The following is a 56,266-nucleotide window of genomic DNA, read 5'->3' as shown; positions in this document are numbered from 1 at the left end:
CCCGTGCCGGTGGGATCCTCGATCACGTCGGCGAGGAGCGCCGGCAGGATCAGGCACGTGGGCATGGCGGAGACGAGCTCGATCGTGAGACGGACGGCGGTGCGCAGGTCGGCTTCGAGGTCGCCGGTCTCGGTGATGGGAGGGAGGGGGACCTTGCCGCTGAGGGCCTCGATCACGAGTGCGGCCTTGTTCGGCCACCACCGGTAGATGGTGGCCTTGCTGACTCCGGCCCGCCGGGCGACGCCCTCGAAGGCCAGACGTTGGTATCCGACCTCGCCGAGGAGGTCTTTCGTGGCTCGGAGCACGGCCTCGTGAGACTCGCGGCGGCGCCGCCGCGAGTCAGGCGTGATGCGGTCGGACTGGGCGCGCTCAGGAGCCGATGCGCCCTGACGGCCGTCCTGGGGCCTGAGGGTGTCCACCGCGTGCCTCCCTTGTAAGCCCACTGGCACCCCGTTGACTTGGCCCGAAAAGCAGTCCTATCCTGACCGAAACGGGGCGTTTCGTACCGTATACCCCGTTTGGTAATTTAATAGTAAGATTCGGAAGCCCGTCTGGGAACGGCTGCACGGTGTTCAGCACGTCGGGCGGGCAGATCACTCCGCGTCAGACCCGCGCGCAGGATCTGGCGCACGTGGGCATTCCCCGAGTGCCCGAAATCCTTGTTTCGACCCCCCGGAAGGGGGACATCACCATGCGCGCAACCAAGAGCAGGATCCGGAGGATAGCCGCTGCGGTCTGCACGGCGCCCCTCGTTGCCATCGCGGCGGGAGCCGGCGCTGCCAGCGCGGCCGCCTTCCCCTCCTCGTCCCATGTCGCTTCCGCTCCCGCTTACGACAGCAAGGCCCACTCGGACTTCTGCTTCTTCCGCGGCGGCTGGGGCTGGGACTGCTGCGACGGCTGGGGCTGGGGCTGGGGCTGGGGAGACCGGTGCTACTTCGGCGACGGCTGGGGCTGGGGCTGGGGCTTCGGCCACGACTTCGACCACGGCTTCGACCACGGCTTCGACCACGGCTTCGGTGGTGACCACGGTGGCGGTGACCACGGCGGTGGCGGTGGCTACGGCGGTGGCGGTGACCACGGCGGCGGCGGTGGCGGCGGCTACGGCGGCGGCGGTGGCGGCGGCTACGGCGGCGGCGGCGGTGGCGGCGGCGGTGGCGGTGGCGGGCACTGACGCTCCGGCGCAGTGAGCTCGCGATCAACCTGCGGCAGTCCTATGATCGCTACATCCGGATGCCCGGACATTTCGGGCATCCGGATCTTTCTGGAGCGGCAGACCTCCCATCCGACCGATATCCGGGGTGGTGCGTAGCGGTGAGGATCGTGTGCGTCGGTGCGGGGCCCGCGGGGCTGTACTTCGCGATCTCGGCCAAGTTGCGCAATGCCGGGCACGAGATCACCGTGTATGACCGTGACCCGCCCGCGGCCACCTACGGCTGGGGCGTCGTGTACTGGGACGACCTGTTGGACGTCCTCTACCGCAACGATCCGGAAAGCGCCCGGGAGATCGACGCCAAGTCCGTGCTGTGGCAGGACCAGGAGGTGCGCGTGCACGGCCCGGACGGCGAGCAGACGGCCTACTTCGGGGGTTACGGATACAGCATGAGCCGAGCCGACCTGCTGGACATCCTGGCCCGGCGTGCCGTGGAGCTCGGTGTCGACGTCCAGTACGGCCACCGCGTCGCAGATCCCTCGACGCTTCCCGAAGCGGACCTTCTCGTCGCTGCCGACGGCGCGAACAGCGGGATCCGGAGCCAGAGCGCGGCTTTCGGAACCCGCATCGAGGTCGGTCTCAACCCCTACATCTGGCTCGGCACGGACCAGGCGTTCCGCAGCTTCGTGTTCAGCTTCGAGCGGACGTCCGCGGGATGGATCTGGTTTCACGCCTACCCCTCGATCGCCGGAATCAGCACCTGCATCGTCGAATGCTCACCGCAGACCTGGCACGGTCTGGGGCTCGACGTGCTGGACCGCGACCAGGGAGTGCGACTCCTGGAGGACATCTTCAAGCGCCCGCTCGACGGCCATCGCCTGATCAGCCGGTCACGGGGTGCACCGGCGCACTGGCAGCGCTTCGCGCACGTGACCAACGAGACCTGGTACCACGACACGACGGTGCTCGTCGGCGACGCTGCCCACACCACCCACTTCACACTGGGCTCGGGCACCAGACTGGCAATGATCGATGCGATCGTCCTCGCCCACAGCCTGCAGAAATACGTGGACGTGGAGGAGGCGCTGCGGGAGTACGACCGCCATCGCCGCGCGGAACTCCATCCGGTGCAGGCGGCCTCGCGTACGAGCATGGCGTGGTTCGAGCACGTGGACCAGTACGTTGACCGCGGCGCTGTGGCGTTCGCGCATGCCATGTCGGTGCGCCACGGCGGGCAGAGCCCCTGGCACCTTCGACTCCACCTCGCCACCCAGATCGCTGCGGTACGCACGGCACGGCGTGCCTTCGCCTCTGGCCGACGCTGGTACCTCGGCCGCCGGCGGGGCGGCTGAACAGACGACCGATCACGTGGAGCCGGTCGACCACCGTGCCCGTCCGGACTCGATCAGGAGGGAAGCCGTCACGGCCGGCTTGACTTCATGAGCTGTCCGCCGTGCCGCTTCCTCCTCGTCGACGGCCCGGCCGAACGCTCCCTGATACGTCGTCATGGCGAAGCGCCTGGGCCGCGGCGCCGCCGAGCTGCTGACCACCGCCGAGGACCTGCGGCACCACGACATCGAACTCGACCTCCTCACCGGCCCCCTCCCCGGCGCGCCTCCCGGGATCGGCCATCATGGCGCACAGGGTGCACGCGGGTGCCGAGGCGGTCGCGGGTGCGGGGCGCACGCCGATGCGCACGGGGTGCCGAGGCGGTCGCGGCGGGTCGCGGCGGGAAGGGTGCGGTTGTGAGGCTGACGATTCTGGGCGGGGGCGGATTCCGGGTGCCGCTCGTGTACGGGGCGCTCCTCGGTGACCGCGCCGAGGGGCGGGTCACCCGGGTCGTCCTCCACGACCTCGACGCGGGGCGGCTGAACGCGGTGGTCCGGGTCCTCGCCGAGCAGGCGGCGGGCGTGCCGGACGCGCCCGAGGTGACCGCCACGACCGACCTGGACGAGGCCCTGCGCGGCGCCGACTTCGTCTTCTCCGCGATCCGCGTCGGCGGCCTGGAGGGGAGGGCGGAGGACGAGCGGGTGGCGCTGGCCGAGGGCGTCCTCGGCCAGGAGACGGTCGGCGCGGGCGGCATCGCCTACGGACTGCGGACCGTGCCCGTCGCCGACGGCATCGCCCGGCGCGTGGCCCGGCTCGCCCCCGACGCCTGGGTCATCAACTTCACCAACCCCGCGGGTCTGGTCACCGAGGCCATGTCCCGCCACCTCGGCGACCGCGTCATCGGCATCTGCGACTCCCCGGTCGGCCTCGGCCGGCGGATCGCGCGCGTGCTCGGCGTGCGGCCCGAGGAGGCGTGGGTCGACTACGCCGGTCTCAACCACCTCGGCTGGGTGCGCGGCCTGCGCGTCGCCGGCCGCGACGAACTCCCGCGTCTGCTGGCCGACCCCGGCCTGCTCGGCTCCTTCGAGGAGGGCAAGCTCTTCGGCGCCGAATGGCTGCGATCGCTGGGCGCGATCCCCAACGAGTACCTGCACTACTACTACTTCAACCGCGAGACCGTACGCGCCTACCAGGAGGCCGGGCAGACCCGCGGCGCCTTCCTGCGCGACCAGCAGGCCCGTTTCTACGCTGAGGCAGGCGACCCGGACGTGTCGGCGCTGGCCGCCTGGGACCGTACCCGCGCCGAGCGCGAGGCCACCTACATGGCGGAGAACCGGGAGACGGCCGGTGCGGGCGAGCGTGAGGCCGACGACCTGTCCGGCGGGTACGAGAAGGTGGCCCTGGCCCTGATGCGGGCCATCGCCCGGGACGAACGCGCGACGCTGATCCTCAACGTCCGCAACCGCGGCACCTTGTCGGTGCTGGACTCCGAGGCGGTCGTCGAGGTCCCGTGCCTGGTCGACGCGAACGGTGCGCACCCGATCGCGGCCGATCCGCTCCCCGGTCACGCGGCGGGCCTGGTCTGCGCGGTCAAGGCGGTCGAGCGCGAGGTGCTCTCGGCCGCCGCGTCGGGCTCGCACGCGACGGCGGTGAAGGCCTTCGCGCTGCACCCGCTCGTCGACTCGGTGAGCGTGGCCCGCAGACTGGTCGACGGCTATCGCGCCGTCCACCCCGGCCTGGCGTACCTCGGGGACCGGTCGTAGGCGCCGCCGCGTAGACGTCGGTGGGGCACAGCCGGGAAGTGGACCCGCGCCGGCGGGGTTGCGCCGGGCGGTCGGTCGCTCCCCCGTAACAGCGACCGACCGCCCAGGCCCCCCGTGATCCCCCGTGATCCCCGCTTCCCCCGTGCCTTTCATTCCTTTAGAGCGGGCGGTCGGCTCCCTGATACACCCCCGCCGAGGAAAAGTCCCCCGGACCGGGATCCGGGGGGCTCTCCCTCAAGACGCGGTGTGCGGTGTGCGGTTGGCTCAGCCGGTGAAGCCGGCGGTGATGGACGTGAACTGCCAGGTGCTCTGGCCGATGCCGGAGCAGTTGCTCACCACGCCGCCGCCGGGGCAGGGCCGGTCACGATTGACCGCCCAGTAGGCGAGCCGGGCGATGTGGTGGGCGTTGGCCCAGTCGCGGATCTGGGTCCAGATCGCCGGGGTGGTGTTCTCCTGCTGGTCGGACAGGCCGTTCATGCCGGAGATGCCGATGTGCGCGTAGGCCGCGGCGTCGTCCCAGCCGAAGGTCGACTTGAGCTTGGCCTTGAGGCCCTCGGCGGCGTTGACCGTGTTGCCGTACATGTCGGAGCCGCCGCCGAAGTCGAACGGCATGATCGTGAAGACGTCGATGTTCGCGCCCAGTGACTGCGCCTGCTCGATGAGCCGGTTGCCGTAGTACGTCGGCCCGGTCGTCGAGGTGCCGAAGGTGACGATCGTGCGCAGGCCGGGGTTGTTGGCCTTGACGGTCTTCAGCGCGGTGAGGATCTTCGCCTGGACGGCCTCGTTCTCGAACTCGTCCGTGTTCTCGATGTCCATGTCGATCGCCTTGAGGCCGTAGGCGTCGATCACCTTCTGCAGCGCCCCGGCCAGCGCGCTCGCCGAGGAGCAGTTGGCGCCGAGCTTGCTGCCCTGCCAGCCGCCGAACGACGGGACGATGTCACCGCCCGCGGAGCGGATCTGGTTGATGACGGTCTGGTCGGTGCCGCCGGTGAGTGGCCGGCTGCCGTCCCAGGCGGGGTTGCAGCCGCCGGAGTCCAGCATGAACGCCATCGTGTACCACTTGATCCCGGTCGCGCTCATCACCGAGGTCGCGCTCGGCGGGTCGCCCCAGCCGAGGTAGAGGTAGGGCGCGGCCTGTTTGAAGCCGGTGCCGCCGCCGGTGCCCGCGTCCGTCGTGACGCTCACCGAGTTCGAGGCCGCCGACGTGTTTCCGGCCGCGTCCCGCGCCTTCACGGTGAAGGTGTAGGAGGTGCTCGGCGACAGCCCGCTGACCGTGGCGCTCGTGCCGGAGACGCTGAGCACGTTGTTCGAGCCGCTGTAGACGTCGTACGCCGTCACGCCCACGTCGTCCGTCGCGGCGTTCCACTTCAGCGACACGCTCGACGACGTCCGGCCCGTGGAGGTCAGGCCGGTGGGCGTGGTCGGCGCCTGGGTGTCCGAGCCGCCACCGCCGCCGCCCGGGCCGTCCAGGCTGATGTCGTCGGCGTAGTAGGTCCCCTGCGCGTACCAGCCGTGGACGTAGATCGTGGCGCTGGTCTGGGCCGCGCCGGTGGTGAACGACACCGACAGCCGGCTGTACGCCGACGGGGACGTCGTCCAGGTCGAGGCGCCGCCGTTCACGCCGAGGTAGACGTAGGAGCCGCGCACCCAGCCCTGCAGCGTGTACGTCGTGTTCGGCTGGACCGAGACGGTCTGGCTGCACTGGGCGTTGTCGCTCGACGACACCGCGCCGGAGAGCGCCTTGGTACCGCCGTGCACGGGGGTGGAGACGACCGAACCGAGGTTCCCGGTGCAGGACCAGGGGGACAGTCCGCCCGACTCGAAGCCGGGGTTGGAGAGGATGTTGGCCGCATGGGCCGTGCCGGGGAGGGCGATGGCCCCGGCCAGGGCGAGGGCCGCGGAGCCCAGCAGGGCGAGAAGCCGACGTCTGTGACGTCCGGGTGTGTTGCGCACGCGATCTCCCTGATGAAAGTGGGGTGTTCGGGAGGCACAGCTGAAGTGCGGTGGTGCGCAACCAAGTTGGTATGGACCAATCCCGGTGTCAAGGCGCGGCGCCGAGATTGGTCCAGACCGGTATCGAGTTGTGGCCGACGGGGCACCCGCCGGGGCCCGCCGTGGTGGGCCGGGTCTCCGGTGAGCGCGTCCGGGAGTGTCCGGGCGGGGGAGCTAGGCGGATGCCGTGGCCCGCGGGGTGGTCTGTGCCGGGGCGGCGCCGGCCGGTTCCGGGGCCGGTGCGGGCACGGCCGGCAGCAGCGGCTCCCGCGCGCGCTGCGCCGGAAGGGACACCGGCCGCAGCGGACGTGGGCCCGACACCACCGTGTAGTCCTGTCCCAGGAACGGGGGCTCGATCTCCCCGGGGTCCTCGCCCAGCGCCAACTGCACGGCGGCCCAGGGGGCGTTGATCCCGCACAGGGACAGCTGGTGCAGCCCGCCCGCCGGCCGGGTGTTGACGTCCAGCAGGACCGGCTGGTCGCCGTACATCCGGAACTGGATGTTGGACAGGTAGTGCAGCCCGAAGCCCTCCGCGATCCGTTGGGCCGGCTCCAGCCACCGCTCGTGCACGGTGAAGCCGCGGCGACGGCCGTTCTTGGTGCGGCCCACGGCCATGCGGACACGGTTGTCCGGCCCGGTCAGGCAGTCGACCGACACCTCCGGCTGCTCCAGCCGCGGCATCACCAGCCAGTCGACCTGCCCGGCCGCCTCCTCGTCCGCCTCCTCCAGTGCCCGCAGCACCAGGTCGAGCGGGACGGAGGGGCTCGGGAAGCCACTCAGCTGCGTGAGCGAGAAGGGGGCACGGGTGATCACCCGGAAGCCCACGCCGCCCGCGCCGGACGCCGGCTTGAAGCACGCCCGGTGCCCCGCCGATTCCAACTCCTCAACAGCGGAAAGGAGTTCGTCAGCGGTACGCACCCGCCACCACGGCGGCACCGGCACGCCGATCGAGCGGACCGCCTCGTACGCGGTCGCCTTGTCCTCGAAAACGGCGACCGCCTCGGGCGTAGGCGCGAGCAGCGCGGTGCCCGCCGCCGCGAAGTCGGCGCGGTGCGCCACGATCGCCGTCTGGTGCAACCGCGGCACGAACACGTCGATGCCGCGCCGCCGGCACTGGGCCAGCGCGTACTCCACGTACCCGGCCGGGGACAGGCCCTCGGGCTCCGGTTCGGCGGTGTCGGCGGCGGCCAGCACGGGGGAGTCGGCGTCGCCGTGCGTCGCGTGGATCTCCACCGCCCGGTCGCTGGGATTTCTCCGCAGCTGATCCATGAAGAACACGTTCTCCGCGTACGTGCGGTTGAGCCAGACGCGTACGCGAGAGACCATGCAGGCCGCCTTTCGGGGTGCGCGGGCAGGGCGAAGCGGGCCGTGCCCGGCCAGGGGGGATGGAGGGACACCAAACCGCCCTGCGTGAGGGAGAGTTACGGCGGTGGTGTTGGGGCGATCATACGGCTTCCGAGGGCCGCCGCGTGCAACGCGCGTGTTACGGATTCGCCGCTTCCGTGGACCCCGGCGACCGGGACGTCCGGCACCCGGCCCCGGGGCGCCCGGCAGCCGCAAGTCCGGCCGTGACGGAACGCCGCACGACCTCCCCGTGAGCAGTGGTTTTCGGCCGTCGCGCCCCGCCGTCGGCGCGGAGTTCCCTTGTCCGGGCGGCGCCGGGTGTGTTCTTGTGGTCACGTCGTGCGCGCGGAGGGGGCGACAGGTGACGAGGAAGGCCGGCGGTGCCGGAGAGCTGCTGGCCGTCAGCGACCTGCACATCGGCTACGCCGAGAACCGCGCCCTGGTGGAGGCGATGGTGCCCGGCTCCGACGACGACTGGCTGCTGGTGGCCGGGGACGTCGCCGAGACCGTGGCCGACATCCGCTGGGCCCTGCAGACGCTGGCGGACCGCTTCCGCACAGTGGTGTGGGCCCCCGGCAACCACGAGCTGTGGACCCATCCGAGGGACACCGTCACGCTGCGCGGCGTCGCGCGCTACGAGCACCTCGTCGAGGTCTGCCGCGACCTGGGCGTCCTCACGCCCGAGGACCCCTACCCGGTCTGGGACGGTCCCGGCGGCCCGGTGGCCGTGGCGCCGCTGTTCCTGCTGTACGACTACTCCTTCCTGCCTGCCGGCTGCGCCACCAAGGACGAGGGGCTGGCGTACGCGCACGGCACCCGCGTCGTGTGCACCGACGAGTACCTGCTGCACCCCGACCCCTACCCGAGCCGCGAGGCCTGGTGCCGGGCCCGCGTCGCGGAGACCGGGCGCAGGCTCGCCGAACTGCCCGACGACCTGCCCACGGTGCTGGTCAACCACTATCCGCTGGACCGGCACCCCATGGACGTCCTGTGGCACCCCGAGTTCGCCATGTGGTGCGGCACCCGGCTGACCGCCGACTGGCACCGCAGGTTCCGCGTGGCCACCATGGTCTACGGCCACCTCCACATCCCCCGGACCACCTGGCACGAGGGCGTCCGCTTCGAGGAGGTGTCGGTGGGTTACCCCCGTGAGTGGCGCAAGCGCCCGGAACCGCCGGGACGGCTGCGCCGTGTGCTGCCGATGGAGGTCGGATCCCGTTGATCGAGGAGCTGCTCCCGGACTCGGTGGTGGCCGTGGAGGCGTACGGCGACGACGAGACCGACCGCGCCCCGTTGCACCCCGAGGAGCTGGCGGTGGTGGCGCAGGCCGTGGACAAGCGCCGCCGCGAGTTCGCCGCCGTGCGCGCCTGCGCCCGCCGGGCCATGGAGAAGCTCGGCGTGCCGCCGCAGCCCGTACTGCCCGGTGACCGCGGTGCCCCGCGCTGGCCGCAGGGACTGACCGGCAGCATGACCCACTGCGACGGCTACCGGGCCGCCGCCCTGGTCCGCGCCGCCGACCTGGCCTCCCTCGGTATCGACGCCGAGCCCCACGCCCCGCTGCCCGAGGGCGTCCTGGCCGCCGTCGCTCTGCCCGCCGAGCGGGAGCGGCTGAGCCTGCTGGCCGCCCGGGAGCCAGCCGTGCACTGGGACCGGCTGCTGTTCAGCGCCAAGGAGTCCGTCTACAAGGCGTGGTTCCCCCTCACCGGGAAGTGGCTGGACTTCACCGAGGCGGACATCGAGGTCCGCGTCGACCCGGGGACGCCGCGGCTCGGCCGCTTCCGTGCCGAACTGCTGGTCCCCGGGCCCCTGGTGGGCGGCCGCCCGCTCACGTACTTCGAGGGCCGCTGGGCCGCCCGGCGGGGCCTGGTGGCCACCGCCGTGACGGTCCCTCACGTCTGACATCCCTCATGCGGGGGCGGACGGCCCGCCCCCGCATGAGGGCCACTGGCCCGAAGAGGTCCAGCGGCGCGGCTCACGACCCCGGGCACCAGGTCCGCAGCAGACGGAAGAACGCCTCCTCGTTCCCGGTGAGACCCGCGCGGGCCAAGGCGCGCTCCGCCTCGGCGAGCACGGCGGGCGGCACGAGCGGTGGCCGGCCGTCCGGTGGCCCGTCGAAGGCCGCGCGTACCGTGTGCAGTAACCGCAGATAGGCCTGGACGGCGGTGCGCTCGCGGTCGGTCAGTACGGCGGTCGGCATGGTTCGCTCTCCCCGGTCGGCGTCACACGGTCACGCGCCCGGCCCCTCGAAGGGCGCGTACGCCTCCGCACGGCGGCTGCGCACTCCCAGCTTGCCGCCCGCCACTGACAATGCCCTTGGCGATCCGTGCCGGTTCGCCCGCTCAGCGGAGGCGAAACCAGCCGGAATTCCTGGGCTGACGGCCGGCGCGCCGACCGAGCCGTACCTGTACTGCCCCGCCCCGCGTTGCCCCGCCGCCTCAGGCTGTCCCCGCCCTGCCGCCGGTCCGCCGCCTCAGGCCGTCTCGCCCTGCCGCCGCTCGGGCGTCACGGGCGCCCGGAGCCGCGCACGTGTTCCGGGCCTCGTGTGCGTTTCGGGCCTCGGGTCCGTCCTGGGCCTCGCGTCCGTCCTGGGTCTCGCCCGTGTCCCGGGCGGCTTCCGGGGCGTCCCCGGCGCCGGGGACGCCCCCGGCCCCGAATTCGTCCCCGGCCGCGGGGGCGTCGTGCGCCTCGCCCTCCCCGCGGCGGCCCAGGTACCCCAGGGACGCCTCGATCCGCCCGGCGAGATGATTGCGCCGTACCGGCCCCCGCAGCGACGAACCGGCCAGCCAGGTACGGCACTTGCTGGCGAGGAGCAGCCCGAAGGCCTCGGCCTGCTCCTCCTCGGTGACGTCGAACCGGGTGCGCGCCGCGGCCCGGTGCACGGTCGCCCGCAGGTCGGCGAGGTCGGTCCGGTCGCCGATCAGGCGCGCGGCGACCGAGACGCCGTCGACGTGATGGCCGCAGTGCCCGGCCTGCATGTGCCACAGCTCGTGACCGAGGATGACCAACTGGTGGTCGGGAGCCGTGCGTTCCTCCACCAGGACCAGGTCCTGGTCGGCCATGTCGAGCCACAGCCCGCTGGCGGTGCCGGGCGGGAAGGCGGCCGTACGGTAGCGGACGGGGCGGCCGCGGCGCCTGCTCATGGCGTCGCACAGCGCGGCGTACAGCTCGGCCGGCCGGGCCGGTGCCGGCAACGTCAGCTCCGCGACCAGCTCGCCGCACAGGCGGCGCATGTCCCTGCCGATGCCCACGTTCCTCCCCAGCATCACGACTCGGGCCGCTTGACGCTCTCCAGAAGCATGTCCAGCCACTCCGCGACCTTGTCCCGGTGCTGGTCGGTGGGCAGTTGCGCGGCCCGCCAGGCGATCCCGCGCACGCCGTGGTCCTGCAACAGCCGTTCGAGCGGGTCGTCGGCGGCCTCGGCGGCCTGCCGCTCGCGGTCGGCGAGCCGCTGGAGGAGTTCCTGCTCACTCCGCTGGAGCGCGCCCGCCAGGGCCTCGGGGTCCTCCGCCGTGAGGAAGCCGGCGTGCACCCGGAAGAAGCGCTGGATGGCGTCGCAGTGCTCCATGGTGGGGCGCCGGTCGCCGTTGATGAGGGCGCCCGCCTGCTGCCGCGACATGCCCGCGCCGTCGGCGATCTCCTGCTGCGTGTAGCGGCGCCCGTTGGGCTTCAGCCGGGTGCGGCGCAGCAGGTCCAGCCGTTGCAGGAACCGGGCCTGCACGTCCGGCTCGCCCGCGGGCCGTCCGCTGAGCAGGGCCCTGACCACGGGTTCCGGCACGCCGCAGGCCACGGACAGGCGGCTGACGTCGAAGACCTCCGCGTGCGGGACGTCGAGCCGGTCGGCGAGTGCGGTGACGCGTGCGACGACGGCCGGCAGGACAGCCGACGCCGTGGTGCCCGGATCCTCGAAGCCATCCGTCACCGACAGATCTCCTACGTCTCTCACAGGCTTCTCACAAGCGGTTGCCGTGAACTTCCCGGAGAGTAGCGGGTCGTTCGAACTCACATCCAGGTCTCGCCACAACTGTGGCCAATTTCAGCCGTCAACGGGCATGAAATGCCACGATAGTTGACACGACTCGCGTCGGAGCAGCAGGATCAAGGCGCCGCGTGAAGGCCGCAGAGGCAAGAGGGGTGACACCTCCCGATGGCATTTCAGGCAGGAGGGCAGCGGCCGGAACCGCGGCCCGGCCCCGAGAGTCCCGAGGCGCGGGCCTATCTTCAGGACTACGCCACGCTTCTGGAGGCCGTCTCCTTTCCCTCGTTCGTCGTCGACCACCGCTGGGACGTGGTCCTCACCAACAGTGCCTTCACGTCGCTCTTCGGCGGGGTCGGACCGCACCCCACGGCCATGCCGCACGACAACTTCCTGCGTTTCGTGCTGTTCCACCCGGACGCGGGCAGCGTCCTCGGCGAGCACGAGTCACGGTGGTGTCTGCCGATGCTGGCGCACTTCGAGGCCGCCATGGAGCGCCGCGGTCACGACCCCGGGCTCCAGGCCATCCGCCGCGACATCGCGCAGGACCCCATCATGGAGGCCGCCTACCGGCACGGCCTGCCGCACTGGCTCCGCGCGGTCGGGGACGCGGCCGTCGTGTCCGACGGCGCGGTCCGCCCGCTGCTGCACCCGGACCCGCGCTGGGGCGCCACCGACTGCCGCATCATCGAGGAGACCCCGGCCACCCTGCGCGACCTCGGCTGCACACGGCTCACCCTGGTCCTGCGCGAGACGCGCCGTCCCGCGTCGGTCCCGCGCGGACGACAGCGCCCGCGGCGTGCGGCCGGCCACCTCAGCGTGGTGACCGTCCCGGAGGCCTGACCCGGCACCGTCGGCGTTCAGGTCGCCGACGGCGCCGGGTTCACCCGCGTCGCCGAACTCGCCCCGGACGCCGGGCTCACATGTCCCGACCGTCTCTCGCGCCTCGCCCCGGAGGCGGGGCTCAGGCACGCCACGGCTCTCTCGCGCCTCGCCCCGGAGGCGGGGCTCAGGCACGCCACGGCTCTCTCGCGCCTCGCCCCGGAGGCCGGGCTCACGCACGCCGCCCGCCTCGCCCGCGGCGCGCCCCCGTCGTACCGCCCGCGCCCTCACCTCTCGCCGATGACGAGCACGAGCGGAACCGACCGGCACGGCACCAGCCGCAGCCCGCCGTGGGCGACGGCCCGCGCCCGTTCCAGTACCGCCCCGAAGTCCGGCCCCCGGGTGAGCGATCCGGCCAGATGCGCCGGATCGGCGGAGGCCGCCACCCGCCCACGGGTGTTCACCAGGCGGGCGGGGCCGGGCAGTTCCAGCAGCAGCGGCAGCACCGCCGCCTCGAAGTGCCGCAGATACACGTCGGCCGCGGCCACCCCCGCGAACCGGCCCGCCACGGTCACCGGCGCGGACAGCGTCAGGCTGTACTCGTCGGAGCAGAGGTAGTCGACGTAGGGCCCGGCCACCGCCCGCAACCCGGTGTCGCGGGGCAGCGCGAACCAGTCCCAGTGCGTGTAGTCCGCGTACGCCGACCGCCCCGGATCGAGGTCGGGCAGCAGCGGCCGTACGTCCCCCTGCGCCGTGCTCTGCCACCACTCCAGCCAGGCCGGCACATCGGCCAGCAGCCCCGGCGCGGCGATGAAGCCGACCCCGGAGACCAGTTCCTCGCGGGCCAGGCGCAGATGCAGCCCCGGCCGCAGGGCGGCGAGGTCGGCGGTGGCCGGTCGGCGTCCCAGCCCGTCCGCCCGCGCCAGCAGCGCGGCCGTGTCCGCGGCGGTGTCGGCGACCACGTCGAACACCGCCTCCAGGGCGCGGCCCACCCGCGTGGTCACCCGCGCCTCCATCCGGTGCGCCACGGACGCGTCCCGCGCGGCGACGGCCGCCTCGGTGAGCGCGGGGCTGTGGCTCATGGCGCCCTCCTGCGGACGGGAGCGTAGGCGGTGCGGCTACAGGGTCAGGCGTACGGCGACGAGCCGCGCCACCGACTCCCGCACGCACCGCTCGGCCGACGCGCGGGCCGCATCACGGTCCCCATCCTGCACGGCACAGATCACGGCACGATGGCGTTCTGCGACTTCTTCACGATATTCGTCGTCGCCGAACACCAGGCACAGCAGCGCCCCGACCTCCGTCTGCAGGGCGACCTGCTCCCGGGTGAGCCGCGCGGACTGCGCGGCCGCCGCCAGCTCCACATGGAACCGGCCGTACAGACGGCTGCGCGCCGCCGCGTCCGCGGCGCGCGCCAGCTCCTCGGCCGTACGGCGCAGGTGGTTCAGGTCGTGCGGCTCCGTGCGCTCCGCCGCGAGCCGGGCCGCGGTGCCCGACAGGGCGGCCCAGTGGTCGCCGAGGTCGCGCAGCTCCTCGGTGCTCCAGCCGCGCAGCCGGGACTTCAGCCGCTCCTCGCCCGGTACTTCGGGCAACGAGACGAAGCTGCCGCCGCCGCGTCCGCGCCGGGTGGTCACCAGGCCCTGCTGCCGCAGCGCCATCAGCGCCTCCCGCAGGGTCACCGTGGACACACCGAGCAGGCCCGCCAGTTCGCTCTCGCCGGGCAGCTGTTCCCCGTCCGCGAGCAGCCCGAGTTCGATGGCGTCGCCGATCCGGCGCACCACGGTGTCCACCCGCGCCCGGCTGTCCACCGGCGCGAAGACGGCCCTGCGGGCGTCGGCCGCTCCGAGGGCGCCGGCCGTCGCGCCGATCCCGCCTGTCCCGCCGGCCCCGCCCGTCGTGCCCGTCGCCCCGCCGGTGGTGCCGGCCTCGCCGGTCGGGCCGGGCCCGCGCCCGAGTTCTTCTTGCTTCACGGCCACCACCTTGCCAGTTGACCCAAGTTTTGCCTTGAGGCGGCCTTGAGATTTGAAGTATGACTTCATATGTTTCCGCTCAACGTTCGAGAGCGCCAGAAAGGTTCCCCGCATGGAGGGAATGGCCGTCCGGCTGCAGGGCCTGCGGAAGACGTTCGGGGAGACGGCCGCGGTGGCCGGGGTCGACCTGGACATCCGGGACGGGGAGTTCTTCTCGATGCTCGGCCCCTCCGGCTCGGGGAAGACGACGGTCCTGCGCCTGATCGCCGGGTTCGAGACGCCGACCGAGGGCCGTATCCACCTCGCCGGGCGGGAGGTCACCGGCCTCGCGCCCTTCGAGCGGGACGTCCACACCGTGTTCCAGGACTACGCGCTGTTCCCGCACATGACCGTCGAGCAGAACGTCGCCTACGGCCTCAAGATCCGCAAGGTGCCCAAGGCAGAGCGGCTGGTGCGGGCCCGCCAGGCCCTCGCCGAGGTGCGGCTCGGCGGCCTGGGCGAGCGCCGCCCCGCGCAGCTCTCCGGCGGTCAGCGCCAGCGCGTCGCACTGGCCCGCGCCCTCGTCGGCCGCCCCCGGGTGCTGCTCCTCGACGAGCCGCTCGGCGCCCTCGACCTGAAGCTGCGCGAGCAGATGCAGGTCGAACTGAAGGCGCTGCAACGCGAGGTCGGCATCACGTTCGTCTTCGTCACCCACGACCAGGAGGAGGCGCTGACGATGAGCGACCGCATCGCGGTCTTCCACCAGGGCCGCATCGAACAGGTCGGCGCCCCCGCCGAGATCTACGAGCGCCCGGCGACCTCGTTCGTGGCGTCCTTCGTCGGCACCTCGAACATGCTGCACGGCGAGTCCGCCCGGCGGATCCTCGGAGCGTCCGGCACCCACAGCATCCGCCCGGAGAAGATCCGGGTCCTCAAGGAGTCCGCCACCGCCGACGAGCCGGGGCTCGCCACCGCAACGGGCACCGTCGCCGAGGTCGTCTACCTGGGCGACAGCACCCGCTTCCTGGTCGACCTCGACGCCGGCGGCCGGCTCACCGCTCTCCAGCAGAACCTGGAGACCTCCGCCGAGGACGTCGCCGCCTACCGCGGCACCCGGGTCCGCCTGGCGTGGCAGCGCCGCCACGCGGTCCAGGTCCCCGACGCCCGCTGATCCACCCCACCCTCCAGGGAGAACCTCGTGCGCCTCACCCGAACCCTTCAGGCCGCGGCCGCCGCCGCGCTGCTGCTGACGGCCACCGCCTGCGGATCCTCCGGTTCCGCGGGCCCCTCCTCGGTCACCGGACTCAACCCGCCCGACCTCAAGGCGCCGTCGAAGCTGGGCGCGCCGGAGGGCCAGGTCAACCTGATCGCGTGGGCCGGCTACGTCGAGGACGGCTCCAACGACCCCAAGGCCGACTGGGTCGGCGACTTCGAGAAGAACACAGGCTGTCAGGTCCACTCCAAAGTGGCGGCCAGCTCGGACGAGATGGTCAAGCTGATGAAGACCGGCCAGTACGACGCCGTGTCGGCCTCCGGCGACGCCTCGCTGCGCCTGATCGCCTCCGGCGACGCCGCCCCCGTCAACACCGCCCTCGTCCCGAACTACAAGGACATCTTCGGCGACCTGAAGATGCAGCCCTGGAACTCCGTCAAGGGCGAGGCGTACGGCATCCCGCACGGCCGCGGCGCCAACCTGCTGATGTACAACACCGAGAAGGTCAGCCCCGCGCCCACCTCCTGGTCCGCCGTCTTCGACGACGCGGCGGCGCACAAGGGCCACGTCACCGCGTACGACTCGCCCATCTACATCGCCGACGCGGCCCTGTATCTCAAGGCCACCCGGCCCGAGTTGAAGATCAAGGACCCCTACGCGCTCGATCAGAAGCAGTTCGACGCCGCCGTCGCCCTGCTGAAGAAGCAGAACACGAACATCGGCGAGTACTGGAGCGACTACCTCAAGGAGGTCTCCGCCTTCAAGAGCGGTGACTCCGTGGTCGGCACCACCTGGCAGGTCATCGCCAACCTCGCCGCCTCCGAGGGCGCCAAGGTCAAGGCCGTGCTGCCGAAGGAGGGTTCGACCGGCTGGTCCGACACCTGGATGGTCGCCGCGAAGGCCAAGCACCCCACCTGCGCCTACAAGTGGCTGGACTGGATCGTCTCCCCGAAGGCCAACGCCCAGGTGGCCGAGTACTTCGGCGAGGCCCCCGCCAACGCCAAGGCCTGCGCGCGGACCGCCGACAAGAACTTCTGCGCCACCTACCACGCCGGTGACACCGCCTACTGGAAGCGGATCGCCTTCTGGAAGACCCCCATCCAGCAGTGCCTGGACGGCCGCACCGACGTCAAGTGCGTCCCGTACGCGCGGTGGGTGCAGGCCTGGACCGAGATCAAGGGCTGATCCATGACCGTCACCGCGCCCAGCGCCGGGCGGGGCTCGCGGGCCACCGTCCGGCGGTTGGCCGGAGTGCTGCACCGCCACCCCGGGCTCCGGCTCTCCGCGCTGCTCACGGCCCCGCTGCTGTGGCTGACCGTGCTGTACCTCGGCTCGCTGACCGCGCTGTTCGTGTCCGCCTTCTGGACCACGGACGCCTTCACCTCCGAAGTGGTGCGGGTCTGGACGGCCGACAACTTCCGCGCGCTGCTGACCACGCCCGTCTACCGCCAGGTGGTGCTGCGCAGCATCGGCGTCGCACTCGCGGTCACGGCGCTCTGCGTGGTGATCGCCTTCCCGCTCGCCTTCTACACCGCCCGTGTGGCCCGGCCGCGCCGCCGCCCGCTGCTGGTGGTCGCCATCCTCACCCCGCTGTGGGCGAGTTACCTGGTCAAGGTGTACGCCTGGCGGCTGATCCTCTCCGAGGGCGGCCTCGCCGACTGGATGCTGAGGCCGTTCGGGCTCGCCGGTCCGGGCTTCGGCCTGCCGGCCACCGTGCTGACCCTGACGTACCTGTGGCTGCCGTACATGATCCTGCCGATCCACACCGCCCTGGAGCAGCTGCCCGCCAACCTGCTCGACGCCTCCGCCGACCTGGGCGCCGGGGCCTGGCGCACCTTCCGCTCGGTCGTGCTGCCCATGGTGCTGCCGTCCGTGGCCGCCGGCTCGGTCTTCACCTTCTCGCTCAGCCTCGGCGACTACATCACCGTGCAGATCGTCGGCGGCAAGACCCAGCTGATCGGCAACCTCGTCTACTCCAACATCGAACTCAACCTGCCCATGGCCGCCGCGCTCGGCACGGTCCCCGTCGTCGTCATCGTGCTGTACCTGCTGGCCGTTCGCCGCACGGGCGCCCTCAGCAGCCTGTAAGAGGGGTGTTCCTCGTCATGCAGCTCTCCCGTCCGGCCCGCGTCGCGCTGCGCGTCGCCGCCGGCCTCGGCTTCGCGGTGATCTACGTGCCGCTGCTGCTGGTCCTCGTCAACTCCCTGAACCCGGACCGCAGCGCGAGCTGGCCGCCGCCCGGCCTGACCGCGCACTGGTGGTCGGTGGCCTGGGACAACTCCGGTGCCCGCGCCGCCCTGTGGGTGTCGGTGAAGGCGGGCCTCGGCGCCACCGCCGTCGCCCTGGTCCTCGGCACGCTCATCGCCTTCGCGGTGGCCCGGCACCGCTTCTTCGGCCGCGACACCCTCTCCTTCGTGGTCGTCCTGCCGATCGCGCTGCCCGGCATCGTCACGGGCATCGCGCTCAACTCCGCGTTCGGCGCGGTCCTGGAGCCGCTCGGCGTCGGCCTCGGCCTGTTCACGGTGGTCGTCGGGCACGCCACCTTCTGCATCGTCGTCGTCTTCAACAACGTCGTCGCCCGACTGCGGCGCACCTCCGGCTCCTACGAGGACGCGGCGGCCGACCTCGGCGCGCACACCTTCCGCGCCTTCGCCGACGTCACCTTCCCGCTGGTGCGCTCGGCGCTGTTCGCGGGCGGTCTGCTCGCCTTCGCGCTCTCCTTCGACGAGATCGTGGTGACCACCTTCACCGCCGGGCCGGGCGTCGAGACCCTGCCCGTCTGGATCTTCGGCAACATGACCCGCCCGCAGCAGGCGCCGGTGGTGAATGTCGTGGCGGCCCTCCTCGTGCTGCTGTCCGTCGTGCCCATCTACGTCGCCCAGCGGCTGTCGGCGGACACGGCGACCACGAGCCGGGTGTAGCCCGGGGCCGACGGGGCCGGGTCCCGCCCGGGTCCGGCTGGGGCTGTCGGGGGTCGGCCCGGGGCTGTCCCGGGGCCGTCGGCGGGTGCCGGCCCGCCGCCCGCCCGCGCGGGTGCGCGCGGGGCCCCGCCACCCGGCCGGGCCTGTTCCCTCCGCATGTGGTGTGTGACATAGTACTGGCGTGGGCGAGTCGCTGACCTGCGATGTCGTGATCGTCGGCGCCGGGATGGTGGGCGCCGCGTGTGCTCTGTACGCCGCTCGGGCGGGCCTGGACGTGACCGTGGTGGACCGCGGGCCGGTGGCCTCCGGCACGACGGGCGCGGGGGAGGGCGATCTCCTCGTCTCCGACAAGGAGCCCGGCCCCGAACTCGTCCTGGCCCTGCACTCCCTGCGCCTGTGGCGCGAACTCGCCGAGGAGCTGGGCGACCTCGTCGAGTACGAGCCCAAGGGCGGGGTCGTCGTCGCCTCCACCCCCGAGTCGCTGACCGCGCTGGAGGCCCTGGCGTCGGCCCAACGAGCCCGTGGGGTGCGCGCCGTGGGCGTGTCCTCCGGGCAATTGCGCGAGCTGGAGCCGTACCTGGCGCCCGGCCTGGCCGGCGCCGTGCACTACCCGCAGGACGCCCAGGTCATGCCCGCCCTGGCCGCCGCGCACGTGCTGCGGGCCTCGGGCGCGCGGCTGCTGACCGGCCGGACGGTGGGCGAGGTGCTGCGCGGCCCGGCGGGCGCGGTGCGCGGGGTGCGCACCGACCGCGGCACCGTCCACGCCCCGGCCGTCGTCAACGCGGCCGGGGTGTGGGGCGGCGAACTCGCCGCGCACGCAGGGGTGTTCCTGCCCGTGCTGCCCCGGCGCGGCTTCGTCCTCGTCACCGAACCGCTGCCGCCCCGCGTCCGGCACAAGGTCTACGCGGCCGGCTACGTCGCCGATGTATCCGGCGACTCGGCCGCCCTGCGGACCTCCCCGGTGGTCGAGGGTACGGCGGCAGGACCGCTCCTGATCGGCGCCGGCCGTGAACGGGTCGGCTTCGACCGGTCGTTGTCCCTGCCCGCGCTGCGGGCGCTGGCGGCGGGCGCGATCGGGCTGTTCCCGTTCCTGACCGGCGTACGGGTGCTGCGGACGTACGCCGGTTTCCGCCCGTACCTGCCCGACCACCTGCCCGCGATCGGCCCGGACCCCCGCGTGCCCGGGCTGTACCACGCGTGCGGGCACGAGGGCGCGGGCATCGGGCTGGCCACCGGGACCGGGCATCTGATCGCGCGGGCGCTGACCGGGGCGGAGCCCGCCCTGGATCCGGCGCCGTTCCGGCCCGACCGCTTCCCGCCGTCCGGCGCCGGACCGGCCCGCTCCGCGCGGGTCCGGGGGGAGGCCCGGTGAACCCGCTCGAACGGGCGGGGGCCCGGCCCGGCCCCGCCTTCACCGTCACCTTCGACGGCCGGGAGATCGAGGCGCTGCCCGGCCGGACGGTCGCCGCCGTGCTCTGGGCCGCGGGCGTCACCTCCTGGCGCACCACTCGGGGCGCGGGCCGCCCGCGCGGGGTGTTCTGCGGGATCGGCGTCTGCTTCGACTGCCTGGTGACCGTCAACGGCCGCCCCAACCAGCGGGCCTGCCTGGTGCCGGTGCGCCCCGGTGACGTGATCCGCACGCAGGAGGGGACGGGCCATGAGGACTGACCTCGCGGTGATCGGCGCGGGACCGGCGGGACTCGCCGCGGCACTGGCGGCGGCCGCGCGCGGGACACGGGTCACCCTGCTCGACGCGGCCCCGGCGCCCGGCGGCCAGTTCCACCGGCAGCCCGCCCCCGGCCTCCGCGCCCGGCGCCCCCGGACGCTCCACCCCCACCGGCGGACCTGGCAACGGCTGCGGGACGCCCTCACGGCCAGTGACGTGCGCGTACTGACGGGCCATCATGTGTGGGCCGTGGAGCGCGGTTTCACCGTGCACGCCCTGCGCGGCCCGGACCAGCGGGTGCCCGTCGTGGTACGCGCCCGCGCCGTGCTGCTCGCCACCGGCGGCTACGAGAAGGTGCTGCCCTTCCCCGGCTGGACCCTGCCCGGAGTCGTCACCGCGGGCGGAGCGCAGGCCCTGCTGAAGGGGGCGCTGGTGGTGCCGGGGCGCAGGGCCGTCGTGGCGGGCGCCGGACCGCTGCTGCTGCCCGTGGCGACCGGGCTGGCGGCGGCCGGGGTCGAGGTCGCCGCGCTGGTGGAGTCCACCGGGCCCGGAGCCCTCGTACGGCACGGGCGGGCCCTGGCCGCCAAGGTGCCCGAGGGCGCCGGGCACGCGGTCCGGCTGCTGCGCCACCGCATCCGCCTCCTGACCCGCCACACCGTCGTCCGCGCGCACGGCGACACCACGCTGACCGGCGTCACGGTCGCCGCACTGGACGCCGCGGGCCGCGTCCGGCCCGGCACCGCGCGGCACCTCGACTGCGACACCCTGGCCGTCGGGCACGGGATGCTCCCGCACACCGACCTCGCCCAGGCCCTCGGCTGCGGACTCGACGGGCCGGCCGTACGGGTGGACGACGAGCAGCGCACGGACGTGCCGGGCGTGTGGGCGGCGGGGGAGGCCACCGGCATCGGCGGCGCCGGCCTGGCGCTCGCGGAGGGCCACATCGCCGGCCGGTCGGCCGCGGCCCGGCTGAGGGGCACCGCACCCGACCCGCGCGGGTGGTCCGCCGCCGCCCGGGCCCGCAGCCGGCTGCGCGCCTGCGCGACGGCACTCGACGCCGCGTACGCCCCGCCCGCGCACTGGGCCGACCAGGTCACCGACGACACCGTGGTCTGCCGCTGCGAGGAGGTCACCGCGGGCGCCGTCCGCGCGGCCGTGACCGGGCTCGGCGCGGGAGACCTGCGCACCGTGAAGCTGCTCACCCGGGCCGGCATGGGCTGGTGCCAGGGCCGGATGTGCGCACCGGCGGTCGCAGGGACCGCCGGCTGCGAACTCGTCCCGGGCCGGATGCTGTTGGCCCGGCCCGTGCCGCTCGGCGTGCTCGCCCGCCACCCCGACGACGTCACCGAGGAGGGAACCCCATGACCATGACCGGCCACCGCCCCTGGCACGGTGTCCTCGTCGCCACCGCGCTGCCGCTGCGCGAGGACCTGTCCGTGGACTACGACCGCTACGCCGAGCAGTGCGCCTGGCTCGTCGACAACGGCTGCGACGGCGTCGTGCCCAACGGCTCGCTCGGTGAGTACCAGGTACTCACCCCCGAGGAGCGCTCCCGGGTCGTCGACACCGCCGTCGCCGCGATCGGCGGGCAGCGCGTGGTGCCGGGCGTGGCCGCCTACGGGTCCGCGGAGGCACGCCGCTGGGCCGAGCAGGCGGGCGGCGCCGGCTGCCGGGCGGTGATGCTGCTGCCGCCCAACGGCTACCGCGCCGACGAGCGTTCGGTCCTTGCCCACTACGCCGAGGTCGCCGAGACGGGCCTGCCCGTCGTCGCCTACAACAATCCCGTCGACACCAAGGTCGACCTCGTGCCCGAGCTGCTGGCGAGGCTGCACGGCGAGGGACACATCCGAGCCGTCAAGGAGTTCTCCGGCGACGTCCGCCGCGCCTGGCGGATCGCCGAACTCGCCCCGGACCTCGACCTGCTGGCCGGTGCCGACGACGTCCTGCTGGAGTTCGCCCTCGCGGGCGCCAAGGGCTGGGTGGCCGGCTTCCCGAACGTCCTGCCCGCCGCGACCGTCGAGCTGTTCCACGCCGCCGTCGACGGCGACCTGGCCACTGCCCGGCACCTGTACCGGCAGCTGCACCCGCTGCTGCGCTGGGACTCGCGCCCCGAGTTCGTGCAGGCCGTCAAGCTGTCCATGGACGTGACCGGACGGTACGGCGGGCCGGTGCGGCCGCCCCGTATGCCCCTGCTGCCGGGGCAGGAGGCCGCCGTCCGCGCCGCCACCGAGAAGGCCCTCGCGGCCGGACTCGCCTAGGGGCCGGGAAGGGCGGACGCTCATGCGCAGCAGACTCGTCCTGCACGCCGTCGACTCGCACACCGAGGGCATGCCCACCCGCGTCGTCACCGGCGGGATCGGCACCGTGCCCGGAGCGACCATGAACGAGCGGCGGCTGTGGTTCCGCGCACACCGGGACGACGTGAGGCGGTTGCTGATGGACGAACCGCGGGGCCACTCCGCCATGAGCGGGGCGATCCTCCAGCCGCCGACCCGCCCCGACTGCGACTGGGGCGTCCTCTACATCGAGGTCTCCGGCTTTCTGCCGATGTGCGGGCACGGCACGATCGGCGTGGCGACCGTGCTGGTCGAGACGGGGATGGTCGAGGTGGCCGAACCGGTCACCACCATCCGGCTGGACACCCCGGCGGGCCCGGTGACCGCCGAGGTCGACGTACGCGACGGCGCCGCCAGGGCCGTGACGCTGCGCAACGTTGCGTCCTTCGCCGCCGGCCTCGGCCGCGAGGCCACCCTGCCGGACGGGCGGACGGTGACGTACGACCTCGCGTACGGCGGGAACTTCTACGCCATCGCCCCGCTGTCGGAGTTCGGCCTGCCCTTCGACCGCGCCCGCAAGGACGACATCCTCGCCGCCGGACTGGCGCTGATGGAGGCGGTCGACGCCGACGGGGAGCCGGTGCACCCGGGGGACCCGTCCATCCGCGGCTGCCACCACGTCCACCTGTACGCCCCCGGCGCCACCGCACGCCACTCGCGGCACGCGATGGTGATCCACCCCGGCTGGTTCGACCGCTCGCCCTGCGGCACCGGAACCAGCGCGCGGATGGCGCAGCTGCACGCGCGGGGCGAACTGCCCCTGCACACCGAGTTCGTGAACGAGTCCTTCATCGGCACCCGGTTCACCGGCCGGCTGCTCGGCACCACGGAGGTGGGCGGACGCCCCGCGGTGCTGCCCAGCTTCACCGGACGCGCCTGGATCACCGGCACCGCCCAGTACCTCCTCGACCCCGAGGACCCCTTCCCGGCCGGGTTCGTCCTGTAGGCCGCACCGATAATGTGCCGGTGATCCAGGAGGAGGACGACCGCATGGCACCGCAGCACGGCCCCGCACTGCCCGCCCTGGGCGGCAGGAGGCCCAGCTACCGGGAGCGGGTGGCGGACGCGCTGCGGGCCGCGCTGATCACCGGCGAACTGCGTCCGGGCGAGGTGTACTCCGCGCCCGGCCTCGCCGCCCGCTTCGGGGTCTCCGCGACACCGGTGCGCGAGGCGATGCTCGACCTGGCGAAGGAGGGGGTGGTCGACACCGTCCCCAACAAGGGCTTCCGGGTCACCGCCGTCTCCGGGCGGCAGCTCGACGAGTACACCCACGTCCGTGCCCTGATAGAGATCCCGACCACGGCCTCGCTGGCGACCACCGCCGACCCCGGCGACCTGGCGGCGCTGCGGCCCGTCGCGCAGGAGATCGTGACCTCGGCCGTGGCCGGTGACCTCATCGCGTACGTCGAGGCGGACCTGCGCTTCCACCTCGGTCTGCTGGCCCTCGCGGGCAACGGTCACCTGGTGGAGGTGGTCGGCGACCTGCGGCGGCGCTCCCGGCTGTACGGGCTGACCTCCCTGGCCGAACAGGGGCGGCTCCGGGCGTCGGCCGAGGAGCACCTTGACCTGCTGGACGCGCTGCTCGCCCGGGACGAGGAGGCCACGCGGGAGGTGCTGACCCGGCACCTGGGGCATGTGCGGGGACTCTGGGCCGCTCCCTGACCGTTCAGGGGCCGAGCACAGCACCAGCCGCCCTCCCCGGCACCGGGACACGCAGATCATCGTGGTCTCCCCGGACGCCCGCTCCTCCTCGGTGAGCACCGCGTCGCGGTGGTCCGGGGGGCCGGCGAATCGGGGTGCTCATCCCTCCGGGCGTGCTGCGCACGACAGGGGCGGCGACCTCCTGCCAGGATGTGAGGGGGCCGGACCTGCCGCACCGGCGAGTCGTTGATGCCCGGGCTGACGCGCGACCGTCCAAGCCGGTGTTCCCTCGGCAAGGGAGAGGCATGACCGACACAGACTCCGACGGGGCCACGAGCGGCCGGCGTCCCGGGCGCCGCGATCCCGGCTCCGGCATCGTCGACCTGAGGCGTGTCGGGGTGAACCCCGACTACTGGTATCCGGTCGCGCGGTCCGGGAAGGTGCGCAGCGGCCGGGTGATCGCAACGGCCTGGGCCGGCGAGCGGATCGCGCTCTACCGCGGGCGGAGCGGTGCCGTCCACGCGCTGGAGGACCGGTGCGCCCACCGGCAGGTGCCGTTGAGCATGGGAGTCGTGGAGGGCGAGACCCTCCGCTGCTGCTATCACGCCTGGGCCTATCGCGGCGACGGCCGCATCTCACAGATCCCCTACCTCTCCAAGGGCGACGGCCGGCCGCCGCGCGGCGTGCGCGGCTACCCCGTCCACGAGGCGTACGGCCTGGTGTTCGTCTTCCCCGGCGATCCGGAGAAGGCGGCGGACACACCGCTGCCCGAGCTGCCGGCGTTCGGCTCGCCGAAGTACAGGACCATGACCTTCTCCCGGACGGTGCGCTGCCACTACTCGTTCATGCACGAGAACCTGCTCGACATGAACCACCAGTTCCTCCATCGCGGTGTCGTCGGCAGGCTCCACCCCGAGCTGCTGGAGTACCGCACCGGCGAGCGATCGGTGGAGGCGAAGTACCTGTTCACCCACGCCGGAGGGAAGCGGAACCGCGGCGCCGGCCTGCTGGCCGGGGAGGGCCTCGGGGGCAGCGACTCCGCCGACGTGATGACCATCCGTACGGAATACCCGTACCAGACACTCGACCTGGTCCCGGAGAACGCCGAACGCCCGGCCTTCCGCCTCTGGGTCGCGTACGTGCCCGAGGACGCCGAGCAGCGCCGGTGCCGCGCCTACGGCCTCCTCATGATCGAGAAGCCCGGGATTCCGGGCGCGCTGCACCTGGCGTGGCCGCTCATCAGGCGCTTCACCGAGCGCGTGTTCGCCGAGGACCGCATGGCCGTCGAAGCCGAGCAACGGGCGTGGGACGAACAGGGCGAGGACCGCAACCACGAGGTCTTCCCCCTGATCCTGGACGTGCGCGAGGTGCTGCGGGCCAACGGTGTGCCGCTGCGCCCCCGGGGCGCCGTCTGCGGCCCGGCCTCGGGCGACGGTCGGACGGCGGTGCCCGGCGCCCATCCGGCAGGACCGGGCACGCCTGCCGGTGCGGAGCCCTCCGCGGACCAGCCGGGCGTGTGAGCGCGGGCGAGAGCCGTTCGGCGGACTTCGCGCCGCAACCGACCCCGGCAGGGCAACCGCCTCGGTGAAGTACGGGGTCCCCGTTTTTTCTCTGCCGTGACAGGCTGGTCAGCGGACTTCAGTCCCTGGCGTTCTGACGCCGGGTGGACAGCCGTTCGCGCGTTCGCGCGGAGCCAGGTGTCGACGGCCGGCGCGACGATGTCGCCGTGCGGGATGCCGGTGTCGGCGGGCGACCGCCGCACCTCACGTACCGCCGAGCTTCACATGGGCGCAATCCGACCCTTCCCTCCCGTTCGATGCCCTTGGAACACTCGCTGCGCGCATCCCCCCTGTACCGGCCGTCCGTACGTCAGGATGAGAGGTCCCTCATGCCCGAAGTCAACCGGCGCCGCTTTCTCCAGCTCGCGGGCGCCACGACGGCGCTCACGGCGCTGTCCGGCAGTATCGAACGTGCCGCCGCGCTGCCCGCGAACCACCGCACCGGGTCGATCGAGGACGTCGAGCACATCGTCGTCCTCATGCAGGAGAACCGTTCCTTCGACCACTACTTCGGCACGCTCGGCGGTGTCCGCGGCTTCGGTGACCCGCGCCCGGTGACCCTGCCGAACGGCAAGCCCGTCTGGCACCAGTCGGACGGCACGAAGGACGTGCTGCCCTTCCACCCCGACGCCGACGACCTTGGCCTGGCCTTCATCCAGGATCTCCCGCACGGCTGGAACGACGGGCACCAAGCCTTCAACCAGGGCAAGTACGACCAGTGGGTGCCCGCCAAGTCGTCCACCACGATGGCGTACCTGACCCGGGACGACATCCCGTTCCACTACGCCCTCGCCGACGCCTTCACCGTCTGCGACGCCTACCACTGCTCGTTCATCGGCTCCACCGACCCCAACCGCTACTACCTCTGGACCGGCTGCACCGGCAACGACGGCCGGGGCGGCGGCCCGGTCCTCGGCAACGACGAGGCGGGCTACAGCTGGACGACGTACCCGGAGCGGCTGGAGAAGGCGGGCGTCTCCTGGAAGATCTACCAGGACGTCGGCGACGGCCTCGACGCCGCCGGCGGCTGGGGCTGGATCCAGGACGCCTACCGCGGGAACTACGGCGACAACTCCCTGCTGTACTTCGAGCAGTACCAGAACGCCCAGCCCGGCGACCCCCTCCACGACAAGGCCCGCACCGGCACCGACGCCCGCAAGGGCGAGGGATTCTTCGACCGGCTCAGGGCCGACGTCAAGAACGGCGAACTGCCCGAGATCTCCTGGGTCGTCGCCCCCGAGGCGTTCACCGAGCACCCCAACTGGCCCGCCAACTACGGCGCCTGGTACATATCCCAGGTCCTGGACGCGCTCACGTCCAACCCCGAGGTGTGGGCGAAGACGGCCCTGTTCGTCACCTACGACGAGAACGACGGCTTCTTCGACCACGTGCTGCCGCCGTTCCCGCCCGCCTCCGCCGCGCAGGGCAAGTCGACGGTCGACGTCGGCCCGGACGTCTTCCAGGGCGACGGCTCGCACGTCCCCGGCCCGTACGGACTCGGCCAGCGGGTGCCGATGCTCGTCGTCTCGCCGTGGAGCAAGGGCGGGTTCGTCTGCTCCGAGACGCTGGACCACACCTCCGTCATCCGGTTCATGGAGCGCCGCTTCGGCGTGCACGAGCCGAACATCTCGCCCTGGCGGCGGGCCGTCTGCGGCGACCTGACCTCGGCGTTCGACTTCTCCCGCAAGGACACCCGGCCGGTCTCGCTGCCGGACACCTCCGGCTACCGGCCGCCGGACCACGACCGCCACCCCGACTACGTGCCGAACCCGCCCACCCGCCCGGTGCTGCCCCGCCAGGAGAACGGCCACCGGCCCACCCGACCCCTCAAGTACGCGCCCACCGTGGACGGTTCGGCGGACACCACGGCCGGGAAGTTCGCGCTGACCTTCGCCTCCGGCGCGCACGCCGGCGCCGTCTTCCTGGTCACTTCCGGCAACCGCGCCGACGGCCCGTGGACGTACACGACCGAGGCCGGCAAGACGGTCTCCGACACCTGGAACACCGCGTACTCCGGCGGCTCCTACGACCTGAGCGTGCACGGCCCCGGCGGCTTCCTGCGCGTCTTCGAGGGCCCCGGCACGGCGGCCGGCCCCGAGGTCACCGCCCGGCACACCGGCGACGACGTCGAGCTCACCTTCACCAACAAGGGCGCGGTCACGGTGCGGCTGAAGGTGACCAGCGGCTACGGCGGCGCGTCGCGGACGGTGGCGGTGCGCCCCGGCGCCACGGTGAAGCAGCTCTTCGACCTGACGGCGAGCAGCCGTTGGTACGACCTGGAGGTCACCTCCGACGCGGACGCGACGTATCTGCGGCGGTTCGCCGGACATGTCGAGAACGGGCGTCCGGGGGTGAGCGACCCGGCGATCGCGACCGGCTGACGGGCCCCTCTGGCCCGGTGTCTTTCCGGCCAACTCACGGTAGTGTGCCCCGGTGACCACGCATTCGAACACACCTGCAGGTTGGTACCCGGATCCGCACGGGGCGTCCCAGACTCTGCGTTACTGGGACGGCTCCCAGTGGACCGAGCACACCCACGCCGGCCAGCCGGGCCAGGGCACGCCCCAGATGCCGCAGCAGCCGGCCGGTCCCGACGCGCGCGTGCAGCGCCAGGTGCAGCAGCAGGCCGGTGTCGCCCCGAGCGGCGCCGGGGGCGGCTCCCTCTTCAGCGAGCCCGTGCTGGTGGTGAACCAGAAGGCCAAGCTGATCGAGCTGACCAACGAGTACAAGGTCTTCGACCAGAACGGCAACCAGATCGGCGCGGTCACCGAGGTCGGTCAGAGCGCGCTGAAGAAGATCCTCCGGTTCGTCTCCAGCCTCGACCAGTTCATGACGCACAAGCTGGAGATCCGCGACTCCCACGGTCGGCCGCAGCTGCTCCTGACCCGGCCCGCGAAGATATTCAAGTCCCGGGTGATCGTGTCGCGTCCGGACGGCTCCGTCGTCGGCGAGATCGTCCAGCAGAACGTCTTCGGCAAGATCAACTTCGCGATGAACGCGAACGGCCAGCAGGTCGGCGCGATCAAGGCGGAGAACTGGCGCGCCTGGAACTTCGCGATCGTCGACCACGCCCAGAACGAGGTCGCCCGGATCACCAAGACCTGGGAGGGCCTGGCCAAGACGATGTTCACCACGGCCGACAACTACGTCCTGCAGATCCACTTCCAGCTGCCCGAGCCGCTGCTGAGCCTGGTGGTGGCGACGGCGCTGACCGTCGACACCGCGCTCAAGCAGGACTCGCGCGGACTGGGCTGACGGACGGTCACAGCGGTGTGAGAGGCCCCGGTCCGGCGGGCCGGGGCACCACCGCCTTCTCCTGCGACACCGGTTGCGGCTCCAGCGTCAGGACGGCGGCCACGGGGTGCGCCCCGGGGCCGCTGCCGCGTTCCCTCGCCGAGTACGGTGCCGACGCGTCCCGTCCGGCTGTCCCGGCCCGCGCGGGCCGGGGCGCCGTTTCGGGTCGCTCGTGCCGGGGCGCCGTCTCGTTCCGCGCGGGCCGGGGCGCCGCCCGCGACAGCAGCACCACACCCGCGGCGGCGAGTGCCGCTCCCGCCAGGGCGAGGAGGACGCCCGCCGTGCCGCCGGACAGGCCCTGGCCCAGCAGGGTCAGGCCGATCAGCGCCGCCGCCACCGGGTTCGCCAGCGTCACCACCGCGAGCGGAGCGCCGAGGCCGGCCCGGTAGGCGGTCTGCGACAGCAGCAGTCCGCTCGTCGCGAACGCCGCCACCAGCAGCGCCACCAGGACCACCCGCACGCTCAGCAGCGGCCCCGAGTGGTCGGTGGCGGCCACCGTGACCGTCTGGGTCAGGGCCGAGGCCACCCCCGAGGCGACGCCGGACGCGGCCGCGTGCCGCAGGCCCGGCCGCGCTCCCGGCCGGGACAGCGCGCCGATGAGAGCGGCCGTGGCGCCGGCTACGGCCACCGCCCCGACCGGGCTCAGCACCTGCTCGGGCGCGGGCCCGGAGGCCGCGAGGAGCAGCGCGCCGAGTCCGAGGAGGGTGCAGGCCGTGCCCCGCCACTCGGTCCCGCTCACCCGCCGCCCGGCCGCCCGGGCCCCCATGGGCACGGCGGCCACCAGCGTCAGCGCGCCGAGCGGCTGCACCACGGTCAGCGGGCCGTACCGGAGCGCCACCACGTGCAGCAGGGCCGCCGACCCGTTCAGCGCGACGGCCGACCACCAGCCGCCGGAGCGCAGCAGCCGCCCGGCGTCCGCCCCGGCGCCACGGCGGGCCAGCCGCTCCTGGGCGACGGCGGCCGCCGCGTAGGCGACGGCCGAGAACAGCGACAGGACCACGGCGAGCAGCGTGGCGCTCATCGGCCCGCCCCCGCCAGGGCGTTGGCCTGGTCCGGCCCGAACTGCGCGGGGCCGCGCGCCGCCGGGGTCGCCGCGACCGACGGGGCTGCCGGGACCGCCGCCCGGTGCGGTGGGCGCACCGCCGTCAGGGCCACGGCGAGCAGGGCCGCCGCCACGAGCGCGTCGAGCCAGTAGTGGTTCGCCGTGCCCACGATCACCAGCAGCGTCACCAGCGGGTGCAGCAGCCACAGCGCGCGCCACCGGGACCGGGTGGCCGCGATCAGCCCGACCGCCACCATCAGCGCCCAGCCGAAGTGCAGCGACGGCATCGCCGCGAACTGGTTCGACAGATGGTCGCCGCGCGGCGATCCGTACACCGACGGCCCGTACGCGCGCGCGGTGTCCACCAGGTGCGCCGCGCCGAGCATCCGCGGCGGGGCGAGCGGGAACGCCAGATGCAGCGCCAGGGCCGCCGCCGTCACCATGGCGAGGACCCGGCGGGCCCAGACGTAGTGGGCGGGGCGCCGCAGGTAGAGCCAGACCAGGAAGGCCGCGGTGGCCGGGAAGTGGACGGCCGCGTAGTAGGTGTTGGCGAGATGTGCCGGGAGGCCGCCGGGCAGCAGCGGGGACTGCACCGCCCCCTCCCAGGGCAGGTGGAGCGTCCGCTCCAGGTCCCAGACCCGGTGGGCGTTGCGGAACGCCTCGGCGGTGTGCCCCGCCGCCAGTTGCCGGCCGAGCTTGTAGACGAGGAAGAGCCCCGCCACGAGCAGGAACTCCCGGACGAGCGGAGGGCGCGCGGGCGCGCCGGACTCCGCCACGGCGGTCTCGGTGCGGGGGCTCGTGCCCCGGGCCGGCTCGGCCGTCGTGGCCCGGGGCGGCTCGGCGGCGGCCGCGGCCCGGGCGTCCGTGTCCCCGACCGCCTCGGCGGCCTCGGTACGCGGAGCCGACCCCGGTGTCCCGGCGGCCTCGGTACGGGCGGTCATCCCCGGCCCCCTCGTTGACGGTGGTGCGTGTGGTGGTGCGTGCCCTGGCCCGGAGTACCGGAGCGGGCGGACATCGATACGGTAGCGTACCGATACGCGAGTGTACCGATACGGTTCGGTACCGGTACGCTGACGTATCGATGGATGTGCGCCACACTGGGAGCGGGCCGGCCGGCCCGCCGGACGCCGACCGAGGGGAAGAGCGATGACGCCGCAGGCCGCGGACCGACCCGAACCGGTCGTCGCCTCGCGCCGCTCCAAGCTGACGCCCGAGCGTGAGCAGGAGTTCTTCGACGCCGTGCTAGACCAGATCCGGGAGTGCGGCTACGACTCCGTGACCATGGAGGGCGTCGCCGCGAGCACCCGTTGCAGCAAGTCCACGCTGTACCGGCAGTGGAGGACCAAGCCGCAGTTCGTCGCGGCCGCGCTGCGCTCCAACCGCCGGTCGCGCTTCGACGGCGTGGACACCGGCTCGCTCGCGGAGGACCTGCGGTGCGCCGCGCGGGCCGCGGGGGAGTGGTCGGGCAAGGACACCAGGCTGGTGGAGGCGCTCGGGCACGCCATCACGCAGGACCCGGAGCTGAGGTGCGCGCTGCGCGAGACGCTCGTGGAGCCGGAGATCGCCGCTCTGCGGGAGATCCTGCGGCGTGGGGTCGAACGCGGGGAGGTGCCCGCCGGTCATCCCGCGCTGGAGTTCGTGCCGGTGCAGATGTTCGGAGTGCTGCGCGTCCGGCCCGTGCTGGAGGGGAAGTACGCCGACCCGGACTACCTGGTCCGGTTCGTCGAGGCCGCCGTGCTGCCGGCGCTCGGCCTCACCTGAGACCCGGGCCGCCGTCCACGGGATGACTGGACGGCGGCCCGACCGCGCCGCACCGTGGGGACGGGGGCGGCGCGCACCCCAGGCCGGGCGGGGCTCCTCTGGAGCGGAGAGGGCCCCGCCCGGCCGATGCGTGGTGCCCGGACGGGCGCGACGGTCACACGTTCCGGCCGTCGCCGCCGCCCGCGGCGGGCTTGATGCCCTTGGTGATCTCGTCGATGACGGACTGCTTCTGCCCGACGTCCACACCGAAGCGGACGACGATGATCCGCCGTGAGTCCGCGGGCGAGGGGAAGGCCAGCGACTCGACGTAGCCGTCGGCGCCCTTGCCGGTGACCGCCTTCCAGCGGACCAGATAGCCCTTCTGCCCGGCCACGGTGACCCCCTTGGAGGCCAGCACCTGGTGCGAGGTGATCGAGCCGTACGTCTTGCCGCCGTAGGACTCGCGGGCATTGGCCGCTATGTCGGCCTTCGCGACCTCCTCGGCCGTGCTGCCCCGGGTGCCCAGGAGCAGGGCGGGCGCCGAGTACGCGCCGCCCTTGGTGCACGTCTTGGAGGTGTCGCCGGGGCACTTGTACGCGCCGTCCGACGTCACCTGGGCGCCCGCCGTCAGCTGCTGGCCGTACCAGCCCCCGGGGACGGGCAGGCTGATGCCGCTGATCCGGTCGGTGACCGAGCCGCTGCGGATCTTCGGGGCCCCGGACTCGCCGGGGCCGGGCGAGCGGCCGTCGGACCCGCCCGAGCCGCCGAACGGGTCGCCCTGGCCGTCGGGGCCCTCCGGCCCGCCCCGGCCGCCCGGCCCCTGCCGGGACCCCGCGCGGTCGCCGCCGCCCCCGCCGTGCGCGGCCAGCGCGAACACGCCCACCCCGATGCTGGCCAGCACCGCGGCGGCCACCGTCACGGCGACGCCCATGCGCAGGCCGCGGCGCGGCGTGGTCTGCGGCTGCGCCGGATACGCCGGGTGTCCGGGGTATGCCGGATACGCCCCGACGGCCGGCGTCTGCGCCGGGGGACCCCATGCGGCGGCCGTCCCCGCGGCGCGGGTCCGGTCCGTCCAAGCCGTGCCGTCCCACCAGCGCTCGGTGGCGGGACCGTCCTTCGTCTGCCCGGGGTCGGGGTACCACCCGGGAGGAGTCACCTGCGTCATGCCCCCACCGTATGAGGTGTCGGTGAAAGCCGGATGAGAGGACCCGGGTTCGCGCGGGGGAACCGGCTCGCGCGGTCGGCGACGTCCCCGCCGGGCACTGCCCGCCGGAACCGAACCGGCTTCCCCCGCAGGTCTGTTGACGAACCAGCCGTCCGTCGCGCAGGTCGCGGCACCCGCCGCGTCGCCCGTCCGCACCGTCCGTCACCCGTCACGGCAACAGGTGGCCGGACCGCCCTCCGCTTCGGCGGCCCGACGGCTACTCTCGAGTTCTGTACGTCGTTCGGGCGACTCGGGGAGGTAGCGGGATGACGGAGGTAGGGCCGGGTGCGGCCGCCTCGGCCTCCCTGTGGGAGCGTGACGAGGAAGTCGCCGCCGTCCTGCGCGCGGTCGACACCCTGTGCGCCGACCGGTCGTCCTCGGGCAGCCTGCTGCTCTTCGAGGGCGAGGCGGGACTGGGCAAGACCGCCCTGCTGGCGGAGACCCGCCACCTGGCCGAGCGGCGCGGCTGCACGGTCTGGTCGGCCCGCAGCGGCGAGACCCTCCGGTCCGTCCCCTTCAACGTCGTACGCCAGTTGCTCCAGCCGGCGCTCCTGTCGCTGATGCCGGAGGAGGCCCGCGAGTACCTCGGCGACTGGTACGACATCGCCGGCCCCGCCCTCGGCATCGCCGAACCGGGCGACCGGCACGCGGACCCGCAGGGCGTGTGCGACGGACTGGTCGCCGCCGTGCGCCGCCTCGCCAAGCGCGAGTGGCCGCTCGTGCTGCTGATCGACGACGCCCACTGGGCCGACCAGGAGACCCTGCGCTGGCTCGCCGCGTTCGCCGAGCGCCTCGACGACCTGTCCGTGCTGGTCGTGGTGACCCGCCGCCCCGGGGACGTCGGCGGCGACAGCGGCCGCCATCTCGCGGCGGTCGGCGCGGCCGCCGGCATCAGCACCCTCAACGCCCTGACCCCGCAGGCGACCGCCGGTCTCACCCGCGCCACCCTCGGCCCGCACGCGGACGCCGCGTTCTGTCGCGAGGTGTGGGCCGTCACCGCCGGCAACCCCTACGAGACCGTCGAACTGCTCGCCAAGTGCCAGGACAGCGAGATCGAACCGGTCGAGGCCCGGGCCGGCGAACTGCGCGCCCTGAACCGCTCGGCCCGCGGCGGCGGCCTCGTCGCCCGGCTGGAGGACCTCGGCATCGACGCCACCCGGTTCGCCTGGGCCGCCGCCATCCTCGGCACCGGCATCACCGTCGACCTGGTCGCGCGGCTCGCCACCATGGGGCGCGACGAGGCCGCCCGCTGCGCCGAACTGCTGTGCGGCGCCCGGATCCTGACCAGGCCCGCCCCGGCCGGGGCCCGGGGCGGCGACGGGGACCTGGAGTTCGTCCACCCGCTCATCGCGAGCGCCGTCTACCACTCCATCCCGGACGCCCTGTGCACCGCCATGCACGGCATCGCCGCCCAGGTCGTCACCGACTGCGGACTCGGCGCCGCCGCGGCCTCCCGGCACCTGCTCCAGGTGCATCCGGACGACGACGAGGAACTCGTCGAGCAACTGCGCCTGGCCGCCCGCGAACACCTCGCCGTCGGCGCCCCCGACGCCGCCCGCCGCTGCCTGGAACGGGCCCTGCTGGAGCCGCCCACCCCCGAGGTGCACGCCCGCGTCCTGTACGAACTGGGCTGCGCCACCCTGCTGACCGCGCCCGCCCGCACCATCGAGCACCTCCAGCGGGCCCTGAGCATGCCCGGACTCGACGGCGACACCCGGGTGGACGCCGTCTGGCGTCTGTCCCAGGCGCTGCTCCACAACGACCAGCTGGAGGAGGCCGTCCGCACGGTCGAGGCGGAGGCCGCCCGCCACGAACCGGGGCCCACCCGGCTGCGGCTGCAGGCCGTGCAGTTCATGTGGGAGGGCATCCACGCGGGCGAGTCGAGCTCGCCGGACCGCTCCGAGCGGCTCGCCCGCCTCGCCGCGGGCTGCACCGGCCGCGACAACCCCGAGCGGGCCCTGCTGATCCTGCGCGGCTTCGACGCCATGACCCACGGGGAGAGCGCCGAGGAAGTCGTCGAACTGTGCGACCGCGCCCTCGTCAACGGCCGCCTCGCGCCCGGCCTCGGCTGGACCGACCCCGAGTGGGGCATCGAGCTGCTGTTGATGCTGGCCAGCGCCTACGCCTACTGCGACCGGCTGGACCGCGCCGACGCCCTCTACAACGAGGCCCTGCGCGCCTACGAGACCGCCGGCTGGAGCGGCGGTCACCTCGCGCTGGCCCACGCCTACGTCGGCCTCGGCCACCGCAGGCGCGGCCGGCTGAAGGAGGCGGAGGCCTCCCTGCGCGAGTCGCTGCGGTTCGCCGAGCGGGTCGGCCGCGGACTGCCCCTGTACTGGACCGCGACCTGCAACCTCGTCGACACCCTGATCGCCCGCGGGCACGTCGAGGAGGCCTGGGAGATCGCCGAGCGGTACGGGTTCGCCCCGCCCTACCCCACGACCATCGTCATCCCCGACCCGCGCTCCGTGCGCGGCCGGCTGCTGCTCGCCGTCGGCCGCACCAAGGACGGCATCAACGAACTGGAGGCCGCCGAGAAGGCGGCGGCCGTGCGCGGCCACCACAACCCGGTGATGGTGCCCTGGGCGGTCGACCTCGCCCTGGCCCTGGCGACCGAGGACCCGGCGCGGGCCGGGCGGCTGGCCGCCGACGTCCGCCGCCAGGCCGAGCGCTTCGGCACCGACACCGCCATCGGCGAGGCACTGCGCTGCGCGGCCGCCCTGGAGACCGGCCAGCGCGCGGTGCGCCTGGCCGCCCGGGCCGTCGCCTACCTGGAGGCCTCCCCCTGCCAGTACGAGCACGCCGCCGCCCGCGTCGAGCACGGCATCCTCGCCCGTTCGACCGCGGAACTCGAGCGCGGTCTGGCGCTGGCCCGTTCGTGCGGCGCGGACGGGCTGGCGGCCCGGGCGCGACAGGTGCTGGAGTCCGCGAGCGGACTGCGCTAGCGGGTTCCGTTCGGATCAGCTCGGATCAGGCTGTGCCGGTTCTCGCGGACCCGGGCCGATCAGAACGGCGCCCCCCGGGGGACGCTCTCCCCACACCTAGGATCCGTCGTCGGTCTCCTCGGCCAGCACCCGCTGGGCCACCGCGAACGCGGAGTTCGCCGCCGGGACCCCGCAGTACACGGCGGTCTGCAGCAGCACCGCGCCGATCTCCTCCGGGGTGAGGCCGTTGCGGCGCGCCGCGCGCACATGCATGGCCAGCTCCTCGTGGTGGCCGTGCGCGACCAGTGCCGTCAGGGTGACCATGCTGCGCTCGCGGCGGGTGAGCGTCGGGTCGGTCCAGATCTCGCCCCAGGCATAGCGGGAGATGAACTCCTGGAAGCGGGCCGTGAAGGGGGTCTGCCGTGCCTGCGCCCGGTCGACGTGCGCGTCACCGAGCACCTCGCGCCGTACCGCCATGCCCCACCGGGCACCTCCGGCCGCCGGGACGAAGTGCGCCCGCAGCGCCGTCAGGACGGCTTCCGGGCACTGCGCGGGCGCCAGGTGCGAGGCGCCGGGGATCTCGGCCAGCGCCGCACCCGGCACCGCGTCCGCGATCTGCCGCAGATGCGCGGGCGGGGTCGCAGGGTCGTCACGGCCCGCCAGGGCGAGCGTGGGAGCGGTGATCTCCGGCAGCCGGTCGGACAGGTCGAAGGCGGCCAGCGCGTCACAGCAGGCGGCGTACGCCTCCGGGTCGGCCCGCGCGTGGTCGCGGATCAGCTCGGGCGCCGTGAACCCGCCGCTGAACCAGCGGTCGTTCGCGGTTTTGACCAGCGGCTCCAGCCCCTCCCGCCGGACCAGCTCGGCCCGCTCCCGCCACGGCCGCGCCCCGTTGAAGTGGGCGGAGGAGCAGATCGCCGCCAAGGACGTGACGCGCTCGGGGTGGTGCACGGCCAGGTGCAGACCCACCGCGCCGCCCAGCGACACCCCCGCGTACGCGAAGCGTTCGACGCCGAGAGCGTCGGCCAGCTCGAGCACCAGGGCGGCCAGGTCGGCGACGGTCGCGCCCGGCCGGACGAGGTCCGCGGGAGAGCGGCCGTGGCCGGGCAGGTCCCAGCGCACCACCCGGTGGGTGATCGCCAGCTCGGGGGCGATTCGGTCCCACAGCGCGTACGAGGTGCCGAGCGAGGGCCCGAGCAGCAGCGGGGGAGCGGAGGCGGCCCCTTCGATGCGGTGGTTCAGGAGTTTCCCGGTCAACTTCGCTCCAGTGCACGGTCGGTGAGGGCTCCGGCGGAGCCGGTGTAGCGGGCGGGGTCTGTCAGCTCCGCCAGGTCTATGTCCTGCAACTCGGATTCCTCGGCGAGGAGTTCGCCGAGCGCGCGCCCTTCGGCCGCGGAGCGCCGGGCAAGCTCGGTGAGCAGTGTCCGGGCGCGGGCACGGCCGAGCCGGGGGGCGAGCTCCGCGGACAGCCGCTCGGAGACGATCAGCCCGTGGGTGAGGCCGAGATGCGCGCGCATCGCCGCCGTGTCCACCCGCAGGCCCTCGGCCAGTTCGGCGGCGTCGCGGGCCGCGTCGCCGGCCAGCCGGAGCAGGTCGCGCAGCGGCTCCCACTCGGCGTGCCAGGCCCCAGCCGGCCGCTCGTCCTCCGCGGCCAGCGAACCGTACAGGGTGGCCGCGAGCTGGGGTGCCCGCCGGGCAGCCGCCGCGATCAGGGTGGACCGCACCGGGTTGGCCTTGTGCGGCATGGCCGACGAGCCGCCGCCGCTGCCCTCGGCCAGTTCCGCGATCTCCGTGCGGGAGAGGGTGAGCACGTCCGCGGCGATCTTGCCCAGCGCCCCTGCGGTGAAGGCGAGGGCCCCGGCGAGGTCGGCGACCGGGGTGCGCAGGGTGTGCCAGGGCAACGCCGGTGCCACCAGGCCGAGTTCCCGCGCGTACGCCGTCGGCAGCGCGGTCGCGTCCTCGGCGCCGTACACCGAGAAGGCCGCCAACGTGCCCGCCGCACCGCCGAGTTGTGCGGGCAACGAGTCGCGCACCGGGGCCAGGCGGTCCCGGGCGTCCAGCACCAGCGAGCGCCAGCCCGCCGCCTTCAGGCCGAACGTCGTCGGTACGGCGTGCTGGGTCAGCGTCCGTCCCGGCATCACGGTGTCGCGGTGCCGGGCCGCCAGCCGGGCCAGCGCCCGTTCGGTGCGGCCCAGATCGGCGAGTACCGGTTCCAGGGTGCGCGCGGCGACCAGCATGGTCGCGGTGTCCATGATGTCCTGGCTGGTCGCTCCCCGGTGGACGTGGGGCCCGTACTCCGTGCCCACCGCCGCGGTCAGATCGGCGACCAGGGGGATGACGGGGTTGCCGCCGCCACGGGCCCGCTCGGCGAGCGAGCGCACGTCGTAGCGGGCGGCGTCGGCGGCCCGGGTCACCGCCTCCGCCGCACCGGCCGGGGCGAGGCCCAGCGCGGCCTGGGCCCGGGTGAGGGCGGCCTCCGCGTCGAGCAGCGCCCGCAGATACGCGAGGTCGCTCGTCGTGGCCGCCGCGGGCGAGCCCGCCCTTCCGGGGGAGAGCAGACCGGCGTCCGGCGCGGCGGCCACGGGACGGCCGGCGGTAACCGGTCGGTCGGCCGCTGCGGAATGGTCGGGGGGTGTGGGGTGGTCGGCGGGTGATGTCACCGGAACTCCAGGAAGACCGTCTCGCCCTCGCCCTGAAGGCGGATGTCGAAACGGTAGGTCCCCGGGGCCTCCTCGGCGGCGATCAGCGTGCCGCGCCGCTCCTCCTCCAGCCGGGACAGCAGGGGGTCGGCGGCGAGCGCGGCCGGATCGCCGGGCAGGTAGGTCCGGGTGAACAGGTGCACGAGCAGCCCGCGCGCGAACACGCACACGCTCACGTACGGCGCGCTGCGCCCGCGTGCACCGGGCCGCAGCGTCCGCGCGTACCAGTGGCCGTCGGCGTCGGTCTGGACGCGGCCGAAGCCGGTGAACTCCACCCCGTTGCGGCCGAGGAAGCCCCCGGAGGCGGGGTCGCGGCGCATCGAGCCGTCGGTCGCCGGCAGGTTGCCGTCCGGGTCCGGCCCCCACAGTTCCACCAGCGCGTCCGGCAGCGGCCGGCCCTCGCCGTCGTAGACGTACCCGTGCACGGTGACCGTGTCCGGGTGCCCCAGCGGGGCGATGTCCTCGCCGCCGCGGAAGGGCAGGGCGTACCCGTAGAAGGGGCCGACGGTGTGTGAGGGGGTGGGCAGCACGCTCTCGGGCCGGTCGGTGTCGATCCTCGTCATGGCGGGTCAGCGTCCTTCTTCGATCCAGGTGGCGTGCGGGCCGTCCAGCACGATGTCCCAGTGGTAGCCGAGCGAGAACTCCGGCACCGACAGGCTGTGGTCGTAGGTGGCGACCAGCCGCTGCCGGGCGGCGTCGTCCGTCACCGACTGCAGGATCGGGTCGTAGGGGAGGAGCGGGTCGTTCGGGAAGTACATCTGCGTCACCAGCCGCTGGGTGAACGCCGACCCGAAGAGCGAGAAGTGGATGTGCGCCGGACGCCAGGCGTTGACGTGGTTGCGCCACGGGTACGGGCCCGGCTGGACGGTGGTGAAGCGGTAGCGGCCGTCGTCGTCCGTCAGGGTGCGGCCGACGCCGGTGAAGTTGGGGTCGAGCGGGGCGTCGTGCTGCTCGCGCCGGTGCGCGTAGCGGCCGGCCGAATTGGCCTGCCAGATCTCGACGAGCTGGCCGCGGACCGGGCGCCCGTCGCGGTCCAGCAGCCGGCCGGAGACGGTGATCCGCTCGCCGATCGGCTCCCCGGTGTGCTGCCGGGTCAGATCGTTGTCGATCTCGGTGAGGTCGCGCTCGCCGAAGGCCGGGGAGGACAGCTCCACCAGCTCCGGGTCCTGGGCGACGTCGATGGCGACCGGCGGCTGCCGGGGGTGGCGCAGCACGGAGGAGCGGTAGGGGGCGTAGTCGCGGCGGGGGTGGTGCTCGACGGGGGAGCCGTCGGCGACGCGCTTCTCGTACGCGGCGTGCTCGGCCGCGATCTCCTGGTCGACGTCGTGCTGGGTGAGAGCCATGGATCTTCCTAGCGTTCGAGGACGAGGGCGAGGCCCTGGCCCACGCCGATGCAGAGGGTGGCGACGCCCACACCGGAGCCCCTGCGGGCGAGCTGGTGGGCGACCGTGCCCGCGAGGCGGGCACCGGAGGCGCCGAGCGGATGGCCGAGGGCGATGGCGCCGCCCTGCGGGTTGAGGACCACGGGGTCGAAGTCGGGCCACTCGGCGAGGCAGCCCAGCACCTGGGCGGCGAAGGCCTCGTTGAGTTCGAGGACGTCGAGGTCGGCGAAGGTCCGGCCGGCCCTGGCGAGGGCGCGCCGGGTGGCCTCGACCGGGGCGAGTCCGAAGTACTGCGGGTCCGTCGCCGACACACCGGTCGCGCTCACCCGGGCGAGCGGCTCGCGGCCGAGGGCCCGCAGGCCCTCCTCGTCGGTCAGCAGCAGGGCGGCGGCGCCGTCGTTGAGCAGGGAGGCGTTGCCCGCCGTCACCGTGCCGTGCTCGGTGCGGAAGGACGGCTTCAACCTGGCCATCGCCTCCAGGGACGCGTCCTGGCGTACGCACTCGTCGGCGGCGAGGACGACGGGGTCGCCCTTGCGGCGCGGGACGGCCACGGGCGCGAGCTCGGCGTCGAACAGTCCCTCGGCCTGTGCCCTGGCCGCGTTGCGGTGGGAGGTGAGGGCGAACTCGTCCTGCTGCTCGCGGGTGATTTTGTGCTTGTCGGCGATGAGTTCGGCGGACTCGCCGAGCGGGACGGTCCACTGCGGGTCCATCGCGGGGTTGACCATGCGCCAGCCGAGCGTGGTCGAGTACAGCTCGGCGTGTCCTGCCGGGAAGGGCCGGTCGCTCTTGGGCAGCACGTAGGGGGCGCGGGTCATCGACTCCACCCCGCCGGCGACCGCGAAGGAGGCGTCCCCGACGGCGATGGCGCGGGCCGCCTGGATCACGGCCTCCAGGCCGGAGGCGCACAGCCGGTTGACCGTCACGCCCGGCACGGAGGTCGGGAGCCCGGCCAGCAGGGCGGCCATGCGGGCGACGTTGCGGTTCTCCTCGCCGGCGCCGTTGGCGTTGCCGAGGTAGACGTCGTCGATGCGGGAGGGGTCCAGCGCGGGCGTACGGGCGAGGAGTTCGCGCAGGGCGTGGGCGGCCAGGTCGTCCGGGCGCACGCCCGCCAGGCCGCCGTTGTAGCGCCCGATCGGGGTGCGTACGGCGTCGACGAGGTAGACGGTCTTCATACGAGCCCCTCCGCGACGGTGAGCTCGGCGTCGGTCCTGGCGACGATCTCGTCGACGGACACGCCGGGCGCGGTCTCGACGAGGACGAGTCCGTCGCCGGTGACGTCGAGGACACCGAGGTCGGTGATGATCCGGTTCACGCACGCCCTGCCGGTCAGCGGCAGCGTGCACTGCTGGAGGATCTTCGCCGAGCCGTCCTTGGCGGTGTGCGTCATGACCACGACGACCGTACGGGCGCCGTGGACGAGGTCCATGGCCCCGCCGATCCCGGTGATCATCTTGCCGGGGACGGCCCAGTTGGCCAGGTCGCCGTGCTCGGACACCTGCATGGCACCGAGTACGGCGATGTCGATGTGGCCGCCGCGGATCATCGAGAAGGAGAGCGCGGAGTCGAAGAACGACGCGCCCGGCAGGACGGTGACGGTCTCCTTGCCCGCGTTGATCAGGTCGGGGTCGACCTGCTCCCCGGTGGGGTAGGGACCGGTGCCGAGGATGCCGTTCTCCGACTCCAGGACCACCTCCACCCCCTCGGGCAGGTAGTTGGGGATCAGCGTGGGCAGACCGATGCCGAGATTGACGTAACTGCCGTCGGTCAGCTCCCGCGCGGCACGGGCGGCCATCTCCTCCCGCGTCCAGGCCATCAGCCGTTCACCGCCCCTCGTGCCGAAGGAGCGGAGACCGTCCGCTTCTCGATCCGCTTGTCGGCCGCCTGCTCCGGCGTCAGCGCCACCACCCGCTGGACGAAGATCCCCGGCAGGTGCACCGCGTCCGGGTCGAGGTCGCCCGGCTCGACCAGTTCCTCGACCTCGGCGATCGTCACCCGGCCGGCCGTCGCGGCGAGCGGGTTGAAGTTCCGGGAGGACTTGCTGAACACCAGGTTGCCGTGCCGGTCGCCCCGGGCCGCGCGCACCAGCGCGAAGTCGGTGCGGATACCGAGCTCCAGCACGTACTGGCCGCCGTCGAACTCGCGGACCTCCTTCGGCGGCGAGGCCAGGGCGACCCCGCCCCGCCCGTCGTAGCGCCAGGGCAGTCCGCCGTCGGCGACCTGGGTGCCCACGCCCGCCGGGGTGTAGAAGGCGGGGATGCCGGCCCCGCCGGCGCGCAGCCGCTCGGCCAGCGTGCCCTGGGGGATCATCTCCACCTCCAGCTCGCCGCCCAGGTACTGGCGGGCGAACTCCTTGTTGGCCCCGATGTAGGAGCCGGTCACCCGGGCGATCCGCCCGGCCGACAGCAGCACGGCGAGCCCGGACTCCATCGCCCCGCAGTTGTTCGAGACGACGCTCAGCGAGCCGACGCCGCGCTCGTACAGGGCCTGGATCAGTACGTTCGGCACGCCGCTCAGCCCGAAACCGCCCACCGCCAGCGACGCGCCGTCCGGCACGTCGGCCACCGCCTCCAGGGCCGTGGCGACCACCTTGTCCATCGGAGAAGTCCCATCCCTTCCGAGCGTCCAGCACCCGAATTAGTCAGGGCACTGAGTATTTCCTCGAGGTTTCCGCTCACGCTGCCATCCGGCGCGAGAGCCGTCAAGGCCCCAGGAAGAAGCCGATCGGATGATCGGACGACGGTGGGCCGGGGGAGGTGCGGTCCCTGTATCGTTCAGTGCACTACGTAATTTCTCGGGCGCGACGACCGACCGACGCAAGGAGCGCACATGGGCGCGGTGGACCTGACGACGCACCCCGGGCACCTGGCCCGGCGGCTGCAGCAGGCGCACTACCTGCTGTGGAACACGATGGTCTCCGAGGAGATCACCTCGCCGCAGTTCGCGGTCCTGAACACGCTCGTCGCGGAGCCGGGGCTCGACCAGCGCACGGTGGGGGAGCGGGTCGGCCTCGACCGGTCCACCATCGCCGAGGTCATCAGCCGGCTCACCCGCCGCGGGCTCCTCGACAAGGTCCGCGACCCGCAGGACGGGCGCCGGTCGCTGCTGCGCCCGACGGCCGAGGGTGAGCGCACCCACCGTAAGCTCACCGTGCGCACGGCCCGGATGAACCAGGTCTTCCTGGGCCCGCTCAGCGCCGAGGAGCAGACCCTGTTCTTCGACCTCATCCGGCGTGTCGCGGACGCGGCCGAGGACCTGCGCAATCCGGCGGAACCCGTCACCGCCCAGCCCTGAGCAGGCCTGGGCGCCGGGCCCCGCCGGAGCCACGCCCTCCCGCCCCGGTCACGGCGCGTCCGTCACGCGACGCCGGTCACGCCGGGCCGGTCACGGGGCGTCGGTCAGGACGACCCACACCTGACCCCGCGCGAAGTCCACCGGCGCGCCGCCGGCGGCCGTGAACCGCGTGCCGTCCGCCGCCCGCGGGCGCCTCCAGGTGACGTCGAAGACCCGCCCGTCGCGCAGCACCTCCGCCTTCCCCGACCCCACGGTCTCGGTGTACGGGGTGCGGCTGCCGAGGACGTCGTGCAGCCGGGACGCGCGCACCTTCACGTACTGCACGACGACCGTCGCGGGCGTGACCGGCCTCCCGTCGGCCGTGACCGTGGGCCGGCCGTCCGTCGCCACCTGCCAGCCGTGCCGGGGCGCGGACCAGGTGAAGGTGAACCGGGCCGCCGGGTAGCGCACGGTGCGGGAGTTCTCCGGCCGGCCGCCGGCGGGAGCCGGACCGTAGCGGAAACCGGTGGTCAGCGCGTCCGCCCCGGGCGGCGAGCCGAGCAGCCGGCGCGGGCGCAGATAGAGGTTGTGGGGGGCCGGCCTGCCGGTCTGCCGGAAGTAGGCGCCGGGCGTGTCGTCGGGCGGCCGGGCCGAGAGCGGGGCCGCGTCGATCAGCGGCAGCAGCTTGCGCTGGGCCCCGGAGAACGCGAGCGTCGGCCGGTCGAACTGACGCAGCAGCTCCAGATCGGACTCGCGCGCGCTGCGCACCGGCCCGACCACCGGGGGCAGCCGGGTGGCGTACACGGCCATCAGGCGGCTGAGCCCGCCCTCCACCTGCTCCGTGTACACGACGTCCGCGGCCTCCAGACCGGTCTGCGGCCGGGCCGGCAGCACATTGTCGATCTTGACGGCCAGCACCGGCCCGGCGCGCCCGGCCGTTTTCGTCGGCCTCCCCCGCCCGTCCCCGCCGGACTCGCGCCCGGACGTGCAGCCCGCGGCCAGGGCGGCCGCCGCCACGGCGGCCAGCAGGGCCGCGGCCGCCCTCGCGCGCCGTGCGCGCGCTCTTCGTCCCTCGTCCACGTTCACGCCCCCGTTCCCGCGCACCGGCCCCCGTTCCCGTGCACCGATTGTCGGCCCGCCGGGCCGCCGCTGCCCAGACCCGTTCGGACCCGGTCCCGCCCGTCCCGCGGTCCGGCCGGACCGGCCGGGGCGGTTCGGCGGATGCGGGCCGGGTACCCGGGCCGTCCGCAGACGTCACGGAGGGAGCACGAGGCGATGAAGGCTGTGACCTGGCAGGGCCGGCGGGACGTCCGGGTCGAGGACGTGCCCGATCCGAGGATCGAGGAGCCGACGGACGCGGTCATCCGCATCACTTCCAGTGGCCTGTGCGGCTCCGATCTCCACTTGTACGAGGTGCTCACCCCCTTCATGACCCCCGGCGACATCCTCGGCCACGAGCCGATGGGCATCGTCGAGGAGGTGGGCCCGGAGGTGCCGAACCTCAAGCCCGGCGACCGGGTGGTGGTCCCGTTCCAGATCTCCTGCGGCCACTGCGTCATGTGCTCCTCGGGTCTGCAGACCCAGTGCGAGACCACCCAGGTCACCAGCGAGGGCATGGGCGCCGCCCTGTTCGGCTACACCCGCCTGTACGGCGCCGTGCCGGGCGCCCAGGCCGAGTACCTGCGCGTCCCGCAGGCCCACTACGGCCCCATGAAGATCCCCGAGGGCCCGGCCGACGACCGCTTCGTCTACCTCTCCGACGTGCTGCCCACCGCGTGGCAGGCGGTGGCCTACGCCGATGTGCCGCGCGGCGGCAGCGTGGCCGTCCTCGGCCTCGGACCCATCGGGGACATGGCGTGCCGGATCGCCCTGGCGCGCGGCGCGGCGGAGGTGTTCGGCGTGGACCTGGTGCCCGAGCGGCTGACCCGGGCGCGCCGGCGCGGGGTACGGACGTACGACCTGCGGGACTTCGACCACGAGAAGGAGCTGGTCGCGGCGATCCACGACGAGACCGACGGCCGCGGTCCCGACGCCGTGATCGACGCGGTCGGGACCGAGGCGCACGGCAGTGCCGCCGCCCGCCTCATCCAGCAGACCGCCGCGATGATGCCGCGCAAGCTCAGCGGCCCGCTCGCGGAGCGGTTCAGCGTGGACCGGCTCGGCGCGCTGCACACCGCCATCGACCTGGTCCGCCGCGGCGGCACCATCTCCATCTCCGGCGTGTACGGCGGCATGGCCGACCCGTTGCCCCTGTTCACCCTCTTCGACAAGCAGATCCAGATGCGTATGGGCCAGGCCAACGTGCGCCGCTGGAGCGACGACATCCTGCCGTACCTGACGGACGACGATCCGCTCGGTGTCGACGACTTCGCCACCCACCGGGTGCCGCTGGCGGACGCGCCGCACGCGTACGAGATGTTCCAGCGCAAGGAGGACGGCGCCATCAAGGTCCTGATGACCCCGTGAGGGGCTGACGCCGTGACGGCCTGACGCCTGAGGGGCCTGACGCCGTGACGGCCTGACGTCTGAGGGCCTGACGCCGTGACGGCCTGACGCCTGAGGGGCTGACGCCGTGACGGCCTGACCCCGTGAGGGGCCCGGAGCGCGTCAGGCCGGTGACCCCAGGATCTCGGTGAGGTCGTACCGGACCGGCTCCTCCAGCTGCGCGTACGTGCAGCTCCGGGCGGTGCGGTCCGGGCGCCAGCGGCGGAAGCGGGCCGTGTGCCGGAAGCGCTCCCCGTTCTCCATGTGGTCGTACGCCACCTCCGCCACCCGCTCCGGGCGCAGCGGTACCCAGGAAAGGTCCTTCTTGCCCGACCAGCGGCTGGGCGCGCCGGGCAGCCGGGCCGCGGCGTGGGCCGCCTCGTCGGACCAGGCCGCCCACGGATGCCCGGTGACGTCGTCCATGCGCAGCGGCTCCAGCTCCTTCACCAGCTCCGCGCGCCGCTTCATCGGGAAGGCGGCCGACACGCCCACGTGCTGGAGGCGGCCCCCGTCGTCGTACAGGCCGAGGAGCAGTGAGCCGACGACGGGGCCGCTCTTGTGGTGGCGGTAGCCGGCGACGACGACGTCGGCCGTGCGCTCGTGCTTGACCTTGAACATGGCGCGCTGGTCCTGGAGGTAGCGCAGACCGAGCGGCTTGGCGACGACACCGTCGAGCCCCGCCCCCTCGTACTGCTCGAACCACTGCCGCGCGACCTCGATGTCGGTGGTCGCCGGGGCCACATGAACCGGAGCCGTTGCCCCGGCCAGCGCCCCGACCAGCAGCGCCCGCCGGTCGGACAGGGGCACGTCCAGCAGCGACTCGCCGTCCAGCGCCAGCAGGTCGAACGCCACGAACGACGCCGGGGTGCGCTCGGCCAGCATCCGCACCCGGGAGTCCGCGGGGTGGATCCGTTCGGTCAGCGCGTCGAAGTCGAGTCGGCCCTCCCGCGCGATCACGATCTCCCCGTCGAGCACGCAGCGCTCGGGCACCCGCCCCTTCAACGCCGCCACCAGCTCGGGGAAGTACCTGGTCAGCGGCTTGCCGGTACGGCTGCCGAGTTCCACCTCGTCCCCGTCGCGGAACACGATGGCCCGGAAGCCGTCCCACTTGGCCTCGTACTGCATGCCCGGCGGGATCGCCGCCACCGGCTTGGCGAGCATCGGCTTCACGGGCGGCATCACCGGCAGATCCATGCTCCGACTCTAGGAGCCGCCCCGGGCGGCCGCCCGCCGAGCGGGCCGCGGCGGACGGTGGACGGGCGGCCGTGCACGGCTGTTACTCACTTTCGGGTGACGGACCGGGCGGGCATGGGGTGGCGTGACAGGGCGAAGGGACATCAAAGGACAAGCAGCACAAGCGGAACGATCCGGCAGAGCGGGGTGGCGAAAGGAGTTCGGCGGATAAATGGAGACTACAGTCAAGAGTCACGTGAATATGGGCAATTCGTAACACCCCTCGTGGAAGGCTCAAACCGCCGCGCCGGGGGCGCCACAGTGTGCGTGTGCGGCCGACCGGCCGCCCACCGCACTCGCACACCCCGCCCGCGCCGGCCACGGCCCGTGGCGGGAGTGCTCGAACCCAGCAGGGGGACCTGTGACCATGTCCACGACTGTTACCGCCCGCCGTCTGGCCGCCGCCGCTCTCACCGCCGCGGCCCTGACCGGGGCGGTGGCGCTGCCGGCCTCCGCGGCCGACCACGTCCGGCCGCACGGGCCGGGCGTGGAGATCAGCGCAGTGCACCACGCCTCCCAGAACCGTGACGGCCGTTACGACCGCTCCGGCCGTGCTCTGAACAAGGAGTGGGTGGAGGTCACCAACACCACGCGGCGCGCCGTCAACCTCGACGGCTGGACGCTCGCCGACGAGGACGGCCACACCTACACCTTCCACCACTACCGTCTCTACGGCCGCGCCACCGTCCGCGTGCACACCGGCTTCGGCCGGGACACCGGCACCGACGTCTACCAGGACCGCTTCCGCTCCGTCTGGGACCGGCACTCCGACACGGTGACCCTGCGCACCGACCGCGGCCGCTTCGTCGACTCCGTCTCCTGGGGCGGCGACCGCGACCGCCGCGGTCACGACGGCGACCGCCGCGGCCACGACGTCCGCCGCTGACCCGCTCCCGGCCTGCCGGCACCGCACCCCGCGGTGCCGGCGGGCGCCTTTCGGTCGCGGCCGCGGGTCCGGCAGGCTCCTCCGGACCCACCCGCCGGTCGGGCGGGCTCATTTCGAAGCCGGCCGGCAGTCCGGCGGGACCTCGCGGTCGCGGCCGAAAGGGCGTCGCGAGGCGCGGCCCGGTGGTCCGGCCGGATCTTGCGGCCGCGTCCGAGGGGACTTCGCGGCCGGCGGTCCGGCGGCACCTCGGGGTCGCGGCCCGTCCGCCCCGGCCCGTCCGCCCCGGTCCGTCCGATGTGCGAGGCGTGCGCGCCGGGCCTACCGTGACTCGCATGGGCGATGCGGTCGAACTCCAGGTGGCCGGCCGGACGGTGCGGCTGTCCAGCCCGGGCAAGCTGTTCTTCCCGGAGCGCGGCTTCACCAAGCTGGACGTCGCCCGGTACTACGAGGCGGTCGCCCCCGGCATCCTGCGCGCCCTGCGCTGCCGGCCCACCACCCTCGAGCGCTACCCGGACGGCGTAGGGGGCGAGTGGTTCTACCAGAAGCGCGCCCCCAAGGGCATGCCCGACTGGATCCCCACTGCCCACATCACCTTCCCCAGCGGCCGCAGCGCCGACGAGATGTGCCCCACCGAGGAGGCCGCCGTGGTGTGGGCCGCCCAGTACGGCACGCTCACCTTCCACCCCTGGCCGGTGCGCCGCGCCGACGTGGAGCACCCCGACGAGCTCCGCATCGACCTCGACCCGCAGCCCGGCACCGACTACGCGGACGCGGTCCGGGCCTCCCACGAACTGCGCGCCCTGCTAGAGGAGTTCGGCGGCCTGCGCGGCTGGCCCAAGACCTCCGGCGGCCGCGGCCTGCACGTCTTCGTGCCGATCGAGCCCCGCTGGACCTTCACCCAGGTGCGGCGCGCCGCGATCGCGGTGGGGCGGGAGATGGAACGCCGGATGCCGGAGCTGGTGACCATCACCTGGTGGAAGGAGGAGCGCGGCCGCCGCGTCTTCCTCGACTACAACCAGACCGCCCGGGACCGCACCATCGCCTCCGCCTACTCCGTGCGCCCGTACCCGCACGCCCCGGTCTCGGCGCCCCTGCGCTGGGACGAGGTGGACGCCGCCCGGCCCCGCGACTTCGACCTCGCCACCATGCCGGCGCGCTTCGCCGAACTCGGCGACGTGCACGCCGACATGGACGACCACGCGTTCTCCCTGGAGGCGCTGCTGGAGCTGGCCAGGAAGGACGAGCACGACCACGGCCTGGGCGACCTGCCCTACCCGCCCGAGTACCCGAAGATGCCGGGCGAGCCGAAACGGGTGCAGCCGAGCCGGGCACGGAAGGAGGGTCCGGCCGCCACCTGACGGCCGGACCCCGCCTGCCGCCGCCGGGCGCCTACAGTTCCTTGATCCGGACGTTCCGGTAGGAGATCACGTCCGTGGTGCTGTGCACCTGCAGTCCTATGTACCCGGAGTCGAACCGGCGCCCGTCCGTGCCCGGGTCGTCCGAGCGGGGCGGGTAGAACTCCTGGCCGCCGGTGTTGTTGAACTCGTTGATCAGCACCCCGTTGCGCAGGACCGAGTAGTGCTGGCCGACCACCCGGATCTCGTAGTCGTTCCACGTGCCCTTCTGGGTGACACCGGCCCCCGCGAGCCCGACCCGGTCGAAGCCGTAGATCGAACCGGTCTTGTACATGTCGCCGTCGGGCCGGTCGAGCACCTGCACCTCGTGCCCGTACTTGATGGCGACCCACTCCGGCCGCGGCTCCTCGGGGTGGTCGTGGACCCACGGGAACCGCACGAAGACACCGGAGTTGGCGTTGCCGTCGCCGGGGGAGTCGTCGCGCCACTGCAGGCGCAGCGAGAAGTCCCCGTACTTGCGCTGCGGGAACCACAGCATCCCGAGGCCCGCTTTCGTGGTGCCGCTGGTGAGAGAGCCGTCGGGGTTCAGCGCGAACGAACCGCCGCCCACGTGCTCCCACTTGGCGAAGGAGGCCGCGCTGCCGTCGAACAGCGAACGGTAGCCCGCGGTCTGCCCCGGCCTCCCGATCCCCGACCGGCGGGCGGCCCTGTCGATCGCCCGCGCCTCGCGCCGGTCGACGGCCCCCTCCTTCAGCAGCGCGTCCAGGACCGACCTCACGTGCTTGAGGAACAGCGCCCGGGACGTCCACTCCTTCTCGTCCTCGATCAACTCGTTGATCCGGCACCGGTTGCCGGTCACCCGGTTCGGCACCCCCGAGTCGACCGTGCCGACGATCACCGTCGTCCGCTCGTCGTACTCGGGACAGCCGGGCGCCGGTACGCCGCCGCCCGCCACGACCGAGAAACTCACCGTCCGCGGCGCCGAGGTGTTGCCCGCCGCGTCCCTCGCCCGGTAGGCGACCGTGTGCGCGCCGGCGCGGTCGACGACCACCGGCCCGGTGTAGCCGAGATAGGGGCCGCCGTCGAGCGAGTACTCGACGGCCGCGACACCCGAGCCGCCCTCGTCGGTGGCGCTCACGGTCACCTTGGCGCTGCCGACGTACGCGCCGTCGGAGTTGCGCGTGCCGTCCACGGCCGCACCCGTCACCGGCGGGGTGGTGTCCTGCGCGGGCGGCGCGACGACCGTGAAGTCCACGCTCTTCTCGACGGAGACGTTGCCCGCCTTGTCGGTGGCGCGGTAGCGCACGCTGTGGCTGCCCGTCTGATGCACCATCACCGGCGCCGTGTACGGCTGCCAGGTCGCCGAGTCCACGGCGTACTCGATCGTGTCGACCCCGGACCCGGTGTCGGAGGCGGAGACGGTGACGGTCGCCATGTCGACATAGGCGCCGTCGGCGTCGCGCCGGCCGCCGACCGTCGCCGAGGTCTCCGGCGGGGTCGTGTCGCCGGACGGAGGCGCGACGACCGTGAAGTCCACGCTCTTCTCGGCGGAGACGTTGCCGGCCTTGTCCACGGCCCGGTAGCGGACCGTGTGCGCGCCGGACCGGTCGACCACCAGGGGGGCCGTGTACGGCAGCCAGGCGTCACCGGCGTCGAGGAGGTACTGCACGCGGTCGACGCCCGATCCTCCGGTGTCCGTCGCGCTCACCGTCACACTCGCCGAACCGACGTACTCGCCCTGCGCGTTGCGCGTGCCCTCCACACTCGCCGACGTCTCCGGGGGCGTGGTGTCGGAGCCGCCGCCCTCGGTCACCACCAGGATGCCCTGCATCTGCCCGTGCCCGGGGATCGAGCAGTGGTAGAAGTAGCGGCCCGGGGTGAGCGTGACCTCGGCGGTGTGGCGGCCGCCCTGGTCGTCGTTCGGGTTGGCGAGGATGTTCAGCTGGACGTCGTGGTTGTACTCCGGGTCCGAGGTGTCGAACGTCAACGTGTGCGGCATGCCCGTGGTGTTGCCGGTGGCCGCGCTGTTCTCGAAGACGATCGTCGCCGGGCCCGCCACCGCGGTCGCCGGCGCGGAGGCGTACCGGGTGATGTCGTCGCCGGCCGTCCAGGTGAGGACCTGGGCGGCGGCCGTCCGGGCCGGAGCGCCGGGCCGTCCGGCGGCGGACGTCGCCTGCAGGCCGAGCACCATCAGCAGTGCCGTCAACAGGGCCGTGAGGACTCTGCGTTGCCGTGTCACTGTGCCCCCCTCGCCAGCCGGCCGGCGGGCGGAGTGGGCCCGCCACCGGTGTAGGTCACCCGCCACAGCGCCGACTTGGCGTCCGAGGTGAAGAAGCCGCGGCCGTAGTCGAGGACGTACAGCACGCCGTCCGGACCGAACTTCCAGTCCATGAGGTTCCTGATGCCGTCGTTGCCGACCGGCACGATCTTCTTCAGCGACTCGGAGTGCACGGGCAGTCCGCCGTCGCCCTGCGTCCCCGGGTCCATCAGCACCGCGTTGCGCGGCTGGTCGCCGTCGTAGAAGTCGCCGACGAACCACTTGCCGTCCCAGTAGGAGGGCCACTTCACCTCACTGGCACTCGACGGGTCGTACCGGTAGACCGGACCGTTCATCGCGGCCTGCCCGCCGCCCTTGAGCCAAGGCAGCCGGTAGACGGCCTCCTCCTTCTTGTACGACGGCACGCCGGCCGCGTCACGCGGGTAGTCCGGGGCGCCGCCCTGGGGCGAGTACCAGATGTTGTTGCCGGTCACCGGCGGCAGCTCGACCAGGCCGTCGTTGTTCGGCGACTCGTTCCTCGGGTGGTCGCAGTCGTACCAGCCCAGCGGCTTGGCCGGATCGGGCAGGTTGCGGTCCCGGTAGGGCTGCTTGTCGCCCATGCAGTACGGCCAGCCCCGGTTGCCCGCCTTGGTGATCACCGCGAAGGTGTCGTACTTGGCCGGCCCCCAGGTCGGCGACGGCTCGCTCGCGTCCGGGCCGACCCACCCGGCGTAGAGGACGTCGGTGCGCCGGTCCACGAAGATGCGCGCCGGGTTGCGCACGCCCATCACGTAGATCTCGCCCCGCGTCTTCCCGCCGCCCTCGTCGGTCTCCCTGCCGGTGAAGAGGTTTCCGTCGGGGATCGTGTACGTCCCGTCCGGCTCCGGGTGGATGCGCAGGATCTTGCCGTTGAGGTTGTTGGTGTTGCCGGCAGTGCGGCGGGCGTCGGCGAACGACAGGCCCTTGTAGCTGGGCTGCGGGTTGTTGCCGGAGTAACCACCGCTGAAACCGCTGGAGTTGTTGTCCCCGGTGGCGATGTACAGGTTGCCCTTGGAGTCCCAGGCCATCCCGCCGCCGGCGTGGCAGCAACTGTGCACCTGCACGGGCCACTTCAGCAGCACCTTCTCGCTGCCGAGGTCCAGCTTGTTCGTGGCCGGGTCCAGGGTGAAGCGGGAGACGCGCCGCTCGGCAGTCTGGGTGTCGCGGTTCAGCCCGGAGTGGGGTGTGTAGTGCAGGTACACCCAGCCGTTCTGCTCGAAGCGCGGGTCGAGCTCGATGCCGAGGAGGCCCTCCTCGACCTTGGTGAGCTCGTCGCCGCCGCCCTTGTTGCCGAAGACCGTCAACTCGCCCGCCAGAGTGACCTTTCCGGTCTTCGGGTCGTAGACGTGGACCTGCCCCTTGCCCTTGCCGACGTCCGGGTCGTTCCAGTCGGTCACCACCGGCCGTGAGGAGTCGGCGCCGCCGCGGCCGATGTAGAGCACGCGGCCGTCGGGGGCGGTGACCAGGCCGTGCGGCTCGCCGATCTGGTCGTTCTGCCCGGGCTGGTTGGGCCGGGTGAGCCGCTCGGCCTTGTAGTTGCCGGTGATCGTGGCCTTGCAGTCGGCCTGGACCAGCCGGGTGGTCCACAGCAGGGCGCCGCGCAGATGCGTGCGGAAGTCGGTCTCGTCGTAGGAGGACACCGTGCCGCCCATGCCGGTGTAGAAGGACCGACCGCCGTCGTAGTCGCGGCACCAGCTGACCGGGTGGTCCCAGCCGTTCGCGCCCGTCCCCGGCCGGTACGTCGACTCGCGCACCCGGGCCACGGTGTGCACCTCGCCGGAGGGGTTCCGCACCCAGTTCGGCCACTGGTCGGCGCGCTTCCACTGCGCCGGCAGGTCCTTCGTCGCCGGGTGCTGCCGGTCACCGACCTCGACGGTCGCGCGCTGGACGGCGGCGGGGCTCGCGGCGGCCGGGCGGGCGCCGACGAGCCCGGTGAACCAGTCCGAGTACGGCTCGGCGCGGGCCGCGTCGTGGATGCCCACAAACCCGCCGCCCGCCTCCATGTACGCCTCCAGGCCCGCCTCCTGCTCCGGGTCGAGCACGTCGCCGCCGCCGGTCAGGAACACGATCGCGTTGTAACGGCCCAGCCTGGTGGCGCGGGTGAAGACGGATGCGTCGTCGGTCGCCTCCACCGTGAAGCGCTCCCGCGCCGGACCGGACAGGCCGATCCGCTCGATCGCCTCGATCCCGGCGTTCACCACCGGCGACTCGTCCCCGGCCGCCGCCGAACCGTAGAAGATCAGCACCCGTACGTCGGCGCCGCCCGGGGGCGACTTGATGGACATCGTTGTCAGCGGCGGCCCCGGATCGGGGCGCGCGCTCGCCGGAGGGCCCGAGAGCAGTCCCGCCGCGACGACTCCCGCCGCGACCCTGGCCGCCCAGAGCCGCCCTCGCCGTCTCGAACCGCCTAAGTGCACAGGTCCTTGATGCGATGTGAACCGCATGTGGTCACCCACCCCTCGTCGGTCACGGCAAACGCATAGGAAGCTAGACCTCTTTGCCCGACCCGCCAATAGGTTGGGACCGCAATGCCTTGAACTTTGTCCTGAGTGTGGATGAACGCCCGGGGTGCCGGTACCGTCGCGGGGTCCGAGTGACGTCCTCGGATCGACCTACCAGGGTGGGGAGTTGGGCATGGACCGACGCGGATTCAACCGGCGGGTGCTGCTCGGCGGCGCGGCCGTCGCGACATCGTTGTCCCTGCCGGAGACGGCGTCCGCGGCCCCGGCCGCGAGCACACCGCCGCGTACCGCGCCGGCCGGCGGCGAGGTCCGGCACATCAGGCTGTACGCCGAGAAGCTCCCCGACGGACAGCTGGGCTACGGCTTCGAGAAGGGCGGGGCGACCGTCCCCGGGCCGCTGATCGAGCTCAACGAGGGCGACACCCTGCACATCGAGTTCGAGAACACTCTCGACGTGGCCGCGAGCCTGCACGTCCACGGCCTGGACTACGAGGTCTCCAGCGACGGCACGAAACTGAACCGGAGCGACGTCGAGCCCGGCGGCACCCGCACGTACACCTGGCGCACCCACGCCCCCGGCCGCCGCAAGGACGGCACCTGGCGGGCCGGAAGCGCCGGTTACTGGCACTACCACGACCACGCCGTCGGCACCGAGCACGGCACCGGCGGCATCCGCAAGGGCCTGTACGGACCGGTCGTCGTCCGCCGCAAGGGCGACGTCCTGCCGGACACCACGCACACGATCGTCTTCAACGACATGACCGTCAACAACCGCCCGCCGCACACCGGTCCCGACTTCGAGGCCACGGTGGGCGACCGTGTCGAGTTCGTCATGATCACGCACGGCGAGTACTACCACACGTTCCATCTGCACGGTCACCGCTGGGCCGACAACCGTACCGGCCTGCTCACCGGCCCGGACGACCCCAGCCGGGTCGTCGACAACAAGATCGTGGGCCCGGCGGACTCCTTCGGTTTCCAGGTGATCGCGGGGGAGGGCGTCGGGGCGGGTGCCTGGATGTACCACTGCCATGTGCAGAGCCACTCCGACATGGGGATGGCGGGGCTGTTCCTGGTACGCAAGACGGACGGGACGATCCCCGGGTACGAGCCGCACGAGCACTGACCGGCTCCGGGGAGAGCGCTCTCACGGTCCGGTCCTGCCGGGGCTATCCTGATCCGCAACCGCAGGTGAGGAGTGCCCAAGTGACCGAGACAGCGCCGCGTCCCACGCTCGAGGCCGTGGCCGCACGGGCGGGGGTGTCCCGGGCGACCGTCTCCCGCGTGGTGAACGGTTCGGACGGAGTCAGGGAGCCCCTGGCCGAGCGGGTCCGGCAGGCCGTGGAGGAGCTCGGTTACGTGCCCAACCAGGCGGCCCGCAGCCTGGTCACGAAACGGCACGACGCCGTCGCCGTGGTCATAGCCGAACCGGAGACCCGGGTCTTCGCCGACCCCTTCTTCGCCCTGCAACTGCGCGGCATCAGCAAGGAACTGACCGCCCACGACACGCAGCTGGTCCTGCTGCTCACCGAGGGCCGGGACGACCACGCACGGGTCGGGCGCTACCTCGCCGGGGGCCATGTCGACGGCGCGCTCGTCTTCTCGCTGCACCTGGACGACCCGCTGCCGGAGCTGATCCAGCGCGCCGGGGTGCCCACCGTGTTCGGCGGGCGGCCCGGCTGGAGCGACGGCACGCGCGGGGTGGCCTACGTCGACAGCGACAACCGGGGCGGCGCCCGCGAGGCCGTACGGCATCTGGTCGGCCTCGGCCGCACCCGGATCGGGCACATCTCCGGAGCCCTGGACCAGACCTCGGCGGCGGACCGGCTCGACGGCTTCCGGGACGTCATGGTCGACGTCGATCCCCGGCTGATCGTGGAGAGCGACTTCACCCCCGCCGGCGGGGAGCGCGCCATGCGCGAACTCCTCGACCGCTGCCCCGGACTGGACGCCGTGTTCGCCGCCAACGACCTCACCGCCTCGGGCGCCCTGCGCGTCCTGCGCGAGCGGGGACTGCGGGTCCCGGAGGACGTCGCCGTGGTCGGCTTCGACGACATGCTGCCGGTGGCCGAGCAGACCGACCCGCCGCTGACGACGGTCCGTCAGGACATCGAGGAGATGGGCCGGCTCATGGCCCGCCTGCTGCTGCGCGGATTCGACCGGCACGGCGCCGGGCAGGGCGTGGGAGGCGTGCCGTCCAGCGTGATACTGCCCACGACGCTGGTGCGGCGCGCCTCCGCCTAGCTGTTCTGTCCACGGAGGTTGGTGACGCAGGTCTCGGCTGAGAGATCTTGAAATGGGTGAGGGCCCTCTGGCCTGGTGTGGATTGCGACATCTGCA

The 56,266-nt window shown here is 73.3% G+C and carries 49 protein-coding genes and 2 pseudogenes (1 of these 51 cut by a window edge); 27 read left to right on the top strand and 24 right to left on the bottom strand.

Annotated features, from left to right (window positions below; genetic code table 11):
- Window positions 1-419: the 5' portion of a TetR/AcrR family transcriptional regulator gene (locus tag ACF1A5_RS31910; protein WP_392196346.1), read on the bottom strand. The gene continues 268 nt to the left of window position 1, outside the view; the window shows 419 of its 687 coding nt (coding positions 1-419); it begins with the start codon at window positions 417-419; its stop codon lies beyond the left edge, outside the window.
- A gap of 272 nt (window positions 420-691) precedes the next feature.
- Here ACF1A5_RS31910 and ACF1A5_RS31905 point away from each other — a divergent pair, with 272 nt between their 5' ends.
- Both ACF1A5_RS31905 and ACF1A5_RS31900 read left to right on the top strand, forming a co-directional pair.
- Complete coding sequence (locus tag ACF1A5_RS31905; protein WP_392196345.1) at window positions 692-1,171, top strand: hypothetical protein; 480 nt, start codon at window positions 692-694, stop codon at window positions 1,169-1,171.
- 149 nt (window positions 1,172-1,320) lie between these two features.
- Window positions 1,321-2,502, top strand: a complete 1,182-nt coding sequence (locus ACF1A5_RS31900; protein ID WP_392196344.1) for an FAD-dependent monooxygenase — start codon at window positions 1,321-1,323, stop codon at window positions 2,500-2,502.
- Between the two features lie 12 nt (window positions 2,503-2,514).
- Here ACF1A5_RS31900 and ACF1A5_RS31895 read toward each other — a convergent pair whose 3' ends face one another.
- Window positions 2,515-2,658 (bottom strand): hypothetical protein, encoded by a 144-nt coding sequence (locus ACF1A5_RS31895; RefSeq protein WP_392196343.1) that lies wholly within the window; start codon window positions 2,656-2,658, stop codon window positions 2,515-2,517.
- 237 nt (window positions 2,659-2,895) lie between these two features.
- Between ACF1A5_RS31895 and ACF1A5_RS31890 the strand changes: the two genes are divergently transcribed.
- Window positions 2,896-4,242 (top strand): 6-phospho-beta-glucosidase, encoded by a 1,347-nt coding sequence (locus ACF1A5_RS31890; RefSeq protein WP_392196342.1) that lies wholly within the window; start codon window positions 2,896-2,898, stop codon window positions 4,240-4,242.
- 264 nt (window positions 4,243-4,506) lie between these two features.
- Here the strand turns inward: ACF1A5_RS31890 and ACF1A5_RS31885 are convergent, their stop codons facing one another.
- Both ACF1A5_RS31885 and ACF1A5_RS31880 read right to left on the bottom strand, forming a co-directional pair.
- The gene (locus ACF1A5_RS31885) at window positions 4,507-6,195 is read right to left on the bottom strand and encodes a carbohydrate binding domain-containing protein (RefSeq protein ID WP_392196341.1); all 1,689 of its coding nucleotides are present in this window, start codon (window positions 6,193-6,195) and stop codon (window positions 4,507-4,509) included.
- A 213-nt stretch (window positions 6,196-6,408) separates the two neighbouring features.
- Window positions 6,409-7,560 carry an ATP-grasp domain-containing protein gene (locus tag ACF1A5_RS31880; protein ID WP_392196340.1) on the bottom strand — a complete coding sequence of 384 codons (1,152 nt, stop codon included), beginning with the start codon at window positions 7,558-7,560 and terminating at the stop codon, window positions 6,409-6,411.
- A gap of 379 nt (window positions 7,561-7,939) precedes the next feature.
- On the opposite strand from ACF1A5_RS31880, the gene ACF1A5_RS31875 reads away from it, so the two are divergent.
- Together ACF1A5_RS31875 and ACF1A5_RS31870 are read left to right on the top strand one after the other, a co-directional pair.
- Window positions 7,940-8,800, top strand: a complete 861-nt coding sequence (locus tag ACF1A5_RS31875) for a metallophosphoesterase family protein (protein WP_392196339.1) — start codon at window positions 7,940-7,942, stop codon at window positions 8,798-8,800.
- Complete coding sequence (locus ACF1A5_RS31870; protein WP_392196338.1) at window positions 8,797-9,477, top strand: 4'-phosphopantetheinyl transferase; 681 nt, start codon at window positions 8,797-8,799, stop codon at window positions 9,475-9,477. The genes ACF1A5_RS31875 and ACF1A5_RS31870 overlap by 4 nt, the downstream gene beginning before the upstream one ends.
- Window positions 9,478-9,550: 73 nt before the next feature.
- Here the strand turns inward: ACF1A5_RS31870 and ACF1A5_RS31865 are convergent, their stop codons facing one another.
- From ACF1A5_RS31865 to ACF1A5_RS31855, 3 genes and pseudogenes are all read right to left on the bottom strand, one after another.
- Window positions 9,551-9,775, bottom strand: a complete 225-nt coding sequence (locus tag ACF1A5_RS31865; RefSeq protein ID WP_356190448.1) for a hypothetical protein — start codon at window positions 9,773-9,775, stop codon at window positions 9,551-9,553.
- A gap of 496 nt (window positions 9,776-10,271) precedes the next feature.
- Window positions 10,272-10,808, bottom strand: a pseudogene (locus tag ACF1A5_RS31860) (toxin-antitoxin system, toxin component); the annotation flags it as partial.
- Between the two features lie 32 nt (window positions 10,809-10,840).
- Window positions 10,841-11,497, bottom strand: a complete 657-nt coding sequence (locus tag ACF1A5_RS31855; RefSeq protein WP_392196337.1) for a helix-turn-helix domain-containing protein — start codon at window positions 11,495-11,497, stop codon at window positions 10,841-10,843.
- A 225-nt stretch (window positions 11,498-11,722) separates the two neighbouring features.
- Here ACF1A5_RS31855 and ACF1A5_RS31850 point away from each other — a divergent pair, with 225 nt between their 5' ends.
- Window positions 11,723-12,394, top strand: coding sequence for a hypothetical protein (locus ACF1A5_RS31850; protein ID WP_392196336.1), 672 nt, complete (start codon window positions 11,723-11,725; stop codon window positions 12,392-12,394).
- Window positions 12,395-12,660: 266 nt separating this feature from the next.
- On the opposite strand, the gene ACF1A5_RS31845 is transcribed toward ACF1A5_RS31850, so the two are convergent.
- Together ACF1A5_RS31845 and ACF1A5_RS31840 are read right to left on the bottom strand one after the other, a co-directional pair.
- Window positions 12,661-13,389, bottom strand: a complete 729-nt coding sequence (locus ACF1A5_RS31845; RefSeq protein ID WP_392196356.1) for a cache domain-containing protein — start codon at window positions 13,387-13,389, stop codon at window positions 12,661-12,663.
- A gap of 102 nt (window positions 13,390-13,491) precedes the next feature.
- Window positions 13,492-14,241: a FadR/GntR family transcriptional regulator gene (locus ACF1A5_RS31840; RefSeq protein WP_392196355.1), complete on the bottom strand. Its 750-nt coding sequence runs from the start codon at window positions 14,239-14,241 to the stop codon at window positions 13,492-13,494.
- A 214-nt stretch (window positions 14,242-14,455) separates the two neighbouring features.
- Between ACF1A5_RS31840 and ACF1A5_RS31835 the strand changes: the two genes are divergently transcribed.
- The 10 genes from ACF1A5_RS31835 (at window position 14,456) to ACF1A5_RS31790 (ending at window position 24,120) form a co-directional block, all read left to right on the top strand.
- The gene (locus ACF1A5_RS31835) at window positions 14,456-15,493 is read left to right on the top strand and encodes an ABC transporter ATP-binding protein (RefSeq protein ID WP_392196335.1); all 1,038 of its coding nucleotides are present in this window, start codon (window positions 14,456-14,458) and stop codon (window positions 15,491-15,493) included.
- Between the two features lie 27 nt (window positions 15,494-15,520).
- Window positions 15,521-16,720 (top strand): ABC transporter substrate-binding protein, encoded by a 1,200-nt coding sequence (locus ACF1A5_RS31830; protein ID WP_392196334.1) that lies wholly within the window; start codon window positions 15,521-15,523, stop codon window positions 16,718-16,720.
- A 3-nt stretch (window positions 16,721-16,723) separates the two neighbouring features.
- Entirely contained in the window at window positions 16,724-17,623 is a 900-nt protein-coding gene (locus tag ACF1A5_RS31825; RefSeq protein ID WP_392196333.1) for an ABC transporter permease, read from the top strand.
- A 17-nt stretch (window positions 17,624-17,640) separates the two neighbouring features.
- Window positions 17,641-18,456 (top strand): ABC transporter permease, encoded by an 816-nt coding sequence (locus ACF1A5_RS31820; protein WP_392196332.1) that lies wholly within the window; start codon window positions 17,641-17,643, stop codon window positions 18,454-18,456.
- Window positions 18,457-18,637: 181 nt separating this feature from the next.
- Window positions 18,638-19,828 (top strand): NAD(P)/FAD-dependent oxidoreductase, encoded by a 1,191-nt coding sequence (locus ACF1A5_RS31815; protein ID WP_392196331.1) that lies wholly within the window; start codon window positions 18,638-18,640, stop codon window positions 19,826-19,828.
- Window positions 19,825-20,124: a (2Fe-2S)-binding protein gene (locus ACF1A5_RS31810; RefSeq protein WP_392196330.1), complete on the top strand. Its 300-nt coding sequence runs from the start codon at window positions 19,825-19,827 to the stop codon at window positions 20,122-20,124. The genes ACF1A5_RS31815 and ACF1A5_RS31810 overlap by 4 nt, the downstream gene beginning before the upstream one ends.
- The gene (locus ACF1A5_RS31805; RefSeq protein WP_392196329.1) at window positions 20,114-21,487 is read left to right on the top strand and encodes an NAD(P)/FAD-dependent oxidoreductase; all 1,374 of its coding nucleotides are present in this window, start codon (window positions 20,114-20,116) and stop codon (window positions 21,485-21,487) included. The genes ACF1A5_RS31810 and ACF1A5_RS31805 overlap by 11 nt, the downstream gene beginning before the upstream one ends.
- Window positions 21,484-22,380, top strand: a complete 897-nt coding sequence (locus ACF1A5_RS31800) for a dihydrodipicolinate synthase family protein (protein WP_392196328.1) — start codon at window positions 21,484-21,486, stop codon at window positions 22,378-22,380. Before ACF1A5_RS31805 ends, ACF1A5_RS31800 begins: the two co-directional genes overlap by 4 nt.
- A gap of 22 nt (window positions 22,381-22,402) precedes the next feature.
- Entirely contained in the window at window positions 22,403-23,404 is a 1,002-nt protein-coding gene (locus ACF1A5_RS31795) for a proline racemase family protein (RefSeq protein WP_392196327.1), read from the top strand.
- Window positions 23,405-23,448: 44 nt separating this feature from the next.
- The gene (locus tag ACF1A5_RS31790; protein WP_392196354.1) at window positions 23,449-24,120 is read left to right on the top strand and encodes a GntR family transcriptional regulator; all 672 of its coding nucleotides are present in this window, start codon (window positions 23,449-23,451) and stop codon (window positions 24,118-24,120) included.
- An 18-nt stretch (window positions 24,121-24,138) separates the two neighbouring features.
- Here the strand turns inward: ACF1A5_RS31790 and ACF1A5_RS31785 are convergent.
- Window positions 24,139-24,243 (bottom strand): annotated as a pseudogene (locus ACF1A5_RS31785) (oxidoreductase); the annotation flags it as partial.
- A gap of 161 nt (window positions 24,244-24,404) precedes the next feature.
- On the opposite strand from ACF1A5_RS31785, the gene ACF1A5_RS31780 reads away from it, so the two are divergent.
- The 3 genes from ACF1A5_RS31780 (at window position 24,405) to ACF1A5_RS31770 (ending at window position 28,913) form a co-directional block, all read left to right on the top strand.
- Window positions 24,405-25,619, top strand: a complete 1,215-nt coding sequence (locus ACF1A5_RS31780) for a Rieske 2Fe-2S domain-containing protein (protein WP_392196326.1) — start codon at window positions 24,405-24,407, stop codon at window positions 25,617-25,619.
- 368 nt (window positions 25,620-25,987) lie between these two features.
- On the top strand, window positions 25,988-28,039 hold the full coding sequence (locus ACF1A5_RS31775) for a phosphocholine-specific phospholipase C (protein WP_392196325.1): 2,052 nt from the start codon (window positions 25,988-25,990) through the stop codon (window positions 28,037-28,039).
- A gap of 52 nt (window positions 28,040-28,091) precedes the next feature.
- Window positions 28,092-28,913, top strand: coding sequence for a phospholipid scramblase-related protein (locus ACF1A5_RS31770; protein WP_392196324.1), 822 nt, complete (start codon window positions 28,092-28,094; stop codon window positions 28,911-28,913).
- 7 nt (window positions 28,914-28,920) lie between these two features.
- Here ACF1A5_RS31770 and ACF1A5_RS31765 read toward each other — a convergent pair whose 3' ends face one another.
- Together ACF1A5_RS31765 and ACF1A5_RS31760 are read right to left on the bottom strand one after the other, a co-directional pair.
- Window positions 28,921-29,973, bottom strand: a complete 1,053-nt coding sequence (locus tag ACF1A5_RS31765) for a hypothetical protein (protein ID WP_392196323.1) — start codon at window positions 29,971-29,973, stop codon at window positions 28,921-28,923.
- On the bottom strand, window positions 29,970-30,935 hold the full coding sequence (locus tag ACF1A5_RS31760) for a phosphatase PAP2 family protein (protein ID WP_392196322.1): 966 nt from the start codon (window positions 30,933-30,935) through the stop codon (window positions 29,970-29,972). The genes ACF1A5_RS31765 and ACF1A5_RS31760 overlap by 4 nt, the downstream gene beginning before the upstream one ends.
- A 205-nt stretch (window positions 30,936-31,140) precedes the next feature.
- On the opposite strand from ACF1A5_RS31760, the gene ACF1A5_RS31755 reads away from it, so the two are divergent.
- Window positions 31,141-31,755 (top strand): TetR/AcrR family transcriptional regulator C-terminal ligand-binding domain-containing protein, encoded by a 615-nt coding sequence (locus ACF1A5_RS31755; protein WP_392196321.1) that lies wholly within the window; start codon window positions 31,141-31,143, stop codon window positions 31,753-31,755.
- A gap of 154 nt (window positions 31,756-31,909) precedes the next feature.
- On the opposite strand, the gene ACF1A5_RS31750 is transcribed toward ACF1A5_RS31755, so the two are convergent.
- Entirely contained in the window at window positions 31,910-32,899 is a 990-nt protein-coding gene (locus ACF1A5_RS31750; protein WP_392196320.1) for a DUF2510 domain-containing protein, read from the bottom strand.
- A gap of 305 nt (window positions 32,900-33,204) precedes the next feature.
- On the opposite strand from ACF1A5_RS31750, the gene ACF1A5_RS31745 reads away from it, so the two are divergent.
- On the top strand, window positions 33,205-35,883 hold the full coding sequence (locus ACF1A5_RS31745; RefSeq protein ID WP_392196319.1) for an ATP-binding protein: 2,679 nt from the start codon (window positions 33,205-33,207) through the stop codon (window positions 35,881-35,883).
- Window positions 35,884-35,979: 96 nt separating this feature from the next.
- Here ACF1A5_RS31745 and pcaD read toward each other — a convergent pair whose 3' ends face one another.
- From pcaD to ACF1A5_RS31710, 7 genes are all read right to left on the bottom strand, one after another.
- The gene (gene pcaD / locus ACF1A5_RS31740) at window positions 35,980-37,116 is read right to left on the bottom strand and encodes a 3-oxoadipate enol-lactonase (protein ID WP_392196318.1); all 1,137 of its coding nucleotides are present in this window, start codon (window positions 37,114-37,116) and stop codon (window positions 35,980-35,982) included.
- Entirely contained in the window at window positions 37,113-38,441 is a 1,329-nt protein-coding gene (gene pcaB, locus ACF1A5_RS31735) for a 3-carboxy-cis,cis-muconate cycloisomerase (RefSeq protein ID WP_392196317.1), read from the bottom strand. Before pcaB ends, pcaD begins: the two co-directional genes overlap by 4 nt.
- Before the next feature lie 74 nt (window positions 38,442-38,515).
- A complete protein-coding gene (gene pcaG, locus ACF1A5_RS31730; RefSeq protein WP_392196316.1) occupies window positions 38,516-39,121 on the bottom strand; it encodes a protocatechuate 3,4-dioxygenase subunit alpha in 606 nt (201 codons plus the stop codon).
- Between the two features lie 6 nt (window positions 39,122-39,127).
- A complete protein-coding gene (pcaH, locus tag ACF1A5_RS31725; protein WP_392196315.1) occupies window positions 39,128-39,901 on the bottom strand; it encodes a protocatechuate 3,4-dioxygenase subunit beta in 774 nt (257 codons plus the stop codon).
- A gap of 8 nt (window positions 39,902-39,909) precedes the next feature.
- Window positions 39,910-41,112 carry a thiolase family protein gene (locus ACF1A5_RS31720; protein ID WP_392196314.1) on the bottom strand — a complete coding sequence of 401 codons (1,203 nt, stop codon included), beginning with the start codon at window positions 41,110-41,112 and terminating at the stop codon, window positions 39,910-39,912.
- Window positions 41,109-41,753: a CoA transferase subunit B gene (locus ACF1A5_RS31715; RefSeq protein ID WP_392196313.1), complete on the bottom strand. Its 645-nt coding sequence runs from the start codon at window positions 41,751-41,753 to the stop codon at window positions 41,109-41,111. Before ACF1A5_RS31715 ends, ACF1A5_RS31720 begins: the two co-directional genes overlap by 4 nt.
- Entirely contained in the window at window positions 41,753-42,535 is a 783-nt protein-coding gene (locus tag ACF1A5_RS31710; RefSeq protein ID WP_392196312.1) for a CoA transferase subunit A, read from the bottom strand. The genes ACF1A5_RS31715 and ACF1A5_RS31710 overlap by 1 nt, the downstream gene beginning before the upstream one ends.
- Window positions 42,536-42,766: 231 nt before the next feature.
- Here ACF1A5_RS31710 and ACF1A5_RS31705 point away from each other — a divergent pair, with 231 nt between their 5' ends.
- Entirely contained in the window at window positions 42,767-43,231 is a 465-nt protein-coding gene (locus ACF1A5_RS31705) for a MarR family winged helix-turn-helix transcriptional regulator (RefSeq protein WP_392196311.1), read from the top strand.
- Between the two features lie 90 nt (window positions 43,232-43,321).
- Here the strand turns inward: ACF1A5_RS31705 and ACF1A5_RS31700 are convergent, their stop codons facing one another.
- Window positions 43,322-44,290: a DUF3048 domain-containing protein gene (locus ACF1A5_RS31700; RefSeq protein WP_392196353.1), complete on the bottom strand. Its 969-nt coding sequence runs from the start codon at window positions 44,288-44,290 to the stop codon at window positions 43,322-43,324.
- A gap of 195 nt (window positions 44,291-44,485) precedes the next feature.
- On the opposite strand from ACF1A5_RS31700, the gene ACF1A5_RS31695 reads away from it, so the two are divergent.
- A complete protein-coding gene (locus tag ACF1A5_RS31695) occupies window positions 44,486-45,676 on the top strand; it encodes a zinc-dependent alcohol dehydrogenase (RefSeq protein WP_392196310.1) in 1,191 nt (396 codons plus the stop codon).
- Window positions 45,677-45,817: 141 nt separating this feature from the next.
- Here ACF1A5_RS31695 and ACF1A5_RS31690 read toward each other — a convergent pair whose 3' ends face one another.
- Window positions 45,818-46,888 (bottom strand): ATP-dependent DNA ligase, encoded by a 1,071-nt coding sequence (locus tag ACF1A5_RS31690; RefSeq protein WP_392196309.1) that lies wholly within the window; start codon window positions 46,886-46,888, stop codon window positions 45,818-45,820.
- Between the two features lie 406 nt (window positions 46,889-47,294).
- Here ACF1A5_RS31690 and ACF1A5_RS31685 point away from each other — a divergent pair, with 406 nt between their 5' ends.
- Both ACF1A5_RS31685 and ligD read left to right on the top strand, forming a co-directional pair.
- Window positions 47,295-47,813 (top strand): lamin tail domain-containing protein, encoded by a 519-nt coding sequence (locus ACF1A5_RS31685; RefSeq protein ID WP_392196308.1) that lies wholly within the window; start codon window positions 47,295-47,297, stop codon window positions 47,811-47,813.
- Between the two features lie 332 nt (window positions 47,814-48,145).
- Window positions 48,146-49,171 (top strand): non-homologous end-joining DNA ligase, encoded by a 1,026-nt coding sequence (gene ligD / locus ACF1A5_RS31680; protein ID WP_392196307.1) that lies wholly within the window; start codon window positions 48,146-48,148, stop codon window positions 49,169-49,171.
- 31 nt (window positions 49,172-49,202) lie between these two features.
- On the opposite strand, the gene ACF1A5_RS31675 is transcribed toward ligD, so the two are convergent.
- Window positions 49,203-51,359 (bottom strand): OmpL47-type beta-barrel domain-containing protein, encoded by a 2,157-nt coding sequence (locus ACF1A5_RS31675; RefSeq protein WP_392196352.1) that lies wholly within the window; start codon window positions 51,357-51,359, stop codon window positions 49,203-49,205.
- Window positions 51,360-51,403: 44 nt separating this feature from the next.
- Window positions 51,404-53,908: a ThuA domain-containing protein gene (locus ACF1A5_RS31670; protein ID WP_392196306.1), complete on the bottom strand. Its 2,505-nt coding sequence runs from the start codon at window positions 53,906-53,908 to the stop codon at window positions 51,404-51,406.
- A 190-nt stretch (window positions 53,909-54,098) separates the two neighbouring features.
- On the opposite strand from ACF1A5_RS31670, the gene ACF1A5_RS31665 reads away from it, so the two are divergent.
- The gene (locus ACF1A5_RS31665; RefSeq protein ID WP_392196305.1) at window positions 54,099-55,052 is read left to right on the top strand and encodes a multicopper oxidase domain-containing protein; all 954 of its coding nucleotides are present in this window, start codon (window positions 54,099-54,101) and stop codon (window positions 55,050-55,052) included.
- A gap of 80 nt (window positions 55,053-55,132) precedes the next feature.
- Entirely contained in the window at window positions 55,133-56,170 is a 1,038-nt protein-coding gene (locus tag ACF1A5_RS31660) for a LacI family DNA-binding transcriptional regulator (RefSeq protein ID WP_392196304.1), read from the top strand.
- Window positions 56,171-56,266: the final 96 nt, after the last annotated feature.

The organism is Streptomyces sp. NPDC014864, from assembly GCF_043081525.1.
Taxonomy (GTDB): domain Bacteria; phylum Actinomycetota; class Actinomycetes; order Streptomycetales; family Streptomycetaceae; genus Streptomyces.
This window is presented reverse-complemented; position numbering and strand designations above follow the sequence as displayed.

Excerpts from the sequence above, each read along its gene's own strand:
- ACF1A5_RS31880 (WP_392196340.1), bottom strand. The coding sequence starts at position 7,560 with ATGGTCTCTCGCGTACGCGTCTGGCTCAACCGCACGTACGCGGAGAAC.
- ACF1A5_RS31895 (WP_392196343.1), bottom strand. The coding sequence starts at position 2,658 with ATGACGACGTATCAGGGAGCGTTCGGCCGGGCCGTCGACGAGGAGGAA.
- ACF1A5_RS31825 (WP_392196333.1), top strand. The coding sequence starts at position 16,724 with ATGACCGTCACCGCGCCCAGCGCCGGGCGGGGCTCGCGGGCCACCGTC.
- ACF1A5_RS31690 (WP_392196309.1), bottom strand. The coding sequence starts at position 46,888 with ATGGATCTGCCGGTGATGCCGCCCGTGAAGCCGATGCTCGCCAAGCCG.
- ACF1A5_RS31835 (WP_392196335.1), top strand. The coding sequence starts at position 14,456 with ATGGAGGGAATGGCCGTCCGGCTGCAGGGCCTGCGGAAGACGTTCGGG.
- ACF1A5_RS31720 (WP_392196314.1), bottom strand. The coding sequence starts at position 41,112 with ATGAAGACCGTCTACCTCGTCGACGCCGTACGCACCCCGATCGGGCGC.
- ACF1A5_RS31780 (WP_392196326.1), top strand. The coding sequence starts at position 24,405 with ATGACCGACACAGACTCCGACGGGGCCACGAGCGGCCGGCGTCCCGGG.
- ACF1A5_RS31775 (WP_392196325.1), top strand. The coding sequence starts at position 25,988 with ATGCCCGAAGTCAACCGGCGCCGCTTTCTCCAGCTCGCGGGCGCCACG.
- pcaH (WP_392196315.1), bottom strand. The coding sequence starts at position 39,901 with ATGGCTCTCACCCAGCACGACGTCGACCAGGAGATCGCGGCCGAGCAC.
- ACF1A5_RS31820 (WP_392196332.1), top strand. The coding sequence starts at position 17,641 with ATGCAGCTCTCCCGTCCGGCCCGCGTCGCGCTGCGCGTCGCCGCCGGC.
- ACF1A5_RS31665 (WP_392196305.1), top strand. The coding sequence starts at position 54,099 with ATGGACCGACGCGGATTCAACCGGCGGGTGCTGCTCGGCGGCGCGGCC.
- ACF1A5_RS31670 (WP_392196306.1), bottom strand. The coding sequence starts at position 53,908 with ATGCGGTTCACATCGCATCAAGGACCTGTGCACTTAGGCGGTTCGAGA.
- ACF1A5_RS31800 (WP_392196328.1), top strand. The coding sequence starts at position 21,484 with ATGACCATGACCGGCCACCGCCCCTGGCACGGTGTCCTCGTCGCCACC.
- ACF1A5_RS31805 (WP_392196329.1), top strand. The coding sequence starts at position 20,114 with ATGAGGACTGACCTCGCGGTGATCGGCGCGGGACCGGCGGGACTCGCC.
- ACF1A5_RS31745 (WP_392196319.1), top strand. The coding sequence starts at position 33,205 with ATGACGGAGGTAGGGCCGGGTGCGGCCGCCTCGGCCTCCCTGTGGGAG.
- ACF1A5_RS31705 (WP_392196311.1), top strand. The coding sequence starts at position 42,767 with ATGGGCGCGGTGGACCTGACGACGCACCCCGGGCACCTGGCCCGGCGG.
- ACF1A5_RS31865 (WP_356190448.1), bottom strand. The coding sequence starts at position 9,775 with ATGCCGACCGCCGTACTGACCGACCGCGAGCGCACCGCCGTCCAGGCC.
- ACF1A5_RS31695 (WP_392196310.1), top strand. The coding sequence starts at position 44,486 with ATGAAGGCTGTGACCTGGCAGGGCCGGCGGGACGTCCGGGTCGAGGAC.
- ACF1A5_RS31755 (WP_392196321.1), top strand. The coding sequence starts at position 31,141 with ATGACGCCGCAGGCCGCGGACCGACCCGAACCGGTCGTCGCCTCGCGC.
- ACF1A5_RS31765 (WP_392196323.1), bottom strand. The coding sequence starts at position 29,973 with ATGAGCGCCACGCTGCTCGCCGTGGTCCTGTCGCTGTTCTCGGCCGTC.
- ACF1A5_RS31710 (WP_392196312.1), bottom strand. The coding sequence starts at position 42,535 with ATGGACAAGGTGGTCGCCACGGCCCTGGAGGCGGTGGCCGACGTGCCG.
- ACF1A5_RS31675 (WP_392196352.1), bottom strand. The coding sequence starts at position 51,359 with ATGGTGCTCGGCCTGCAGGCGACGTCCGCCGCCGGACGGCCCGGCGCT.
- ACF1A5_RS31845 (WP_392196356.1), bottom strand. The coding sequence starts at position 13,389 with ATGGAGGCGCGGGTGACCACGCGGGTGGGCCGCGCCCTGGAGGCGGTG.
- pcaG (WP_392196316.1), bottom strand. The coding sequence starts at position 39,121 with ATGACGAGGATCGACACCGACCGGCCCGAGAGCGTGCTGCCCACCCCC.
- ACF1A5_RS31795 (WP_392196327.1), top strand. The coding sequence starts at position 22,403 with ATGCGCAGCAGACTCGTCCTGCACGCCGTCGACTCGCACACCGAGGGC.
- ACF1A5_RS31850 (WP_392196336.1), top strand. The coding sequence starts at position 11,723 with ATGGCATTTCAGGCAGGAGGGCAGCGGCCGGAACCGCGGCCCGGCCCC.
- ACF1A5_RS31790 (WP_392196354.1), top strand. The coding sequence starts at position 23,449 with ATGGCACCGCAGCACGGCCCCGCACTGCCCGCCCTGGGCGGCAGGAGG.
- ACF1A5_RS31750 (WP_392196320.1), bottom strand. The coding sequence starts at position 32,899 with ATGACGCAGGTGACTCCTCCCGGGTGGTACCCCGACCCCGGGCAGACG.
- ACF1A5_RS31715 (WP_392196313.1), bottom strand. The coding sequence starts at position 41,753 with ATGGCCTGGACGCGGGAGGAGATGGCCGCCCGTGCCGCGCGGGAGCTG.
- ligD (WP_392196307.1), top strand. The coding sequence starts at position 48,146 with ATGGGCGATGCGGTCGAACTCCAGGTGGCCGGCCGGACGGTGCGGCTG.
- ACF1A5_RS31685 (WP_392196308.1), top strand. The coding sequence starts at position 47,295 with ATGTCCACGACTGTTACCGCCCGCCGTCTGGCCGCCGCCGCTCTCACC.
- ACF1A5_RS31760 (WP_392196322.1), bottom strand. The coding sequence starts at position 30,935 with ATGACCGCCCGTACCGAGGCCGCCGGGACACCGGGGTCGGCTCCGCGT.
- ACF1A5_RS31905 (WP_392196345.1), top strand. The coding sequence starts at position 692 with ATGCGCGCAACCAAGAGCAGGATCCGGAGGATAGCCGCTGCGGTCTGC.